At 72.7% G+C, this 56253-nt stretch carries 50 protein-coding genes (2 of these 50 running past the window's edge); 25 read left to right on the top strand and 25 right to left on the bottom strand.

The window, feature by feature from the left end; genetic code table 11:
• The 3 genes from ACFW6B_RS14160 to ACFW6B_RS14170 all read left to right on the top strand — a co-directional run.
• Positions 1-2748, top strand: the 3' portion of a protein-coding gene (locus ACFW6B_RS14160) for a Pls/PosA family non-ribosomal peptide synthetase (protein ID WP_386595525.1). The gene continues 1128 nt to the left of window position 1, outside the view; 2748 of the gene's 3876 nt are visible here — the last part of the coding sequence; its start codon lies beyond the left edge, outside the window; it ends in the stop codon at positions 2746-2748.
• 71 nt (positions 2749-2819) lie between these two features.
• Positions 2820-4214: a M1 family metallopeptidase gene (locus tag ACFW6B_RS14165; RefSeq protein WP_386595528.1), complete on the top strand. Its 1395-nt coding sequence runs from the start codon at positions 2820-2822 to the stop codon at positions 4212-4214.
• Positions 4215-4218: 4 nt separating this feature from the next.
• Positions 4219-4593 (top strand): YchJ family protein, encoded by a 375-nt coding sequence (locus ACFW6B_RS14170; protein WP_386595530.1) that lies wholly within the window; start codon positions 4219-4221, stop codon positions 4591-4593.
• A gap of 35 nt (positions 4594-4628) precedes the next feature.
• Here ACFW6B_RS14170 and ACFW6B_RS14175 read toward each other — a convergent pair whose 3' ends face one another.
• The gene (locus ACFW6B_RS14175) at positions 4629-5330 is read right to left on the bottom strand and encodes a FadR/GntR family transcriptional regulator (RefSeq protein WP_386595532.1); all 702 of its coding nucleotides are present in this window, start codon (positions 5328-5330) and stop codon (positions 4629-4631) included.
• A gap of 131 nt (positions 5331-5461) precedes the next feature.
• Between ACFW6B_RS14175 and ACFW6B_RS14180 the strand changes: the two genes are divergently transcribed.
• Together ACFW6B_RS14180 and ACFW6B_RS14185 are read left to right on the top strand one after the other, a co-directional pair.
• Positions 5462-5989, top strand: a complete 528-nt coding sequence (locus ACFW6B_RS14180; protein ID WP_386595677.1) for a gluconokinase — start codon at positions 5462-5464, stop codon at positions 5987-5989.
• A 220-nt stretch (positions 5990-6209) separates the two neighbouring features.
• A complete protein-coding gene (locus ACFW6B_RS14185; RefSeq protein ID WP_386595534.1) occupies positions 6210-7607 on the top strand; it encodes a gluconate:H+ symporter in 1398 nt (465 codons plus the stop codon).
• A 96-nt stretch (positions 7608-7703) separates the two neighbouring features.
• Here the strand turns inward: ACFW6B_RS14185 and ACFW6B_RS14190 are convergent, their stop codons facing one another.
• From ACFW6B_RS14190 to ACFW6B_RS14210, 5 genes are all read right to left on the bottom strand, one after another.
• Complete coding sequence (locus tag ACFW6B_RS14190; protein WP_386595536.1) at positions 7704-8339, bottom strand: cytochrome b/b6 domain-containing protein; 636 nt, start codon at positions 8337-8339, stop codon at positions 7704-7706.
• Positions 8323-9102 (bottom strand): molybdopterin-dependent oxidoreductase, encoded by a 780-nt coding sequence (locus tag ACFW6B_RS14195; protein WP_386595537.1) that lies wholly within the window; start codon positions 9100-9102, stop codon positions 8323-8325. The genes ACFW6B_RS14190 and ACFW6B_RS14195 overlap by 17 nt, the downstream gene beginning before the upstream one ends.
• Before the next feature lie 123 nt (positions 9103-9225).
• A complete protein-coding gene (locus tag ACFW6B_RS14200) occupies positions 9226-10791 on the bottom strand; it encodes an APC family permease (protein ID WP_386595539.1) in 1566 nt (521 codons plus the stop codon).
• A 40-nt stretch (positions 10792-10831) separates the two neighbouring features.
• A complete protein-coding gene (locus ACFW6B_RS14205) occupies positions 10832-11782 on the bottom strand; it encodes a hypothetical protein (RefSeq protein WP_386595541.1) in 951 nt (316 codons plus the stop codon).
• 271 nt (positions 11783-12053) lie between these two features.
• Positions 12054-13709: an FAD-binding dehydrogenase gene (locus ACFW6B_RS14210; protein WP_386595543.1), complete on the bottom strand. Its 1656-nt coding sequence runs from the start codon at positions 13707-13709 to the stop codon at positions 12054-12056.
• Positions 13710-14008: 299 nt separating this feature from the next.
• On the opposite strand from ACFW6B_RS14210, the gene ACFW6B_RS14215 reads away from it, so the two are divergent.
• From ACFW6B_RS14215 to ACFW6B_RS14240, 6 genes are all read left to right on the top strand, one after another.
• Complete coding sequence (locus ACFW6B_RS14215; protein WP_386595545.1) at positions 14009-14902, top strand: DMT family transporter; 894 nt, start codon at positions 14009-14011, stop codon at positions 14900-14902.
• A gap of 80 nt (positions 14903-14982) precedes the next feature.
• Complete coding sequence (locus ACFW6B_RS14220; protein WP_386595547.1) at positions 14983-15498, top strand: NUDIX hydrolase; 516 nt, start codon at positions 14983-14985, stop codon at positions 15496-15498.
• A gap of 145 nt (positions 15499-15643) precedes the next feature.
• Entirely contained in the window at positions 15644-16036 is a 393-nt protein-coding gene (locus tag ACFW6B_RS14225) for a YidH family protein (RefSeq protein ID WP_386595549.1), read from the top strand.
• On the top strand, positions 16033-16362 hold the full coding sequence (locus tag ACFW6B_RS14230) for a DUF202 domain-containing protein (RefSeq protein WP_386595551.1): 330 nt from the start codon (positions 16033-16035) through the stop codon (positions 16360-16362). Before ACFW6B_RS14225 ends, ACFW6B_RS14230 begins: the two co-directional genes overlap by 4 nt.
• Before the next feature lie 136 nt (positions 16363-16498).
• A complete protein-coding gene (locus tag ACFW6B_RS14235; RefSeq protein ID WP_386595553.1) occupies positions 16499-17521 on the top strand; it encodes a phosphotransferase family protein in 1023 nt (340 codons plus the stop codon).
• A 6-nt stretch (positions 17522-17527) separates the two neighbouring features.
• Entirely contained in the window at positions 17528-18742 is a 1215-nt protein-coding gene (locus ACFW6B_RS14240; protein ID WP_386595555.1) for an acyl-CoA dehydrogenase family protein, read from the top strand.
• Between the two features lie 73 nt (positions 18743-18815).
• Here ACFW6B_RS14240 and ACFW6B_RS14245 read toward each other — a convergent pair whose 3' ends face one another.
• The 3 genes from ACFW6B_RS14245 to ACFW6B_RS14255 form a co-directional block, all read right to left on the bottom strand.
• Positions 18816-19409, bottom strand: a complete 594-nt coding sequence (locus tag ACFW6B_RS14245) for a TetR/AcrR family transcriptional regulator (protein ID WP_037628516.1) — start codon at positions 19407-19409, stop codon at positions 18816-18818.
• 74 nt (positions 19410-19483) lie between these two features.
• On the bottom strand, positions 19484-21163 hold the full coding sequence (locus tag ACFW6B_RS14250; protein WP_386595558.1) for a class I adenylate-forming enzyme family protein: 1680 nt from the start codon (positions 21161-21163) through the stop codon (positions 19484-19486).
• On the bottom strand, positions 21160-21924 hold the full coding sequence (locus tag ACFW6B_RS14255) for an SDR family oxidoreductase (RefSeq protein WP_386595560.1): 765 nt from the start codon (positions 21922-21924) through the stop codon (positions 21160-21162). The genes ACFW6B_RS14250 and ACFW6B_RS14255 overlap by 4 nt, the downstream gene beginning before the upstream one ends.
• Before the next feature lie 204 nt (positions 21925-22128).
• Here ACFW6B_RS14255 and ACFW6B_RS14260 point away from each other — a divergent pair, with 204 nt between their 5' ends.
• Positions 22129-23376: an exo-beta-N-acetylmuramidase NamZ domain-containing protein gene (locus tag ACFW6B_RS14260; protein ID WP_386595562.1), complete on the top strand. Its 1248-nt coding sequence runs from the start codon at positions 22129-22131 to the stop codon at positions 23374-23376.
• A 126-nt stretch (positions 23377-23502) separates the two neighbouring features.
• Positions 23503-24825: a serine-threonine protein kinase gene (locus tag ACFW6B_RS14265; protein WP_386595564.1), complete on the top strand. Its 1323-nt coding sequence runs from the start codon at positions 23503-23505 to the stop codon at positions 24823-24825.
• Between the two features lie 60 nt (positions 24826-24885).
• Here ACFW6B_RS14265 and ACFW6B_RS14270 read toward each other — a convergent pair whose 3' ends face one another.
• Entirely contained in the window at positions 24886-27678 is a 2793-nt protein-coding gene (locus tag ACFW6B_RS14270) for a penicillin acylase family protein (protein WP_386595566.1), read from the bottom strand.
• A gap of 283 nt (positions 27679-27961) precedes the next feature.
• Here ACFW6B_RS14270 and ACFW6B_RS14275 point away from each other — a divergent pair, with 283 nt between their 5' ends.
• Together ACFW6B_RS14275 and ACFW6B_RS14280 are read left to right on the top strand one after the other, a co-directional pair.
• Positions 27962-28564 carry a hypothetical protein gene (locus tag ACFW6B_RS14275; protein WP_386595568.1) on the top strand — a complete coding sequence of 201 codons (603 nt, stop codon included), beginning with the start codon at positions 27962-27964 and terminating at the stop codon, positions 28562-28564.
• 157 nt (positions 28565-28721) lie between these two features.
• Entirely contained in the window at positions 28722-29828 is a 1107-nt protein-coding gene (locus tag ACFW6B_RS14280; RefSeq protein WP_386595570.1) for an RNA ligase (ATP), read from the top strand.
• A gap of 12 nt (positions 29829-29840) precedes the next feature.
• On the opposite strand, the gene soxR is transcribed toward ACFW6B_RS14280, so the two are convergent.
• Entirely contained in the window at positions 29841-30419 is a 579-nt protein-coding gene (gene soxR / locus ACFW6B_RS14285) for a redox-sensitive transcriptional activator SoxR (protein WP_386595572.1), read from the bottom strand.
• Between the two features lie 106 nt (positions 30420-30525).
• On the opposite strand from soxR, the gene ACFW6B_RS14290 reads away from it, so the two are divergent.
• The gene (locus tag ACFW6B_RS14290) at positions 30526-30987 is read left to right on the top strand and encodes a MaoC family dehydratase (RefSeq protein ID WP_386595574.1); all 462 of its coding nucleotides are present in this window, start codon (positions 30526-30528) and stop codon (positions 30985-30987) included.
• Positions 30988-31080: 93 nt separating this feature from the next.
• Here ACFW6B_RS14290 and ACFW6B_RS14295 read toward each other — a convergent pair whose 3' ends face one another.
• From ACFW6B_RS14295 to ACFW6B_RS14305, 3 genes are all read right to left on the bottom strand, one after another.
• Positions 31081-31707, bottom strand: a complete 627-nt coding sequence (locus ACFW6B_RS14295) for a TetR/AcrR family transcriptional regulator (RefSeq protein WP_386595577.1) — start codon at positions 31705-31707, stop codon at positions 31081-31083.
• A 73-nt stretch (positions 31708-31780) separates the two neighbouring features.
• Positions 31781-32068, bottom strand: a complete 288-nt coding sequence (locus ACFW6B_RS14300) for a YiaA/YiaB family inner membrane protein (protein WP_235452937.1) — start codon at positions 32066-32068, stop codon at positions 31781-31783.
• Positions 32069-32134: 66 nt separating this feature from the next.
• Positions 32135-33286: an acyl-CoA dehydrogenase family protein gene (locus tag ACFW6B_RS14305; protein ID WP_386595581.1), complete on the bottom strand. Its 1152-nt coding sequence runs from the start codon at positions 33284-33286 to the stop codon at positions 32135-32137.
• A gap of 122 nt (positions 33287-33408) precedes the next feature.
• On the opposite strand from ACFW6B_RS14305, the gene ACFW6B_RS14310 reads away from it, so the two are divergent.
• A complete protein-coding gene (locus ACFW6B_RS14310) occupies positions 33409-34059 on the top strand; it encodes a TetR/AcrR family transcriptional regulator (RefSeq protein ID WP_386595583.1) in 651 nt (216 codons plus the stop codon).
• 128 nt (positions 34060-34187) lie between these two features.
• Positions 34188-35237: a DMT family transporter gene (locus ACFW6B_RS14315; protein ID WP_386595585.1), complete on the top strand. Its 1050-nt coding sequence runs from the start codon at positions 34188-34190 to the stop codon at positions 35235-35237.
• Between the two features lie 144 nt (positions 35238-35381).
• Here ACFW6B_RS14315 and ACFW6B_RS14320 read toward each other — a convergent pair whose 3' ends face one another.
• The 8 genes from ACFW6B_RS14320 to ACFW6B_RS14355 all read right to left on the bottom strand — a co-directional run bounded on the left by ACFW6B_RS14320 (position 35382) and on the right by ACFW6B_RS14355 (position 44951).
• Positions 35382-36464, bottom strand: coding sequence for a Zn-dependent alcohol dehydrogenase (locus ACFW6B_RS14320; protein WP_386595587.1), 1083 nt, complete (start codon positions 36462-36464; stop codon positions 35382-35384).
• Between the two features lie 10 nt (positions 36465-36474).
• The gene (locus ACFW6B_RS14325) at positions 36475-37863 is read right to left on the bottom strand and encodes an aldehyde dehydrogenase family protein (RefSeq protein ID WP_386595589.1); all 1389 of its coding nucleotides are present in this window, start codon (positions 37861-37863) and stop codon (positions 36475-36477) included.
• A 132-nt stretch (positions 37864-37995) separates the two neighbouring features.
• Positions 37996-39339 (bottom strand): ABC transporter ATP-binding protein, encoded by a 1344-nt coding sequence (locus ACFW6B_RS14330; protein ID WP_386595591.1) that lies wholly within the window; start codon positions 39337-39339, stop codon positions 37996-37998.
• A 239-nt stretch (positions 39340-39578) separates the two neighbouring features.
• Positions 39579-40355 (bottom strand): class F sortase, encoded by a 777-nt coding sequence (locus ACFW6B_RS14335; RefSeq protein WP_386595593.1) that lies wholly within the window; start codon positions 40353-40355, stop codon positions 39579-39581.
• Complete coding sequence (locus tag ACFW6B_RS14340; RefSeq protein WP_386595595.1) at positions 40342-41097, bottom strand: hypothetical protein; 756 nt, start codon at positions 41095-41097, stop codon at positions 40342-40344. The genes ACFW6B_RS14335 and ACFW6B_RS14340 overlap by 14 nt, the downstream gene beginning before the upstream one ends.
• Before the next feature lie 183 nt (positions 41098-41280).
• Positions 41281-43461, bottom strand: coding sequence for a molybdopterin oxidoreductase family protein (locus tag ACFW6B_RS14345; protein WP_386595679.1), 2181 nt, complete (start codon positions 43459-43461; stop codon positions 41281-41283).
• 248 nt (positions 43462-43709) lie between these two features.
• Positions 43710-44327: a TetR family transcriptional regulator gene (locus ACFW6B_RS14350; protein WP_386595597.1), complete on the bottom strand. Its 618-nt coding sequence runs from the start codon at positions 44325-44327 to the stop codon at positions 43710-43712.
• A gap of 102 nt (positions 44328-44429) precedes the next feature.
• The gene (locus ACFW6B_RS14355) at positions 44430-44951 is read right to left on the bottom strand and encodes a hypothetical protein (protein WP_386595600.1); all 522 of its coding nucleotides are present in this window, start codon (positions 44949-44951) and stop codon (positions 44430-44432) included.
• A gap of 192 nt (positions 44952-45143) precedes the next feature.
• Here ACFW6B_RS14355 and hmgA point away from each other — a divergent pair, with 192 nt between their 5' ends.
• From hmgA to ACFW6B_RS14375, 4 genes are all read left to right on the top strand, one after another.
• Positions 45144-46478, top strand: coding sequence for a homogentisate 1,2-dioxygenase (gene hmgA / locus ACFW6B_RS14360; RefSeq protein WP_386595602.1), 1335 nt, complete (start codon positions 45144-45146; stop codon positions 46476-46478).
• A 49-nt stretch (positions 46479-46527) separates the two neighbouring features.
• Positions 46528-47277 (top strand): GntR family transcriptional regulator, encoded by a 750-nt coding sequence (locus ACFW6B_RS14365; RefSeq protein WP_386595604.1) that lies wholly within the window; start codon positions 46528-46530, stop codon positions 47275-47277.
• A 41-nt stretch (positions 47278-47318) separates the two neighbouring features.
• Positions 47319-48533 carry a type ISP restriction/modification enzyme gene (locus ACFW6B_RS14370; protein ID WP_386595606.1) on the top strand — a complete coding sequence of 405 codons (1215 nt, stop codon included), beginning with the start codon at positions 47319-47321 and terminating at the stop codon, positions 48531-48533.
• 143 nt (positions 48534-48676) lie between these two features.
• Positions 48677-49885 carry a CaiB/BaiF CoA transferase family protein gene (locus tag ACFW6B_RS14375; RefSeq protein WP_386595609.1) on the top strand — a complete coding sequence of 403 codons (1209 nt, stop codon included), beginning with the start codon at positions 48677-48679 and terminating at the stop codon, positions 49883-49885.
• Between the two features lie 158 nt (positions 49886-50043).
• Here the strand turns inward: ACFW6B_RS14375 and ACFW6B_RS14380 are convergent, their stop codons facing one another.
• The 3 genes from ACFW6B_RS14380 to ACFW6B_RS14390 all read right to left on the bottom strand — a co-directional run bounded on the left by ACFW6B_RS14380 (position 50044) and on the right by ACFW6B_RS14390 (position 51815).
• Entirely contained in the window at positions 50044-50313 is a 270-nt protein-coding gene (locus tag ACFW6B_RS14380) for a hypothetical protein (RefSeq protein WP_103553271.1), read from the bottom strand.
• Between the two features lie 115 nt (positions 50314-50428).
• A complete protein-coding gene (locus tag ACFW6B_RS14385; protein ID WP_386595611.1) occupies positions 50429-51217 on the bottom strand; it encodes an anti-sigma factor domain-containing protein in 789 nt (262 codons plus the stop codon).
• 55 nt (positions 51218-51272) lie between these two features.
• Positions 51273-51815: a sigma-70 family RNA polymerase sigma factor gene (locus tag ACFW6B_RS14390; protein WP_386595613.1), complete on the bottom strand. Its 543-nt coding sequence runs from the start codon at positions 51813-51815 to the stop codon at positions 51273-51275.
• A 283-nt stretch (positions 51816-52098) separates the two neighbouring features.
• Here ACFW6B_RS14390 and ACFW6B_RS14395 point away from each other — a divergent pair, with 283 nt between their 5' ends.
• From ACFW6B_RS14395 to ACFW6B_RS14405, 3 genes are all read left to right on the top strand, one after another.
• Positions 52099-53640, top strand: a complete 1542-nt coding sequence (locus tag ACFW6B_RS14395; protein ID WP_386595614.1) for a DUF4331 domain-containing protein — start codon at positions 52099-52101, stop codon at positions 53638-53640.
• A 119-nt stretch (positions 53641-53759) separates the two neighbouring features.
• On the top strand, positions 53760-55370 hold the full coding sequence (locus ACFW6B_RS14400; protein ID WP_386595616.1) for a tetratricopeptide repeat protein: 1611 nt from the start codon (positions 53760-53762) through the stop codon (positions 55368-55370).
• Positions 55367-56253, top strand: partial view of a sulfite exporter TauE/SafE family protein gene (locus ACFW6B_RS14405; protein WP_386595618.1) — the beginning only. 1024 nt of this gene lie beyond the right edge of the window; 887 of the gene's 1911 nt are visible here — the first part of the coding sequence; it begins with the start codon at positions 55367-55369; the stop codon falls past the right edge of the window. Before ACFW6B_RS14400 ends, ACFW6B_RS14405 begins: the two co-directional genes overlap by 4 nt.

The following is a 56253-nucleotide window of genomic DNA, read 5'->3' on the forward strand; positions in this document are numbered from 1 at the left end:
GCGCCGCTCGACTCGCTGGGCTGGGAGCGGGCGTACCGCAGCGGTGACCTGGTCAGGGCGGAGCCCGAGGGGCTGGTCTTCCTCGGGCGGGCCGACGAGCAGATCAAGCTCGGCGGGCGCCGGATCGAGCTCGGTGAGGTGGACGCGGCGCTCCAGGCGCTGCCCGGTGTCGCGGGGGCCGCCGCCGCCGTGCGGACCGCGCGCGGCGGCAATCAGCTCCTCGTCGGCTATGTGGTGACGCAGGAGGGCTGGGACCGGGCGGCGGCCGTGGAGAAGCTGCGCGCCGGGCTGCCCGCCGCGCTGGTCCCGCTGATCGCGCCGGTCGAGGACCTGCCGACCCGCACGTCCGGCAAGGTCGACCGGAACGCGCTGCCCTGGCCGCTGGAGGGCCTGGAGACCGGCGGCGGCGAGGAGGAGCTGTACGGCACGGAGGCGTGGCTCGCCGAGCAGTGGGGCGAGGTGCTCGGCATGCCCGTCGGCGGCGCCGGGGACGACTTCTTCGCGATCGGCGGCAGCAGTCTCGCGGCCGCCCAGCTCACGACGCGCCTGCGCGCCCGTTATCCGAGCGTCGCCGTGCTCGACATCTATCAGCAGCCGGTGCTGCGCAAGCTGGCCCGGCACCTGGAGCGGTCCGGCCAGGACGACGGCGCCGAGCGGGTCATCGCCCCCGTCCCGCTGCGCGCCAAGCTGGTCCAGCTGCTCGTGCTGGTCCCGCTGTTCGCCCTGCTCGGGCTGCGCTGGACGGTGGTACTGGCCGCGCTCGGCAACGTGCTGCACCGGTTCGGTCCGTACCCGTGGGCGCCGGGCGCCTCGTGGTGGCTGGTGGGTGCCGGTGCGCTCGTCCTCTACAGCCCGCCGGGGCGGCTCGCCGTCGCGGCGGGCGGTGCGCGGCTGCTGCTGCGCGGGGTGAAGGCCGGCCGGTATCCACGCGGCGGCAGTGTCCATCTGCGGCTCTGGTCGGCCGAGCGGCTCGCCGCCTTCAGCGGGGCGACCTCGCTGACCGGGTCCTGGCTGGAGCGGTACGCGCGTGCCCTGGGCGCCCGGATCGGTCCGGACGTGGATCTGCACTCGCTGCCGCCGGTGACCGGCATGCTCAGGATGGGCCGGGGTGCCGCCGTCGAGTCCGAGGTGGACCTGTCGGGGTACTGGCTGGACGGCGACCGGCTGGAGATCGGTCCGGTGAAGGTGGGCGCCGGGGCCGTGGTCGGGACGCGCAGCATCCTGTTCCCGGGGTCCCGGGTGGGCAAGCGCGCCGAGGTCGCCCCGGGTTCCGCCGTGGCGGGCCAGATTCCGACCGGGCAGCGCTGGGGCGGGGCGCCCGCGGTCAAGCTCGGCAAGGCGAAGCGCGCGTGGCCCGGGGAACGGCCGCGGCGCGGCACCGTCTGGCGGGTGCTGTACGGCGCGACCGGGGTCGGTCTCGGCGCGCTGCCGGTGCCGGCCGCCGTCGCGGCGCTGCTGGTGGCCGGGGTGTTCGTGGGCGCGGACGCCGGGCTCGGCGAGGCGCTGCGCGGGGCGGCGCTCGCCCTGGTCCCGGCGACGCTCGCGTTCGGTCTCGCGTACGCGCTGCTGCTCCTGGTGGCGGTGCGGCTGCTGAGTCTCGGGCTGCGCGAGGGCACGCATCCGACGCACGGCCGGGTGGGCTGGCAGGCGTGGACGGTCACGCAGTTGATGGACCGTGCCCGGGAGACGCTGTTCCCGTTGTACGCGGGGCTGATCACGCCGGTGTGGCTGCGGCTGCTCGGCATGCGGGTCGGCCGGGGCGCGGAGGTGTCGACCGTGCTCGCGCTGCCGAGTCTGACGACGGTCGGGGACGGCGCGTTCCTGGCGGACGACACGCTGACGGCGCCGTACGAGCTCGGTGGCGGCTGGATGCGCATCGGGCGGGCCGAGATCGGGCGGCGGGCCTTCCTCGGCAATTCCGGGATGACCGCTCCGGGCCGCAGTGTGCCGGACGGCGGTCTGGTCGGGGTGCTGTCGGCGACGCCGAAGAAGGCGAAGAAGGGCAGTTCGTATCTGGGGCTGCCGCCGGTGAAGCTGCCACGTGCGACGCAGGGCGGTGATCAGAGCCGTACGTACGAGCCGCCCGCCCGGCTGCTGTGGGGGCGTGGTCTGGTGGAGCTGTGCCGGCTGGTGCCGGTGTTCTGTTCGGCGGGGCTGGCCCTGCTGACGGTCGCCGCGCTGTGCGCGCTGGGGCCGTGGGCGTGGGTGTTCCCGGGTGTGGTGCTGCTCGCGGCGGGTGTGCTCGGGTGTCTGGTCTCCGTCGTGGCGAAGTGGCTGCTGGTGGGGCGGCACCGTGCGGGTGAGCATCCGCTGTGGAGCGGTTTCGTGTGGCGCAACGAGCTGGCCGACACCTTCGTGGAGGTCGTCGCGGTGCCGTGGCTGGCGGGGTCCGTGCCTGGCACGCCGCTGATGACGATGTGGCTGCGGGGGCTCGGTGCCCGGATCGGCAGGGGTGCCTGGATCGAGAGCTACTGGCTGCCGGAGACGGACCTCGTGACGCTCGGGGACGCGGCCACGGTCAACCGGGGCTGTGTACTGCAGACCCACCTCTTCCACGACCGGATCTTGCGGACGGATACTGTGGTTCTCCGTGAGGGCGCCACTCTGGGTCCGGGCGGAATCGTCCTGCCCGGCAGCACCGTCGGGGCCCGTTCCACCCTGGGTCCCGCGTCGCTGGTGATGGCGGCGGAGTCCGTTCCCGACGACACCCGCTGGCTGGGCAACCCGATCGAGGCCTGGCGTTCGTAGCACAATTGTCCTGATCGGTCACGAAGGGCGGTACGGCGGAGTCGGGCACAGGGCAGGGAGCAGTCGCAGCAGTGAGCGTTCAGCAGACAGCGGGACCGGACCCTTATTTCCCGGCCAACGGAGATCCCCGTTACCGGGTGCACCGGTACGAACTCGCGCTGGACTACCGCCCCGCCCCGAACCGGCTGTCCGGCACCGCGCGGATCAACGCCATAGCGGGCCGTTCCGCGCTGTCCGAGTTCCAGCTCAACCTCGCCGACTTCCGGATCGGCCGGGTCCGTGTCGACGGCAAGGCTCCGCACTACACGCACCGGGGCGGCAGGCTGCGGATACGTCCGCCGAAGCCGGTGCGGGCCGGCGCCGCGTTCACCGTCGAGGTGCACTGGTCGGGCAACCCGAAGCCGGTCGCCAGTCCCTGGGGCGGGATCGGCTGGGAGGAACTGGAGGACGGGGCGCTGGTGGCGAGCCAGCCCGTCGGTTCGCCGTCCTGGTATCCGTGCAACGACCGGCCGGCCGACAAGGCCGCGTACCAGATCTCGGTCACCACGCCGTCGGCGTACTCGGTGGTGGCCGGCGGCCGGCTGCTGACGCGGACGGCCAGGGCGTCGACGACGACCTGGGTGTACGAGCAGCCCGCGCCGACGTCCAGTTATCTGGTGGGCCTGTCGATCGGGAAGTACCAGACGGTGCTGCTGGGCGATCCGGGTCTCGCGGGCGTACCGCAGTCCGGGCATCTGCCCGCGCAGTTCCTGCCCGAGTTCTCCCGGGACTTCGCGCGGCAGCCCGCGATGATGGAGCTGTTCCAGGACCTCTTCGGGCCGTATCCGTTCGGCGAGTACGCGGTGGTGGTGACCGAGGAGGAGCTCGACGTCCCGGTCGAGGCGCAGGGTCTGTCGCTGTTCGGCGCCAATCACGTGGACGGGGCGCGGGGTTCGGAGCGGCTGATCGCGCACGAGCTGGCGCACCAGTGGTTCGGCAACAGTGTGACCATCGCGGACTGGCGGCACATCTGGCTGAACGAGGGGCTCGCGAAGTACGCCGAGTGGCTGTGGTCGGAGCGTTCGGGCGGGCGCCCGGCGCGTCAGCTGGCCGCCGTGGCGCACCGGAAGCTGGCGGCGCTGCCGCAGGACCTGCTGCTGGCGGACCCGGGCCGCAAGCTGATGTTCGACGACCGGCTCTACCAGCGCGGCGGGCTGGCGGTGCACGCGATCCGGTGCGCGCTGGGCGACGAGGCGTTCTTCCGGATGCTGCGCGGCTGGGCGACTCTGCACCGTGGCGGCACGGTCACCACGTCGGTCTTCACCTCGCACGTCTCGCGCTACGCGGCCGAGCCGCTGGACGAGCTCCTCACGGCGTGGCTGTACGAGACGGCGCTGCCGCCGCTGCCGGAGGCCGCCGTGCAGCCGCCGGCCCGGCCCGCTCACCCGCCCGCGCACGCGGACCCGGCCCGGGTCCGGGGAGAATGACGTGATGACCAGCCGTTCCTGCCCTTGTGGGCTCTCCGGACCGTACGCGCTCTGCTGCGGGCGCTTCCATCGCGGCGAGGCCTCGGCGCCGAGTGCCGAGGCGTTGATGCGTTCGCGTTACTGCGCCTTCGTGAAGGAGGACGAGGGGTACCTGCTGCGGACCTGGCATCCGCGGACGCGGCCTGCCCGGGTGGAGTTCGACCCGGGGATGCGGTGGACCGGTCTGGAGATCCTGGACACGGGTCAGGGCTCGGCGTTCCACACCACGGGGACCGTGACCTTCCGGGCCTCCTGGCGGGGCGGTTCGCTGCACGAGCGGAGCCGGTTCGAGCGGGTGGACGGGGCCTGGGTGTACGTGGACGGGGAGTTCCTGGACTGACGGCCGGGGTGCGGACCCGGCCCCGGGGCGGGCCGTCAGGGGGCGAGGACGTCCAGTTCCTGGAGCGCGCCGGCGGTGATCTCCCGGGTGAGCCGTTCGGCGCGCGGGGCGTCGCCCTCGCGGACGGCCTCGGCGAGCTGGACGTGCAGGGTGACGGCGGCGGGGTCGGGGTCCTCGAACATGACGTCGTGGTGGGTGCGGCCGGACAGGACCTCCGCGACGACGTCTCCGAGGCGGGCGAACATCTCGTTGCCGGACGCCTTGAGGATCACCCGGTGGAAGGCGACGTCGTGGACGAGGTACCCCTCCAGCTGGTGCCCGCGTGAGGTGGCGACCATGCCGAGCGCGCACTCGGTGAGCTCCGCGCACTGCTCCGCGGTGGCGTGCCGTGCGGCAAGGCCCGCGGCGACGGGCTCGATCGCCGAGCGCAGGACGGTGAGGGAACGGAGCTGGTGGGGGCGGTCGGCGCCGGCCAGCCGCCAGCGGATGACCTGGGGGTCGTAGACGTTCCACTCGGACTTGGGGCGGACCGTCACGCCCACGCGGCGGCGGGACTCGACCAGGTACATGGACTCGAGCACCCGGACCGCCTCGCGCATCACGGAGCGGGACACCTCGAAGCTCTGGGCGAGTTCGTCGGTGCGCAGCACGCTGCCCGGCGGGTACTCGCCCGCGGTGATCGCCGGCCCGAGGGTTTCCAGTACGTGTCCGTGCAGCCCCCGGCCCCGTGTGGTCATGGGGTCAGGGTACGAGGCCGAGGTCACGAACAAAAAGTCAGACTTATATGTCACGGGGTCTTGAATTCGTCGTACCTAATGCGCTTCAGTGTCGTCGACATCAGATGTCGACGACAGACGGCGAGAACGCGATGCAGCACAGTCCCACCCCCCGTGTCGTCGTGGTCATGGGCGTCGCGGGCACCGGGAAGACCACCGTCGGCCCGTTGCTCGCGGCCCGGCTCGGCGTGCCGTACGCCGAGGGCGACGACTTCCACCCGCAGGCCAACATCGCCAAGATGACGGCCGGGACGCCGCTGACGGACGACGACCGGTGGCCGTGGCTGGACGCCATCGGGCACTGGGCGCACGACCGGGCCGGGCTCGGCGGTGTGGTCAGCAGCTCGGCGCTCAAGCGCGTCTACCGGGACCGGCTGCGCGCCGCCGCGCCCGGGATCGTCTTCGTGCATCTGACCGGCGACCGCGAGCTCATCGAGGACCGGATGTCGCACCGCACGGGGCACTTCATGCCCACGGCGCTGCTGGACTCGCAGTTCGCCACGCTCCAGCCGCTGGCGGCGGACGAGGCGGGCGTCGAGGTGGACGTGTCCGGTGATCCCGCCGGGATCACCGAGCGGGCCGTGGCCGCGCTCGGCGCTCTCGAACCGCCCCGGCGGTAACGGCGTACCGCCGTACCACCACGCCCTTTCGTGACAACGCTGTCCCCCCGCAGTGGCAGCGGCTGTCCCGTCGTGCCCCGGCACACCACCCGCATCACCTGTTCACCCGCACCATCCGTGTCTTCCGTCCGGAAGGCGCCTCTCCCGCGCCCTTCCGGACGGAAGGCGCTCCCCCCGCACCCACCCTCCCCGCGTCCTTCTCTCAAGCAAGGGAACAACCGTGACCAGACTCAGTGTCGAGATGCTGGCAGCGGACACCGTCGAACCGATCACCTCGGCGGGCCACGCTCGACTGGGCATAGCCGTGCTGGCGGGCATCGCCGTCATCGTCCTGCTCATCACCAGGTTCAGGCTGCACGCCTTTCTGGCCCTGACCATCGGCTCGCTGGCCCTCGGGGCGTTCGCCGGCGCCCCGCTCGACAAGGCCATCGTCAGCTTCACCACCGGCCTCGGCACGACCGTGGCCGGCGTCGGCGTCCTGATCGCCCTCGGCGCGATCCTCGGCAAACTGCTCGCCGACTCGGGCGGCGCCGACCAGATCGTCGACACGATCCTCGCCAGGGCGGGCGGGCGCGCCATGCCGTGGGCGATGGTGCTGATCGCCTCGGTCGTCGGTCTGCCGCTGTTCTTCGAGGTCGGCATCGTGCTGCTGATCCCGGTGGTGCTGATGGTCGCCAAGCGCGGCAACTACTCGCTGATGCGCATCGGGATCCCGGCACTCGCGGGCCTGTCGGTGATGCACGGTCTGGTTCCGCCGCACCCCGGTCCGCTGGTCGCGATCGACGCGGTCCAGGCGAACCTGGGCGTCACCCTCGCCCTCGGAATCCTGGTCGCCGTCCCGACGGTGATCATCGCCGGTCCGGTGTTCTCGCGGTACGCGGCCCGCTGGGTGGACGTCCAGGCCCCCGACCGCATGGTCCCGGCGCGCGCCTCGGAGGACCTGGAGAAGCGTCCGAGCTTCGGCGCGACCCTCGCGACCGTGCTGCTGCCGGTGTTCCTGATGCTGGCCAAGGCCCTGGTGGACATCGTCGTCGACGACCCCACGGACATGACGCAGCGCGTCTTCGACGTCGTCGGAGCGCCGCTGATCGCGCTGCTCGCGGCCGTGATCGTGGGCATGTTCACGCTGGGCCGGGCGGCGGGCTTCACCAAGGAGCGCATCGCCACGACCGTCGAGACCTCCCTCGCGCCCATCGCCGGCATCCTGCTCATCGTCGGCGCGGGCGGCGGCTTCAAGCAGACGCTGATCGACTCCGGTGTGGGCCGGATGATCCTGGAGATCTCCGAGGACTGGTCGATCCCCGCGCTGCTGCTGGCCTGGCTGATCGCGGTGGCGATCCGGCTCGCGACCGGTTCGGCGACCGTCGCCACCATCTCGGCGGCCGGTCTGGTCGCGCCCCTCGCGGCCGACATGTCGACCACCCACGCGTCGCTGCTCGTCCTCGCGATCGGCGCGGGCTCGCTCTTCTTCAGCCATGTCAACGACGCCGGTTTCTGGCTGGTGAAGGAGTACTTCGGCCTGAGTGTCGGCCAGACCGTCAAGACCTGGTCCGTCATGGAGACGATCATCTCGGTGGTGGCCGGAGGACTGGTGCTGCTGCTGTCCCTCGTCATCTAGAGGGCCGGTCCGCCGGCCGTCGTCCAGAAAGCCGGTCCGCCGGGGAGAACCGCACTCGGTTCTCCCCGGCGGACCGTTCGCCGTGCCGGCGGGTGCTCACGGCCGCCACAGCGGATGTTCGCGGTCGGCCCACGGGCGGCTCACCGATCCCGTGCGCAGGCCCCGCCTGGCCTCCGGGTCGCCCAGCGCCATGCCGATGTGCCCCGCGAGGACGATCCCGACCGTGAGGGCCAGCCAGTCGTGGACGAAGGTCGCCGAGGTGCGCCACACCAGCGGGGCGAGGTGGGTGAACCACATCAGCAGACCGGTGCCGAGCATCACCAGCGTCGCCCCCGCGATCCAGGCGGCGTAGATCTTCTGTCCGGCGTTGAACTTGCCCGCCGGGCGGGACCCGGGGTCCTTGTCGCGGCGCAGTACCGCCCGCAGCCACACCCGGTCGTGCGGGCCGAAGCGGTTCAGGAAGCCCAGGTCCCGGCGGAAGGCCCGGGAGGCGAGGCCCGCGAGGACCGGGACCGGCAGCATCAGACCGGCCCACTCGTGGACCCGGACGACGAGTTCGCGGCGGCCGACGAGTTCGGCGAACTGCGGGACGTAGAGGCAGGCCGCGGTGGCCACGCACACGCCCATGAGCGCGGCGGTGACCCGGTGCACCCAGCGCTCGGCGCGGGTGAAACGCCGTACGCGGGAGGAGTGCGCGGCCACGGCCGGGGACGCGTCAGCTCGTGGGTTCATCGTCGCGTCCGTTCGACCGGCCGACCCAGGCGTCGACGTCGTATCCCCGCTTCTCCCAGTACCCGGGACGGACGTCCTCGGTGACGGTGATGCCGGAGAGCCACTTGGCGGATTTGTAGAAGTACATGGGGGCCACGTAGAGACGGGCGGGGCCGCCGTGGCTGTGGCTGACGGGCTTGTCCTGCATGCGCAGGGCCACCAGGACGTCCGCGCGGTAGGCCTGGCGCAGGGTCAGGCTCTCCGTGTACGCCCCGTCGAAGCAGGTGAACCGGACGGCCCCGGCCGAGTGGCGCACTCCGGCGGCGTCGAGGAGGTGCGAGAGGCGTACGCCCTCGAAGGGGGTGCTCGGCACCCGCCAGCCGGTGACGCACTGGACGTCGCGCACCAGACGGGTCTGGGGCAGGGCGCGCAGGTCGGCGAGGGTGTAGTCGGTGGGACGGTCGACCAGGCCGTCGACCGTGAGGCGGTAGTTCTTCTCGTTCTTGCGGGGGACGGAGGCGGTCACCGAGTAGTAGCGGAATCCGCCGCCGTTGGGCAGCAGTCCGGTCAGGCCGGTGGGGTCCTTCTGGGAGGCGCCGGCGAGGAACGCCTCCGTCGCGCGCTGGAGCGTGGGCGCGGTCAGGACGCCGAGGGCGCCGAGTCCGAGGGTGCCGAGCAGGACCCGGCGGCCGACGGGCCTGCCGTGCTCGCCGGACGCCTCGTACTCGTCGTGTTCCCCGTGCTCGTCATGTTCGTCGTGCTCGCCGGGCCGTTCAGTGTCCACCCCTTGATTCGAGCACCCGCGCCCCCCGGAAGGCCAGGGGTGGCGGGTGCTCGTCAGCGTTCCGTCATCTCTTCTCACCCACGGTCGGGGACCGTCGGCGTCCGACAGGACGGCGGGGCCTCCTCAGGAGGCGGACTCGGCCGCCTTGTCCAACTGGAACGCCTCGTTGCCGAGGCCGATCCGCGCGTGCGCCTCGGGCTTGCGGGAGCGCAGCAGCAGTCCCTGGACGAGTCCGGCGGCCAGCGCGACCGCGATGACGGCGGGCAGCAGCACGTTCAGGGCGGAGTCGGGGCCCGAACCGACGAGGACGTCGAAGTCCTTGACCGTGTAGACCGCGATGACGAGCAGGGCGAGGCCCGCGAGCGCGGAGGTGACCAGACGCCAGGACTGGGCGCGGGCCGCGCCGCGGCGCACGAAGAACACGATGACCGAGAGCGAGGCGGCGGCCATCAGGAGGGTGACGCCGAGCGCTCCGACGTTGCCGGCCCAGGTGAAGAGCCGGAGGACGGGCGCGGTCGGGTCTCCGGCCGGCTTGTCGTCGGACAGGGCGAAGCCGCCGACCACGACCAGGGAGACGACGGTGTGCAGGAGCGAGCCGGTCCCGGGGGCTCCGCTGCTCCGGGAGGTGCGGCCGAAGGCGGCGGGCAGCAGGCCCTCGCGGCCCATGGCGAAGGCGTACCGCGCGACGACGTTGTGGAAGCTGAGCAGTGCCGCGAACATGCCGGTCACGAAGAGCACGTGCAGGACGTCGGTGAACGTGGTGCCGAGGCGGGACTCGGTGAGGAAGAACAGCAGACCCGCGCTCTGCTTCTGGGCGGTGCCCACGATCGCGGAGGGTCCGGTGGCGACGGTGAGCGCCCAGGAGCTGACCGCGAAGAAGACGGCGACGAAACCGATCGCGAGGAACATCACGCGGGGCACGAGGATGTGCGGGCGGCTGGTCTCCTCGGCGTAGACCGGGGCCTGTTCGAAGCCGGTGAAGGCGGCGATGCAGAAGCACAGCGCGGTGCCGACGCCCGCCCCGGTGAGGGTGTCGGGGTCGAAGGCGTGCAGCGACAGGCCCGGCCCCGCGGGATCGCCGACGGCGGCGACGTCGAAGACGACGACGAGCGTCACCTCGATGACCAGCAGGACGCCGAGCACCCAGGCGTTGACGTCGATCTTCAGCCAGGCGAGCGTGCCCACCACGAGCACGGCGGCCAGCGCCGGTATCCACCAGGCGACCTCGATGTCGAGGTAGGTGGCGAACAGTCCGGAGACCTCGAAGCCGAAGAGGCCGTAGATGCCGACCTGGAGCGCGCTGTAGGCGACGAGGGCGACCGCGGCGGCGCCCGCTCCGGGGGTGCCGCCGAGTCCGCGCGAGATGTACGCGTAGAAGGCGCCCGCGTTGTGGACGTGCCGGCTCATCTCGGCGTACCCGATGCTGAAGAGCACGAGGACGACGCCGAGGATGACGAAGAGCAGCGGTTGCCCGACGATGCCCATCACCGCGAATGTAGTGGGCATGACACCCGCTACCACCATGAGCGGGGCGGTCGCCGCCAGGACGGACAGCAGCAGACCCGCCGTGCCCAGCCGGCCGGCGCGCAGGGCCCGGTCCTGCCCCTTGAACGTGCTGATGCCGGCGCCGTCGGCGTCCGGTCTTCCCGTGCTCGACGTACTCGCCGTGCTCGAACTGCCCGTCGTCATCGCGGGGTCGTCCTTTCGGATGTCGGGTCTTCGGGGGCGTTCACACCGTGCCGAGCACGCGGTCGCGCGCGGCACGGAAGGCTTGGTACCCGTCGCGGTCCGGGTACGACCACGGGGCCGCGGTCGGGTGCTCCGCGATCCGCAGGAAGAGGGCGGCCGCCTCGCCGTCCCGGCCCTCGCAGATCTTGGCGTGGGCGAGGAAGTTGAGGTCGACGAGGCGGCGCGGGTGGTCGCCGTGCCCCCGCTCCAGCCACCAGTCGAAGGCGGCCTTCATCACCTGGCGGGCCCGGCGCCCGGCCCAGTGCCCGGAGGCCACCGGGTCCGCGGACTCGCCGCCGGCCGCGGCGAGCGCCCGGAAGCGCTCGGCGTGCGCGACGACCGGAAGGATCGCGAGCGGCGAGTCGGCGGGCGCCTGTTCGGCCGACCAGTTGGCGAAGTCGTACACCTCGTGCAGCGGGTCCTGGCCCGCGTCGGCGCGGCGCTCGGCGAGCCGGGCGACCATCAGGTGGTGCGCGTGGTGATGGACGGCGTGCCGGTGGCGCACCTCGTCGAAGAGCCGGACCACCTCGTCCTCGGCTCCGAGCGAGCGCTCCAGCAGGAGGAGTCCGAGCCAGGGAGTGGGGTCGTCGGGGGCGAGGACCGCCGCCCGGCGGCAGGACTCGCGGGCGCCGTCCGGGCGTTCCTTGCCGTGCAGGGCGCGTTCCACGGCGGCGCAGCCGATGAGTACGGCGGCGTCGGCGGATTCCGGTTCGGCGAGCTGCCAGTCGCGGGCCCAGGCGAGCGTCGCGGGCTCCTGCGCGAGGACGGTGACGCGGTGCCCCCGGCGGTCCCAGTCGTCACCGGTGGCGGCGAGCAGCGCCCGGACCTCGGTCCACCGCCCCTGGTTCAACGCGGTACGTGCGGTCACGAGTTCGGCGTCGTCGAGAGCGGCGTCGAAGGTCCGGGACGCGCGCTTGCGGCCGCGGCCCAGAGGAGGTGGGGGTGGTGACACCGCTGCTCAACCTCACAGGCGCGGTTCGTCAAAGTGTGATCACCCACAGCAAACCCGGAGCCACGGCTTCACGTCAAGCTCGGGCCACGCCACTACACGTGTCAACTTGCTCTGTGTACACCACAGTTGCTTGAACAGCTCCGCACGGAGTCCTGAACAGGCGTGCCGCACACCCGATTCGGCCGGCCGCCATGCCGACGCGCCCCGGGCGGCCTCCGCTGTCCTGATGACAACGGCCGCCCGGGGCGGACGACGTGAAGGGCGGGCGTGCTCAGCTCACCGCCCCGGCCGCCGCCCGGCCCGCCGCGCGGCCGGAGAAGAGGCAGCCGCCGAGGAAGGTGCCCTCCAGCGCCCGGTATCCATGGACCCCGCCGCCGCCGAACCCGGCGGCCTCACCGGCGGCGTACACGCCTTCCAGCGGGTCGCCGCCCTCGGTCAGCACCCGCGAGGAGAGGTCCGTCTCCAGCCCGCCGAGGGTCTTGCGGGTGAGGATGTTGAGCCGCACCGCGATCAGCGGGCCGGCCGCGGGGTCGAGGATGCGGTGCGGGGGCGCCGTGCGGATCAGCTTGTCGCCGAGGTAGTTGCGGGCCCCGCGGATCGACATGACCTGGAGGTCCTTGGTGAAGGGGTTGGCGATCTCCCGGTCGCGGGCGACGATCTCGCGGCGCAGCGCCGCCTCGTCGATGAGCGGCTTCTCGGTGAGCGCGTTCATCCCGCGCACCAGCGCGCCGAGGTCCTTCTCGACGACGAAGTCGACGCCGTTGTCCATGAACGCCTTGACCGGTCCGGGCACGTCCGCGCGGGCCCGGCCGAGGACGCCCCGGATCGACTTGCCGGTCAGGTCGGGGTTCTGCTCGGAACCGGAGAGCGCGAACTCCTTGCCGATGATCTTCTGGTCGAGCACGAACCAGGTGTAGTCGTAGCCCGTCTTCATGATGTGTTCGAGGGTGCCGAGCGTGTCGAAGCCCGGGAAGAGCGGTACCGGCAGCCGGTTGCCGCGCGCGTCCAGCCAGAGGGAGGAGGGGCCCGGCAGGATGCGGATGCCGTGCTTGTCCCAGATGGGGTTCCAGTTCTGGATGCCCTCGGTGTAGTGCCACATGCGGTCGCGGTTGATGAGGCGGGCGCCGGCCTCCTCCGTGATCCCGAGCATGGCTCCGTCGACGTGCGCGGGGACACCGGAGATCATCCGCTCGGGCGGGGTGCCGAGGCGTTCGGGCCAGTTGGCCCGCACGAGGTCGTGGTTGCCGCCGATGCCGCCGGAGGTGACGATCACGGCCTGGGCCCTGAGCTCGAAGGCACCGGTGACCGTACGGCTGCTGGCCTGGCCGCGCTCGACGCCGGACGGCTCCAGCACCTCCCCGGTGACGGTGTCGACGGAGCCCGCGCTGCGGGACAGACCGGTGACCCGGTGCCGGAAGCGCAGCTCGACCAGTCCGCGGGCGACGCCCTCCCGCACCCGGCGCTCGAAGGGCGCGACGAGGCCGGGCCCGGTCCCCCAGGTGATGTGGAAGCGCGGCACCGAGTTGCCGTGCCCGTTGGCGTCGTAGCCGCCGCGCTCGGCCCAGCCGACCACCGGGAAGAAGCGCACGCCCTGCGCGTGCAGCCAGGACCGCTTCTCGCCGGCCGCGAAGTCGACGTACGCCTCGGCCCACTGGCGCGGCCAGTGGTCCTCGGGCCGGTCGAAGGCGGCCGTGCCCATCCAGTCCTGGAGGGCCAGCTCGTGCGTGTCCTTGATCCGCATGCGGCGCTGCTCGGGCGAGTCGACGAAGAAGAGCCCGCCGAAGGACCAGTGGGCCTGGCCGCCGATCGACTGCTCGGGCTCCTGGTCGACGAGGATCACCTTGCGGCCGGCGTCGACGAGCTCCGCGGTCGCCGCGAGGCCCGCGAGGCCCGCTCCGATGACGATCACATCTGCGTCGTAGGCCATGGGCCCGTCCTCTCGGCATTCCGACGGGCCCGATCGGACCGGCGTCACTGGGACGGCCTGATGACGTCTGTCACGATCCGATCGGCGGCGTCGCTGGTTGGTGAGACATTGGTGGTGGGCGGCCGTGCGGCCGACCAGCACTTGTTACTGATCGGTCCGAATCCTTCGGCACGAAAGGTGACCGAGTCAACCGCCTGGTTCCGGTTGTTCCGGGGGCGGGCGCGCGGACCCTGGCACTACAGTCGGCGGGATACGCAACACTGGCCCGCCCCGGCTTCTGACGCATCGAGGTACCCAGCGTGTCGGTACTGGTTCTGGTCCTCGCCCTGAGCGCGGCCTGCTGCCTCGGCTTCGGGTTCGTGCTCCAGCAGAACGCCGCCTCGCACGCCCCGCTGAGCGACTTCCTCTCCCCCCGCATCCTGCTCGACCTCATCCGGGTCCCCCGCTGGCTGGGCGGCATCGGGCTCATGGTGTGCGGCATGGCCCTCGGGGCGATCGCCCTCGGCAACGGCGAGGTCTCGCTGGTGGAGCCACTCCTCGCCACCAACCTGCTCTTCGCGCTCGCGCTCTCCCGCCACCAGACGAAACAGCCGCTGGGCCGGCAGGGCTGGGCCGGGCTGCTGCTGCTCGCGGGCGGTGTCTCGGCCTTCATCATCGCCGGGCAGCCCCAGGGCGGCGAGGCCGTCGACGACCCGCTGCGGCACTGGCTGATCATCGGGATCGTGGTCGGGCTCGCCGTGCTGCTCACCGCCTGCGCGAAACGGTCCCGGCTGAGCGCCGGACCCGTGCTGCTCGCCACCGCCGCCGGCCTGCTGTACGGGCTGCAGGACGCGCTCACCCGGGTCAGCGGCCAGCGGTTCAGCGCCGGCGGGATGGCCGAACTGCTCACCGGCTGGCAGCCCTACGCGGTGCTCGCCCTCGGGGTGACCGGGCTGGTCCTCGTCCAGAGCGCCTTCGAGACCGCACCGCTGCGGATGTCGCTGCCCGCCCTCACCGCCGCCCAGCCGCTGGCGGGCATCGCCTGCGGGGTGGGCTTCCTCGGGGACCAGCTCCGCACGGACGCGGGCGCCCTCGCCTGGCAGGCCGCGGGGCTGGCGGGCATCGTGACGGGGATCGTCCTGCTGGGCATGCACCCGGCGATGCCCTCGGGCACGGCGGAGCGGGAGCACTCCCGGGACCTCCAGCCGCACTGAGCGGCCCCCGGCACCCCCCGCACCACTCGGACGGCCGTGAGCGCCCCTGCGCGGGGCCGGGAGCTGCTTGGATGGATCCCATGAGCTCCGCTGACGAGATCCTCGACATCGTGGACGAGAACGACGAGATCATCGGGCAGTCCCCGCGCGGGGAGGCGTACGCGCGCGGGCTGCGTCACCGGTGCGTGTTCATCGAGGCGCGGGACGCCCGGGGCCGGCTCTTCGTCCACCGGCGCACCCCCACCAAGCTGGTGTTCCCCTCGTTCTACGACATGTTCGTGGGCGGGGTCGTGGGCGCCGGCGAGTCCTACGACGACGCGGCGCTGCGCGAGGCCGAGGAGGAGCTCGGCGTCTCCGGGCTCCCCCGCCCGACCCTCCTGTTCAAGTTCCTGTACGACGACGGGGCCGGCGCGAGCTGGTGGTCGGCCGTGTACGAGGTCCGCTGCGAGCTTCCGGTGAACCCGCAGGTGGAAGAGGTCGCCTGGCACGACTTCCTGACCGACGACGAGGTGGAGCGCCGACTGGAGGAGTGGACGTGGGTGCCGGACGGGCTGGCCGCCTACGAGCGGCTCACGGACTACCGGGCGATGGACTGATCCTCCGGGCGACGGCCTGATCCCTTCCGGGCGCCGGGCCGATCCCTCCGGCCCCCGGCCGGACGCCGCCGGGAAGGCACCTCCGGACGCGGTCGGAGCGGCACCGGAGGAGCCTCGTACGGGACTCCCCGGTAGGGTCCTGGACGTGATCGAACTCGTGCGCAACGTCCGGCTGTGGTTCGCGCCGCAGGAGATCCGGCACGAGGGCGGGACCCCGGACTACCGGTTCTCACTGGCCAACGAGCGGACCTTCCTGGCCTGGCTGCGCACCGCGCTCGCGCTCATCGGCGGCGGCTTCGCCGTGGACCAGTTCCTGCCGGACCTGCGCTGGGCCTGGCGGGCGGGCCTCGCCCTGGCACTGCTGGCGGCGGGCGTGCTCTGCGCGCTGCGGGCCGTCAATCACTGGGTGCGCTGCGAGCGGGCGATGCGGCGCGGCGAGGACCTGCCGGTGTCGCGCTTCCCGGCGCTGCTGAGCATCGTCGTCGCGGTCGTCGCGGTCGCGATGGTCGTCGTCGTCCTCGCCGGCTGGGCGGGATGACCACCCCCCACGGGGAGGAACGCGATCCGGGCCTCCAGCCGGAGCGCACACGGCTGGCCTGGCGCCGTACGACCCTGTCCTGCACCGTCGTCGCCGTGCTCGCCGCGAAGGCGGCCCCGCAGGAGCGGGGCTCGGCCGCCGGGATCCTGGCGTTCGCGTTCTGCTGCGTGCTCTGGCTGGCGTTCCTGGCCCTCGCCCACCACCGCATCCGGACGCTGGCGGCCGCGGGGCCCACGGGTCCGGCCGCGCTCGCGCCCCGGCACGCGACGGCGGCGGCCCTGTGCACGGTGGCGCTGGCCGTGTTCGCGGTGGTGCTGGTGTTCTAGGTCCTGTCCGTGGCGGCTCCCCGCGAGGGTGCTCCCCGGGCGAGACACCGATCACGTTCGGCTCAGCGGCTGGACGACATACCGACTGGTCGGCATCATGGTCGTGTCCCGTTTCCCGTGTGCGGAGGAGCAACAGATGAGCCCGGACCACCCGCCAGGTCTCGATCTCGACCGGCTGCGCGGCCTGCTCGACCGTGAGCGGCCCGGCCTGGTGACCGGCCCCCTGACCGGCCGGCTGATCGAGGGCGGACGGTCGAACCTCACCTACGCGGTCTCCGACGGCACCTCCCGCTGGGTCGTGCGGCGGCCCCCGCTGGGCCACGTGCTGGCCACGGCGCACGACATGAAGCGCGAGCACCGGGTGATCAGCGCGCTGCACCCGACGGCCGTGCCGGTCCCGGACCCCGTGCTGCTGTGCGAGGACGACTTCGTGCTCGGCGCCCCGTTCTACGTCATGGAGTTCGTGGAGGGCACCCCGTACCGCACCGCGGACCAGCTCGCGCCGCTCGGCCCGCAGCGCACCCGCGACGCCGTGCTCGCCCTGGTGGACACCCTGGTCGAACTGCACGCGGTGGACCCCGCCGCGGTCGGTCTCGCCGACTTCGGCCGCCCCGAGGGCTTCCTCGACCGGCAGCTGCGGCGCTGGGGCAAGCAGCTGGACGCCTCCCGCAACCGCGAGCTCACCGGCATCGACGAACTGCACGCCGCCCTGGGCCGCGAACTGCCCGCTTCCCCCGCGCCCACCGTCGTGCACGGCGACTACCGCCTCGACAACGTCCTGATCGGGCCCGACGACCGGATCAGGGCGATCCTGGACTGGGAGATGTCCACCCTCGGCGACCCGCTCACCGACCTCGGGCTGCTCGTCATGTACAGCACGCCCCTGGAGCTGCCGAACTCCCCCATCAGCACGACCGCCTCGGCCGCGGGACATCCGCCGGCGAGCGAGATCGTCGAGCGGTACGCCGCGCGCTCGGGGCGCGACGTCTCCGCGGTCTCCTGGTACACGGCCTTCGCCTGGTTCAAGCTCGCCGTGATCCTGGAGGGCATCCACTACCGCTACACCAAGGGCCAGACGGTCGGCGCGGGCTTCGACCGCATCGGCGAGCTGGTCCCCGTCTTCATCGAGCACGGCCTGACCACCCTCCAGGAAGGCTGACACGCCATGGACTTCGCATTCGACGCGCGCACCGAAGAGCTGCGCGGGAAGCTGCTCGCCTTCATGGACGAGCACGTCTATCCGGCGGAGGCCGTCGCGGAGGAGCAGCGCGCGCTGCTGGCCTCGCCGTGGGACACGCCCGCCGTGGTCGGCGAACTGAAGGCCGAGGCACGCAGGCAGGGCCTGTGGAACCTCTTCCTGCCGGACTCCGAGTACGGTGCCGGGCTGACCAACCTCCAGTACGCGCCGCTCGCCGAGATCACCGGCCGCAGCCCGCACCTGGCGCCCACCGCGCTGAACTGCGCCGCCCCGGACACCGGGAACATGGAGGTGCTAGCCCAGTTCGGTGACGAGGGCCAGCGCAAGCAGTGGCTGGAGCCGCTGCTCGCCGGGGAGATCCGCTCCGCGTTCGCGATGACGGAGCCCGAGGTCGCCTCCTCCGACGCCACCAACATCACCACGCTGATCGAGCGGGACGGCGACGACTACGTCATCACCGGCCGCAAGTGGTACATCTCCGGGGCGATGAACCCCGACTGCAAGATCTTCATCGTGATGGGCAAGACGGACCCGGACGGCGCGGACATCCGCCGCCAGCAGTCGATGATCCTGGTCCCGCGCGACGCCCCGGGTGTCGAGGTCCGGCGCGCCATGCAGGTGTACGGGTACGAGGACCACTCCCACGGCGGGCACGCGGAGGTCGTCTTCGACCGCGTCCGGGTCCCGGCGGGCAACCTGATCGGTGAGGAGGGCGGCGGTTTCGCCATCGCGCAGGCGCGGCTCGGGCCGGGCCGGATCCACCACTGCATGCGGCTGATCGGCATGGCCGAGCGGGCCATCGAGCTGATGTGCCGCCGGGCGGTGTCGCGTACGGCGTTCGGCAAGCCGCTGGCCCAGCAGGGTGTCGTGCAGAACTGGATCGCCGACGCCCGGGTCACCGTCGAGCAGCTGCGTCTGCTGGTCCTGAAGACCGCCTGGATGATGGACACGGTGGGCAACAAGGGCGCCCACACGGAGATCCAGGCCATCAAGATCGCGACTCCGCGCGCGGTCGTGGACATCCTGGACAAGGCCGTCCAGCTGCACGGGGCGGGGGGTGTCAGCCAGGACTTCCCGCTGGCCGAGCTGTGGGCCTCCGCGCGGACGCTGAAGCTCGCCGACGGTCCCGACGAGGTCCACCAGCGGTCGCTGGCCCACCGGGAGATCAAGAAGTACGTGTGACCGGGAACGTGCCGGCACGGTGATGCGGCCCCACCAGGAGGTGGGGCCGCATCACCGTGCGTGCGACGGTCCGCTACGGGCGCAGTGCGCGCAGCAGCAGGTCGGCCAGGTGGTCGGCGACCTGCTGGGGGGCCAGGGGGCCGTCGGGGCGGTACCACGTGGACAGGTGGTGGACCGAGCCGAAGTGGTAGTCGACGACCAGGTCCGCGGGAGTGGCCGTGGAGAAGACGCCCTTCTTCTGGCCCTCCTCGACCAGGGCGCGGAACCGTTCGTGGTAGCGGCGCCGCTCGGAACGCACCTGCTTGAGCTTCTCGGGCCCGAGGTGGTGCATCGACCGGAAGAAGATCGAGGCGTCGTCGAGGTTGTCGATGGTGGTGACGACCACGTCGGCCGCCGCTCGCCGCAGCCGCTCCTCGACCGGCGCGTCCGCGTCCGCGAACGCGTCCAGCCGCTCCTGCTGGAGCCGCAGCACACGGGCGTAGACCTCGTGCAGGAGGTCGTCCTTGGAGCCGAAGTAGTGGTAGAGCGCGCCCTTGGTGACGCCCGCCGCCTCGACGATCTCCTGCACCGAGGTGCGGTCGTAGCCCTGCTCGGCGAAGAGCCGGGTGGCGGCGGCGAGCAGCCGCTGCGGGACGGGCGTGCCGTCACCGTCCGTCGTCCTGGGCACTGCCGCCACCTGCCTTCCGTGCGTTCACATCGATGTCCGTCGTCCGCGTCCGTAGTCCGCGGGAGTCCTGGAGACTACTGGGAGTCCCGGGAGTCCTGGGAGTCCTGGGACCGGGAACGCAGTTCCCGACGAAGGATCTTCCCACTCGCCGTCTTCGGCAGCTCGGGCAGGATCTCCACCCGCCGCGGATACTTGTAGGCCGCCAGTCTCTCCCTGCAGTACGCGGCCAGCGCGCCGGGGTCCTCGGTGGCCCCGGGCCGCAGGCTGATGTACGCCATGACGGTCTCCCCGCGGTAGCCGTCGGGGATCCCGACGACGGCCGCCTCGCGGACCGCCGGGTGGGTGTGCAGGACGTCCTCGACCTCGCGCGGCCAGACCTTGAAACCGGACGCGTTGATCATGTCCTTCTTGCGGTCGACCACGTAGAGCCAGCCGTCCTCGTCCATGAAACCGATGTCGCCGGTGCGCAGTTCGCCGTCCGGGAAGGTCTCGGCGGTCGCTTCGGGGCGCCGCCAGTAGCCGGGCACCACCTGCGGACCGCGGACGAGGATCTCGCCCTGCTCCCCGAAGGGGACCTCCTGTCCCATGTCGTCGACGACGCGTACGACCGTCTCCGGGCCCGGCACGCCCACGGCCAGGGTGCCGGAGGCCGGGTCCACCGGTGCCTCCAGGCCCGGCGGCACGGAGGCACAGGGGGCGGTGCACTCGGTGAGCCCGTAGCCGTTGCGGATGTACGGCCCGAAGCCGGCCCGGAACCGCTCCACGAGGGCGGGCGGCAGCGGGGCTCCGCCGGAGGAGATGTTCACGAAGGAGGAGAAGTGGTCCGGTGTGACGTCCGGGTGGGCGGCCAGCGCCATGAACGCGGTCGAGGGGCCGACGGTGTAGAGCGGCCGGTGCTCGGCGAAGGCGTCGAGGACGACCCCGGCCTCGAAGCGGTAGGCGAGCACCAGGGTGCCCGCGCTGTTCAGACAGGCGGCGAGCTGGCAGACCATCCCGGTGATGTGGAACAGCGGTGCCATCGCGAAGTACACGGGTGCCTCGGGCAGGGCGAGGCCGGTCCGCTGCCGTTCGGCGTTGTACATGATGTTGCCGTGGGTGTTGGTGGCTCCCTTGGGGGTGCCGCTGGTGCCTGAGGTGTAGCTGATCAGCGCGGTGTCGGACGGGCCGAGGGAGCGGTCGCCGGGCGCCTTGTGGCCCTGCCGGGCGACGGCGAGGAGGTCGTCGGCCGTCTCGTCCGGGGGCAGGCGCTCGAAGGCCAGCACGCGTGGGTCGTCCCGGGTCTGGAGGTCCTTCTCGCAGGCCGTCAGGACGACGCGGACGGGCGAGTCGGCGGCGGTCTCGCGCAGGTACGCGTCCCAGGAGCGGTCTGAGCAGACGAGGGCGGCGACCTCGGCGTCGTGCAGGACGTGCCGGACCTCGCCGGACTTGTACATGGGGTTGACGGGCACGACCGTCGCGCCGGCCTTCCAGGCGCCGAGCAGGGCGAGCACGAAGTGCGGGGAGTTCTGGAGCACGATCGCCACGCGGTCGCCGCGTTCCACGCCCCGGGCGGCGAGGTGCCCGGCCACGGAGTCGCTCAGTTCGTCGAGCTCGCGGTAGCTCAGCCGCCCGTCGAAGTAGGCGAGGGCGGTGCGGTCGGGGGTGTGCGCGACCGTGTTCGCGAGGGCGTGCACCAGGGTGCCGGCGGGGTTCACCGGGCCGCGCTGCGCCTCGCTGAGCAGGGCCACCCAGGGTTTGCCGGCGTAGCGGGTCACTCGGTGGTCTCCCACTTCTGCTGGAGGTGGTTCATGTTCGTCATCCAGCGGTCGGGGTCGGCGGCCCGCGCCTGGTAGTAACCGGCGACCTCGGGGTGCGGCAGGATCAGGAAGCGGTCCTCCTCGATGCCCTTCATGAGCGCGTCGGCGACGGCCTCGGGTTCGATGGCGGTGGGCTGGAGCACCAGGTCGCCCGCGCTGCCGGTGGCCTCCAGCATGTCGGTGCGCACGCCCTGGGGGCAGATCGCGTGCACCTTCACCCCGCGGTGGCGGTACGTCAGGGACAGCCACTCGGCGAACGCGTAGGCGCCGTGCTTGGTGACGCTGTACGGCGCCGCGCCGATCATCGTGAGCAGCCCGGCGGCCGAGACGGTCGACACGAACCGGCCGCCGCCGCGCTCCAGCCAGTCCGGGAGCAGGGCGTGGGCGGCGCGCACATGGGCCATCACGTTGACGTCCCAGGCCAGGGCCCACACGTTTTCCCCGGCCGCCTCGGAGCCGCCGGAGGCGACTCCCGCGTTCGCGCAGTAGACGTCGACGGTGCCGTCGAGGGCGTCGCGGGCCTCGGCGACCACCAGGGAGGCGTCGCCCGCGACGGCGATGCCGCCGATCTCGTCGGCCACGGCCTTCGCCTTGGCCGCGTCGAGGTCGTTGACCACGACCCGCGCTCCCTCCGCGGCGAAGCGGCGGGCCAGCGCGGCCCCGATCCCGCCCCCCGCTCCGGTGACGACGACTCCCGCACCCTGCATGGCTTCCACCACGGGTCTCCTTCGACGCGACGTGACACGGCTCTGCTGCGGCACCAGACTAACCAGTCGGTATGTGGCAAGGGAAGGACTCCGGGCGGACGGGCGGACGGTCCCGTGACGAGCCACGACGGGCCGGCGGGTCCCGGGCCCTGCCGACGCGCCCCGGGAGCCCTTAGCGTGCCTGTGCCAGCCTTCCGCGATCACGGAGGTCCCATCATGCGCATGTCCCGACGGTCCCTGCTCGCGGCCGGCACCGCCGCGGCCGCCCTCACCCCCCTGCCCGCCGGAGCGGCGGAGCGGACCGCGCGTTCCGGCACCCGGCCGCGCACCGGCTTCGAGCGTCTGGCCGGGGACGGGTACGCCCTGCTCGCCGGACGGCGCGTCGGCGTGGTCACCAACCCCACGGGCGTCACCCGCGACGTCCGGCACATCGTGGACGTCATGCACGCCGACACCCGGGTGGACCTGACGGCGGTCTTCGGTCCCGAGCACGGTTTCCGGGGCACCGCGCAGGCCGGCGGGTCCGAGGGGCGCCACGACGATCCGGCGACCGGACTCCCCGTCTACGACACCTACCTGAAGAGCGGCCAGGCGCTCGCGGACGTCTTCACCGCGTCCGGCGTGGACACCGTCGTCTTCGACATCCAGGACGTGGGGGCGCGCTTCTACACGTACATCTGGACGCTGTACGACTGCATGGAGGCGGCGCGGCTCGCGGGCAAGCGGTTCGTGGTGCTCGACCGGCCCAACCCGGTCACCGGCCGTTCGGCCCAAGGCCCGGTCCTGCACAAGGAGTTCGCGACGTTCGTCGGCCGGCAGCCGATCGCGCAGGCGCACGGGATGACGGTGGCGGAGCTGGCCCGGCTCTTCAACGGGGAGTTCCTGGAGCGGCCCGTGGAACTGGACACCGTGCTCATGTCGGGCTGGAGGCGCGGGGACTTCCACGACGCCTCGGGGCTGCCCTGGGTGCCGCCGAGCCCGAACATGCCGACGGCGGACACCGCGCTGGTGTACTCCGGGACCTGTCTCTTCGAGGGGACGAACCTCTCGGAGGGACGGGGCACGACACGTCCCTTCGAACTGCTCGGCGCGGAGGGCGTCGACGGGCGCTGGGCCGCGGCGGCCGGTGAACTGGGCCTGCCCGGCGTGCACTTCAGAGAGGCCTACTTCGCCCCCGCCTTCTCCAAGTTCCAGGGAAAGACCGTCGGGGGCGTCCAGATCCATGTGCACGACCGGGCGGCGTACGAGCCCGTCCGCACCGGGATCGCCCTGCTGGTGACCGCGAAGAGGGTCTGGAGCGGCTTCGCCTGGCGTTCCGACAACTGGATCGACAAGCTGACGGGCTCGGCGCTGGTGCGCACGATGGTCGACGCGGGCGCCGGCACCGACGAGGTCGTGGCGGCCTGGCAGGACGACCTGGAGGCCTTCCGCGCGGTCCGGAAGCACTACCTCATCTACAAGTAGTCCGGGGCCCTCTCCCACGAACGAGTGACATATGCGTGACTGATAGGTCGTCATGTATGGCCAACTCTCCCCGCCGGGTGGACGATGCGCCCATATCGCACCGCCCGCGGGGTCAGGGGGCCTGACATGACGGAACCGGCAGTGAGTGTTTCTCCCTACTGGGAGCTGACGTTCGACGCGGACGGTGACGTGGACGGCCGCGAACGGGACCGGTGGATCCGGGAGGTGACGCGGCGGAAGGTCCGCGACCTGATCGTCTTCGCGCACGGCTGGAACAGCGACCGTTCCACGGCCACCCGCCTCTTCAGCCAGTTCCTCGCGCCCGTCCCCGGTCTCGCGCCGGCCGCCCGTCTCGGATACGCGGGGGTGGTCTGGCCCTCGATGCGGTTCTCGGACGAGCCGATCCCCGACTTCCCCCGGCCGGTGGCCGCCACCGCCGCCCCGGACGAAGGTTCACCGCTCGGCAAGAACACCCGGCACGCCCTCCTCGAGGTGTTCCCCGGCCGCGCCACCGTGGTCGAGCAGATCGCCCGGCTGCTCGACCAGCAGCCGGACGACGGGGCCTCGCTGGAGGAGTTCGGCCGTCTCGTACGGCTGCTCGTCGAGGTCCGGCCGCAGGGTCCGCAGGCGTCCTTCGCGGCGGACACCCTCGCGGAGGGCGTACCGGAGAGCGATCCCGAGATGCTCTTCGGGGACACCGCGACGGTGTGCTCCGCGTTCGCGCGGGCGCTCGCCGGGACCGGGACCCCCGGCGCCGAGACGTTCGCGCTGCCCCGGCTGTGGGACGGGGCGCTCGAACTGCTGCGCCAGGCGACCTACTACGCCATGAAGAGACGCGCGGGCACGGTCGGCGAGCGCGGGCTCGGGCCCGCGGTCGGCAGGCTCGCGGCGGCGGCGCCGGGCGTGCGCGTGCATCTGGTCGGGCACAGCTTCGGCGGCCGGCTGGTCTCCTTCGCGCTGCGCGGGCTGCCTCCGGGGGTGCGCACCGTGAAGTCGGTGACGCTGCTCCAAGGCGCCTTCTCTCACTACGCGTTCGCCTCTCGGCTGCCCCACGATCCGCGCGCGAGCGGGGTGCTCGACGGCCAGTACCACCGGATCGACGGGCCGCTGGTGTGCTGCTACTCGCGCTTCGACTCGGCGCTCGGCACGGTCTACCCGCTGGCCTCGCGGATGGCGGGGGACGACCGCTCCGTCGTGGCGGACTTCGGCATCGGCCGTGCGCTCGGCGCGCAGTGGGGGGCGATGGGCCACGACGGGGTGCAGGCGGTGCCGGGCACGAAGTCGTACACGCTCGCCGAGGCGTTGCGCACCCGCCTCCCGGTCTCGGGGTGCGTGAACGTCGACACCGCCTCGGTGGTGCGCCGGGGCGGCGCCCCGGCGGGCGCGCACAGCGACATCTGCCATCACGAACTGGCCCGGCTGGTGCTGGCGGCGGGCCGCGTCGGGTGACCCGCCGCCGCTTCGGCGCCGACCGTCCCTAGGGACGGTTCCGGCGGCGCCGCTTCGTGCTCATCGGTGCGAGGTGTACTCGACGACCTGCTGGAAGGTCGGCCTGTTCTGCCAGGTGGTCTTGCCGTGCTTGATGCCGCCGAGCGTCCGCTGGACGATCGAGTCGGCGCACCACTGGTCGCCCGCCGAGCACTGGTCGTCGCCGGGGTAGACGGTGGCCGCGGTCTTGCCGGCCGCCTCCTTCAGCGAGCCGATCAGGAGGTCCCGGCAGGCGCTGAGGCTGCCGCCGCCGCAGTACGTCTGCGCCAGGCCGCCCTGCACGGGCTCCCCGAGCACCGCCCGGATGTCCTTGTCGACATAGCTCCACCAGCCGTACTGGAAGGAGCTTCCGGCGTGCGAGCCGGTCGGTCCGTGTCCGGCGGAGGGCGCCTCGTCGACGGGGAGGTTGTTGCCGAACGCGGTGTACAGGTCACCGCCGAGCCCCGGCTGGAACTCCGCCTTCACCAGCAGCGGCCACCAGGCGTCCAGGATGCGGATCGCATCGGCGTTCGCGTAGGCGTGCGAACCCGCCGAGGTCTCCGTGCGCCTGGCGCCCGCCGCCACCCACGCGGACAGCTTGCTCACGGCCGCGGCCGCCGTGGAGTCCGTGACCGGGGAGCTGTTGACGACCTTGAGCAGGTCCGGGAGCACGTCCTCGGCCCGCAGGTCGGCCAGGGCCGCGTCGGCCATCGCCTTCACCAGCGCGGACCTGGTCACCCCGCCCGCCGCGACCAGTTTGGAGACCCGGTCCTCCAGCAGGTCCCCGCGGTGCACCGAGCCGTTGCCCCAGGAGGCCGTGGTGTAGTCCTTCGCCTGCTTGTTGTTCCAGGAGATGTAGTAGTCCTGGTCCACCGAGTTGGGGTGCGCGGACGCCGGGGTGTAGGAGGCGGTGTTCGTGCCCGCGTCCCAGTTCCGCCACTCGTACGCGGACTGCGCCCACACCGGGAACTCCGCGTCGACCCCGTTCGCCCGGACCGGGTTGTCACCGCTGTTGTAGTAGGCGGTGTGCGCGGAGTCCGCGTAGAACCAGTTGAAGGTGTAGTTGATGTTCTGCACCGCGCTCTGGAAGGTCGCCGGACTCTTCACGAAGTCGGGGTCGTTGAGCATCTGGAAGCCGATGATCGAGTCGGCCTCGTGCATGAAGGAGCTGCGCAGCGTGGTGTACGCGACCTTCTTGCCGCCCACCGTCGCGCGGTACTCCACGGGCCCGTACTTGGTGCGGTAGACCTGCATCCGGTACGAACCGGCGGCGGTGCCGTCGGCGGTGGTCGGCTTCCAGGAGTTGGTCCGCTCGACCTTGTCCATCGCCGTGCAGGTGCCGCGGTACAGGTAGTGGTAGTCGTCCTGGCACAGTTCGACGGCGTACGTGTCGATGATGTCCTGGCCGGAGGTCGTCGCGCTCCAGGAGTAGTCCTGGCCGCGGCCGAGTTCGACGTACATGCTCAGGCCCGCGAAGGAGGCGCCGCGGGCGCTGAGCCCGGGTCCCTGGATCTCCTGGAGCATGAGGAGCTGTGGCGCGAAATAGCCGGTCTGCGGGCCGAAGACGGCGATCGGGTGGCCGCTGGCGGTGTGCTTGCCGCTGACCACGAGGGCGTTGGACATCCCGCGCCTGGCGGAGGTGACCGAGGCCTTGGCCGCGGCGGCCGAGGCGGTGGCGGCGCTCGCGCCGGCCGCGCTGCCGGTGCGGTCGTAGACGAGCGGCTCCCGGGTCACCGAGCCGGCGTCGGGCAGGGCCTGGCCCTGCGCGCTGTCGGGCCTGGAGGCGTACGGGAAGCTCTCGCCGCCGTGCACGGTGAGCGCGGCTTCCGGGTCGTTGCGCTCGCGGAAGGACTCCCAGACCTTGGTGCCCTCGGTGACGCCGTACCTGGACTGGGCGGCGAGCAGGGAGATGGCGTTGTTGACCTCGCCGCCGCCTCCGGAGCCGAAGAGCGAGCCGATGACGGAGGCCAGCGCGACCAGGTCGGTGAGCTTGAAGTGGTCGATGGTGCCGGCGTTGGTGATGGAGTCCTTGTGGCCGGTCAGGACGTACTCGCCGGGGAAGTAACGGCCGCTGTCGGAGGCGTCGATGTAGGCGTTGATGCCGTCGACGTAGGCGTTGGCGTCGGCGAGGGCCTGGGTCCCGCGGGCTCCGGCCTTGGCGGTCGCGCTGTCGATCTGGGCCTGCAGGTCGGCCTCGGTGTAGGGCGCGCTGCGCCAGAACTCCTGCTCCAGGCCCTGGTTGGAGGCGGCGCCGCCGGCGAAGCTGGTGAGCTGGCCGCGCCCGACGTGCCGGAAGACGTCCATGAGCCACAGCCGGTCCTGGGCCGCGGCGTACCCGGCGCCGTACTCGGTGCCGTAGCGGGTGGTGCCGGTGATGTGCGGGACGCCCGTCTTCTTGTCGCGGACGATGGTCACGTCCGTGCGGCCGCCGGGCTTGGTGGTCGACTCGACCTGACCGGAGGCGACGCCGAAGGAGGCGTCGTTGAAGAAGTCGTTGATCTTGGCGTCGGTGAGGGCGGAGTAGCCGGAGGGCAGGTTGCCGTAGCGGCCGAGCTGGTCCTCGGCGTGGCTGGGCTGGGTGCCGAACGCCTGGTTGAGCAGGATCTGGGCGAGGGTGGCGTTGCCGTTCTCACCGGGCGGCAGGATGTCGGAACACTGGCCTCCGCAGTAGTCGTTGGCGGCGGCCGCCGCCGAGGTCTCCGCCGCGGCCGCCGGGGAAAGCGGCGACAAAAGACCGGCAATGAGCGCGCATAGGGATGCCGTCTTGAGGAACTTGGGGAATCTGCGGGGAGTTCTCAGTCTGTCCGAGGTGATACGTGGGGTGCTCGGTGACATGGCGGCTCCTACCGATGGGGGTGGCCGGACGTTACCGCCGGTATCCCCGAGTTGGAAGATGAACATGCGTCAGTTTTCTGGATTCACCGCGCGTCAGGGAGCGCCGGGGGTCCGGCGGACGGTGACGGGAGGGCGCTCGGGACGCTCGGCGGGTGGCTCGCGGGGGTCGTCGAAAAAATGGATGGAGCCGAATCGCTTGTCGATACGTCTACTCGACGACGTCCGTACGGACGGCGCCGAAGTGACCGGAGTACAGGTGCAGGTGTGACGGAGGTGCAGGACGATGGCCGGTTTCCGGAGTCTGGCGAGACAGGCGCGAGATCCGAGGTGTGATCTGGCGCTGCGGCGGTACTCACTGCGCAAGTGCCTGGAGCGGTTCGCCCCTTACGGGCACCGGGCGACCTGGGACCATCTGTGTTCCCGGGCGGGATTCGACCCCGAGGACCGCTCCCCCGATCCGGCGCGGCTCGTGGCCGCACTGGACGAACTGGAGGAGGCCCGCTCCGTCTGGCTCGCCTACGAGGCCGAGTTCGCCGAGCGCCGCAAGAAGGAGAAGCACGACGGGCTGCGCAGACCGGGCAGTGTCGACGACTGGCACCGGCTGACCTGGGGCGGCTTCGGTGTCGCCTGGTGCGACGACCCCCGTGTCCACCCCGACGGACCACTGGCCGAGGTGCTGCGCCGGCTGATCGCGGCACTGGAGCGCGAACCGGGCACCGTCTGCCCCGTGTGCGCCGGTGAGCGCCTCGTCTGGATGTACGAACTGGCCCACGAACCGTCGTCGGGCCCCGTCTGCACGAGCTGCGGAATCGTGGTGCCGCGGCCCGTCCTGACCCCGGAGGCCCTGGCCGGCGCCAGGCGCGGCCGGCTGCTCGTGTCCGCATGAGCCCCCTGCCCGGCCGAGCGGCCCGCCCGCGCGGCCGGGTGCACGCCAAAGCCGCGCCGCGGTGACGGTAGCAGCAGGAAATCCACTGGTTCCAGCCGTTTCTCCCGCGGACAGTCGGGGGTGATGAAACACGGCTGAGCAATCCGAGGAGTCCTTGATGTCGACGCTGCGCGTCACCGCCGAAGTACTGACCGTTCACGAGCACCCGAACGCCGACGCGCTCGAACTGGCCCAGGTGGGCCTGTACCGCGCCGTGGTCGCCAAGGGGGCCTACCGCACCGGCGACCGGGCCCTCTACATCCCGGAGCAGTCCGTGCTGCCGGCCCCGCTGATCGAGGAGCTGGGGCTGACGGGGCGTCTGGCGGGCAGCTCGGCGGACCGGGTCAGGGCGGTGCGGCTGCGCGGCGAGCTGTCGCAGGGCATCGTGTGCCGGCCGAAGGCACTGGCGGACGTGGACCTGGCGCGGGCCGCCGAAGAGGGCACGGACTTCGCGGAGTTGCTCGGCATCGTGAAATGGGTGCCGCCGATCCCGCCCACGATGAGCGGCGACGTCGAGGCGGCACCGGACCTGCTGCCCTGGGTCGACATCGAGAACATCCAGCGCTACCCGGACATCTTCACGCCGGGCGAGCCGGTCGTCGTGACGGAGAAGCTGCACGGTTCGGCGTGTCTGCTGACCTACCTCGCCGACGAGGACCGCACCCTCGTGTCCTCCAAGGGCTTCGGTGCCAAGTCCCTCGTGCTGAAGGAGGATCCGCGCAACCTGTACTGGCGCGCGGTGCGCGGGCACGGTGTCGCGCAGGCCGCCGCCCGGCTCGCCGGACGCCTCGGCGCGCGCCGGGTCGGCATCTTCGGCGAGGTGTACGGGGCAGGCGTACAGGACCTGTCGTACGGCGCCGACGGCCGTAGCGAGACGATCGGTTACGCCGTCTTCGACGTGTCCGCGGAGATCGACGGCGAGGTCCGCTGGCTGGACCCGCACGAGCTGCTGACCGGTGAACTCCCGCTCGTACCACGGCTGTACGAGGGGCCGTACGACGTCGGGCGCGTCCTCGAGGCCGCCTCCGGCCGCGAGACCGTGTCCGGCCGCGGGCTGCACCTGCGCGAGGGTGTCGTGATCCGCCCCGGCGCCCCCGCCCCCGGCGGGCCCGAGGGAACCTTCGTCGCCGCCGAGCGGTACAGCCCGGTGACGGGCGGACGGGCCCTGGCGAAGGCGGTCAGCCCGGCCTACCTGACCCGCAAGGGCGGCACGGAGTACGAGTAGGCGCGGAGCACGTCAGCGGCAGTCTCCCGCCGCCGGTTCCCGGCGCGCCCCGGGTTCGCAGGCAGCCGCCGGCCGCTCCTCCCGGGGCGCGGGCGCCGGCTGCCCTTCCTGCGGTGCGGACGCCGGCCGTGTACCCGGCCGCTCCACCATGAGCCGGGAGCCGGCCCGGCGTTCGCCGAGGACGTCGTCGGGGTTGGAGAGCACACAGGTCTCCAGGGACAGGCAGCCGCAGCCGATGCAGTCCGTGAGGTGGTCGCGCAGCCGGCCGAGCTGCTTGATGCGCTCGTCGAGCTCGGAGCGCCAGGCCCGGGACAGCCGGGCCCAGTCCTCCCGCGTCGGGGTGCGCTCCTCGGGGAGTTCGGCGAGCGCCTCGCGGATGGTGGCGAGCGGGATGCCGACGCGCTGGGCGGCCCGGACGAAGGCGACCCGGCGCAGCGCGTCACGGTGGTAGCGGCGCTGGTTGCCCGAGGTGCGGCGGCTGCTGATCAGTCCCTTCGACTCGTAGAAGTGCAGGGCGGAAACAGCCGCGCCGCTGCGGGCCGACAACTGTCCGACGGTCAGCTCGTGGACCGTCTCGGGGATCTGGGGCACCCGTCCAACCTACCTACCGCGCCACCCGTCCGGTCCGTTGACATGTGCCGCCCGGCCGACCATGCTAAGCAGTCGCTTAGTCTATGAGATGCGGGAGGCCAGGGACATGGCGGAGCCGAGGACGTTCGCGACGGTCGAGGAACTGCGGGGCGCCGTGGGCGAGCAGCTGGGACACACGGACTGGGTCGAGATCGAGCAGAAGCGCATCGACCTCTTCGCGGAGGCCACCGGCGACCACCAGTGGATCCACGTCGACCCCGAGATGGCCGCGACGGGCCCGTTCGGCACCACGATCGCGCACGGCTACCTCACCCTGTCGCTGCTGCCGCTCTTCGGCCCGCAGCTCATCAACGTCGAAGGCGTGAAGATGGGCGTCAACTACGGGACGAACAAGGTCCGCTTCCCCGCGCCCGTCCCGGTCGGCTCGCGGCTGCGCGCCACCGGAACGATCACCGCGGTGGAGGACGTGCCCGGCGGCGTGCAGGTCTCCCTGGCCTTCACCGTGGAACGCGAGGGCGGCGACAAGCCCGTGTGCGTCGCGGAGTCGGTCTCGCGCTACTACCTCTGACCGACGCCCGGGGCGGGCGCCGCACGCCCGGCGCCCCGGGACCGTCGCGTCCGGGTCCGGGTCCGGCACCCGCGCGTCCGGCCCCGGCCGGGGTCACCCCTTGAAGCCCACCATCCGCCGGACCAGGTCGGCGTAGAGCGCGCCGACCTCGTCCGGTGTGCGGGGGCCCTCGACGTTGAACCAGCGGGCCACGTCGATGCACAGGGACAGCACGGCGACGGTGGTGCCGGGAACGTCCGGGACGTCGAACTCGCCGGTCGCGACACCGTCCTGGATGATGCTGCGGACCTCCGCGTCGACCTGGCGGCGCAGCCCGATGATCTCCGCGCGCGCGTCGGGACCGAGGGCCTCCAGCTCGTACTGGACCACGCGCGCGGTGGTGTGCTGGCCCGCGTGCCACCGCACGAAGGACCGGACGGCGTCGGAGAGCCGCTCGGCGGGGGTGCCCTCGCCCGCCGCCGCGGTGCGCACGATGTCGAGCGCCTTGTCGTGGCCGATCCGGCTGATCCGGTGGAGCAGTTCTTCCTTGGTCTTGTAGTGGATGTACAGCGCGGCCGGGCTCATGCCCGCGCGGCCCGCGATGTCCCGGGTCGTCGTCGCGTGGTACCCGCGCTCGGCGAAGGCCTCCACCGCGGCGATCAGCAGCCGCCGCGCCGCGTCCGGGGTCACCTCGCCCCACGGCTGCATCTCGCCGCCGGACGTCTCCTGCGCCGTGCTCATCGCTCACTCGCCCTTCTCGGTGACAGGAGCTACACCATACCGCCGAAGGTGAGCGGTCGCTTAGCGCGCCTGCTCAGATCTTCTCGAAGGGGTCGTGCTCGGCGAGGAGCTTCTCCAGTCGCGCCTGGTCGACCCGGCTCACTATCTGACCGGCCTCCTGCCGGTCCCTGATCACCTTGGCCAGGGTGAAGGCGGAGGTGACGAGGTACAGGACCGCGATGGCCAGGAAGGCCCGGACCCAGGCATCGGTGTCCAGCCGGTAGATGCCGATGGACGTGGCCGCCATGGCGATGGCGAAGGAGGCGACGGCCTGACCGTAGAAGGCGGCCGTGCTCTGCTGCTTGACGGGTGTCTCGCTCATGGGGACAAGGATCGGCGGATGTGGCCGCCGCCACATCCGCCCTCGTACTCAGTCACGTACTCAGAGTCAGAACGCCGAGACACCCGTCAGGGCGCGTCCGATGACCAGCTTCTGTATCTGGCTGGTGCCTTCGTAGAGGGTCATCACGCGGGCGTCGCGCAGGAGTTTGCCGACCGGGTACTCGTCGATGTAGCCGTAACCGCCGTACACCTGGAGGGCGTTGTTCGCCGCGCGCACGGCGGCCTCGGAGGCGAAGAGCTTGGCCTTCGAGGACTCGGTCGCGAACGGCAGCCCGCGGTCCACGAGATCGGCGACCCGCCAGGTCAGCAGCCGTGCCGCGTCCACGTCGACGGCGATGTCGCTGATCAGTTCCTGGACGAGCTGGTGGTGCGCGATCGTCTTCCCGAACTGCTCGCGCTCGGTCGCGTACCTCACCGCCGCGTCCAGCGCGGCCTGGGCGATGCCGACGCACCCCGCGGCCACCGACATCCGGCCCTTGGCGAGCGCGGACATGGCCACCGAGAAGCCCTTGCCCTCGGGCGCCAGCATGGCGCTCGCCGGCACGCGCACGTCCTCGAAGGCGAGTTCGGCCGTGGCCTGGCCGCGCAGTCCGAGCTTGCCGTGGATGGCGCGGCGGGTCAGACCGGGGGTGTCGGTGGGCACCAGGAAGGCGGAGACGCCCTTGTGGCCCGGGGCGTCGGTGGAGCGGGCGAAGAGCAGCACGACGTCGGCCCAGGTGCCGTTCGTGATGAACATCTTGCTGCCGTTGATCACGTAGTCGTCGCCGTCGCGCACGGCGCGGGTCGAGAGCTGTCCCGCGTCGGAGCCGGTGCCCGGTTCGGTGAGCCCGAAGCAGCCGACGTACTCGCCCGCGGTCAGCCCCGGAAGCCAGCGCCGCTTCTGCTCCTCGCTCCCCCAGGCGGCGATCGTCTTGGCGACGAGTCCGAGCGAGACGGAGACGATCCCGCGCACGGAGGAGTCGCCGCGCCCGAGCTCCTCGGTGACCAGGCAGTACGCGAGGTGGTCGCCGCCGCTGCCGCCGTACTCCTCGTCGACGGTGAGGCCGAGGAAGCCGACCTCGCCGAGCTTCTTCACGATGGACCGGTCGACGTCCTCGGCACGGTCCCACGCGACGACATGCGGGGCGATCTCGCGGTGCACGAAGTCCTTGGCGAGCTGCCGGACGGCGGTCTGCTCATCGCTGAGCCCGAGGTTCATGCCGGGTCACCCCACAGATAGCGGCCCGCTGACAGCGGCCTACGGATAACGGACTGCGGACAACGGACTTTGAAAGCCGTACATTTAAATTAGCACTGCTAGTTTCATGGTGCAGCCCTACTATGTGCGCCATGGCCCGACCGCGCAAGCCCCTTCTCAGCACCGACCGCATCGTCGAGACGGCACGGGCGCTGGTGGACGCCGAGGGCCTGGCGGCCGTCTCGACGCGCCGGCTCGCGGCGGAACTGGGGGTGAGCGGGCCCTCCCTCTACAACCACTTCCGCACCAAGGACCAGATCCTGGAGGCGGTCGCGGACTCGGTGAGCGCGCAGGTCGAGCTGTCGATGTTCGAGGACGGCCGCGACTGGCGGACCGCGCTGCACGACTGGGCCGTCTCCTACCGCACGGCCCTGCGCGACCACCCGAACATCGTCCCGGTCCTCGCCCGCGGGCCGGGCCGCAGACCGGCCGGGCTCCGGCTCGCCGACGCCGTCTTCGGCGCCATGGTCAGAGCCGGCTGGCCGCCGGCCCAGGCCACCTCGATCGGGGCGCTGATGCGGTACTTCGTCATGGGGTCCGCGCTGGGGTCCTTCGCCGGGGGCTTCGTGGACGACGAGAGCGCCTACGACCCGGACGACTACCCCCACCTGGGACAGGCGCACCTCCTCTCCGAGCAGCAGGAGAAGATCGACGAGCGGGCCTTCGAGACGGGGCTCCGGGCGCTGCTGGACGGTCTCGCGGTGCAGTACGCGGGGCTGGTCCGGGAGGGCTGAGCCGGACCCGGCCCGGAAGGGGGCCGGGCGGGGCGGTCCCCGGCGCGGCGCCCCCGGCTCGGACGCGGGGCGGTCCACGCGTCCGAAATCCGCGAGACCCGCGGCCCCGCGCCGCCTAGCCTCGGGGCATGACGAACGCCTCCTTCATCTCCCGTATCGCGCCGCCCGGTCGGCGCGGGCAGTTGCTCGCCGCCGGTGCGGCGGCCGTCACCGTCGGACTGTGGGCCTCCGCGTTCGTCGCGATCCGCAGCGCGGGCGCCGCGTACTCACCCGGAGCGCTCGCGCTCGGACGGCTGCTGGCCGGAGCCCTGGTGCTCGGTGCCGTCTGCGCCGTGCGCCGCGAAGGGCTGCCGCCGCGCGGCGCCTGGCGCGGCATCGCGATATCCGGGGTGCTGTGGTTCGGCCTCTACATGGTGGCCCTCAACTGGGGCGAGCAGCAGGTGGACGCCGGCACGGCGGCGCTGGTGGTGAACATCGGCCCGATCCTGATCGCCCTGCTCGGCGCGCGGCTGCTGGGGGACGCGATGCCGCCGAGGCTGCTGGCCGGAATGGCGGTGTCGTTCGCGGGAGCGGTCGCGGTGGGGCTGTCGATGTCCGGTGGCGGCGGTTCCTCGGTGCTCGGGGTCGCCCTGTGCCTGCTCGCCGCCGTCGCGTACGCCGCGGGGGTCGTCGCGCAGAAGCCGGCGCTCGGGCACGCGAGTGTGCTCCAGGTGACGACGTTCGGCTGTCTGATCGGGGCCGTGGTGTGCCTGCCGTTCGCCGGGCAGCTCGTCCACGACGCCGCCGCCGCTCCCCTCACGGCCACGCTCGACATGGTCTATCTGGGCGTCTTCCCGACCGCGCTGGCCTTCACGACCTGGGGGTACGCCCTCGCGCGGACGAGCGCCAGCCGCATGGGCGCGACGACGTACGCGGTGCCCGCCCTGGTGGTGCTGATGTCCTGGCTCTTCCTCGGCGAGGTCCCTGGGCTGCTGACGCTGGCGGGCGGGGCGCTGTGCCTGGCGGGCGTCGCGGTGTCGCGCTCCCGGCCGCGCCGGGAGCCGGCGTCGGCGGGGACGTCCGTGCCGGGTGCCGCCACCGGCCCGTCCGCGGCCTCCGACGCGGCACCCGCGACGGCCACGGCCCCCGCCGGTGCCCCGGAGCCCGCGGAGACCGGCAGCCGGGCCGAACAGGTCTGAGTCCGGCCTGTTCTTCGACGCCGGATCACGTCGCACCGGGCCGCCCCGGCGGGTGTTCGCGCCCACCGGGACGGCCCGGAAGCACCCGCCGGGGCGGCCCTGGAGCGCCCGCAGAGACGGCCGGGAAGTGCCCGCCCGGCGCCCCTAGAAGACCACCAGCGCCCGGCCCCCCTTGCCCGCGATCATGTTGTCGAAGGCCGCCGGGATGCCGTCCAGGGCGATGCGGTCGGTGACCAGGCCGCCGAGGTCGAGGCGGCCGGCGCGTACGTGCTCCGCGAGCACCGGGAGGTCGCGTGCCGGGTCGGAGTTGCCGTACACGCAGCCCGCGAGGGTCCTGCCCCAGTGGAAGATCTCCAGGGCGTTGAAGGTGACCTGCTGGTCCTTGCCGCCGATGCCGACGACGGTGGTGCGGCCGCCGCGCCGGGTCGACTCCCAGGCGGTGCGGATGGTGACGGCGCGGCCGACGCACTCGACGGCGACGTCGACGCCGTGGCCGCCGGTCAGGGTGCGGATGTCGCGGGCGGTGGTGTCGGAGGCGATGACGTAGTCGGTGGCCCCGGCCTCCCGGGCGAGCGGTTCCTTCCCGGGCGAGACGTCCACCGCGACGATCTTCGAGGCGCCCGCGATCCGGGCGGCCTGCAGGACGGCGAGCCCGACCCCGCCGGCCCCGAACACGGCGACGGTCTCGCCGGGCTGGACCCGGGCGGAGTGGTGGACGGCGCCGTAGCCGGTGAGGACGGCGCAGCCGAGCAGGGCGGCCTCGGTGAGCGGGATGCCGTCGGGGGCGGGCAGGACGCAGGACACCGGCACCACCGTCTCCTCCGCGAACGCGGCGACGTTCAGGCCGGGGTACAGGTCGCTCCCGTCGGAGGCGCGGCGGGCGTACACGTTCCCGGCGCCGGTGAGCGCGTCGGCGCACAGCCACACCTCGCCCAGCGAACAGGCGTGACAACTCCCGCAGGAGGGGGCCCAGTTGAGGACGACGGGAGAGCCCGGGACGAACCGGGTGACGCCCTCGCCGACGGCGACGACGGTGCCGGCGCCCTCGTGGCCGAGCACGGCGGGCACCGGGACCCGCATGGTGCCGTTGGACAGGGACAGGTCGGAGTGGCAGACCCCGGAGGCGGCGAGCCTCACCCGGACCTGGCCCGGCCCGGGATCGGGGAGCTCGATCCCGGCGATCTCCAGCGGGGCACCCACGGCGGGCAGGACGGCGGCGCGAACCACGTGAACGCTCCTAGAACTGGAGGGACTTGGTCTGGAGGTACTCGGACAGGCCGTGGGCGCCGAGTTCGCGTCCCACGCCCGACTGCTTGTAACCCCCGAAGGGGGCGAGGGGGTTGAAGCGTCCCCCGTTGATGTCGACCTGGCCGGTGTCGAGCCTTCGCGCGAAGGCGACCGCCTCGGACTCCTCGCCCGCCCACACCGCGCCCGCGAGCCCGTAGACGGTGCCGTTGGCGATGCGCAGGGCGTCCTCCTCGTCCTCGTAGCGCAGGATCGACAGGACCGGACCGAAGATCTCCTCCTGCGCGATCGCCATCTCCCCGGTGACGTCGGCGAAGACGGTGGGGCTGACGAAGTAGCCCTGCTCGCGCGGCGGTTCGGCCCCGCCCGCGACGAGCCGCGCGCCCTCGGCGAGGCCCTTCTCGATGTATCCGCGCACCCGGTCGCGCTGCCCGGCGTTGACGACGGGTCCGATGCGGTCGCCGTACTTCGCGGCGGCGGCCGCGGCGAGTTCGACCGCCTCGTCGTAGCGCTCGGCGGGGACCAGCATGCGGGTCCAGGCGCTGCACGTCTGGCCGGAGTTGGACATCACGTTGGCGACGCCGACGTTCACGGCCTTGGCGAGGTCGGCGCTCGGCAGGATGACGTTGGCGGACTTGCCGCCGAGTTCGAGGGCGACGCGCTTGACCGCGGCGCCCGCACTCGCGCCGATCCGCCGGCCGACGGCCGTGGAGCCGGTGAAGGAGACCATGTCGACGTCCGGGTGCTCGGCGAGGGCCTGGCCGGCGACCGGGCCGAGGCCGGTGACGAGGTTGAAGACACCGGCCGGGACGCCCGCCTCGGCCACGGCCTCGGCGAAGAGCTGGGCGGTGAGCGGGGTGTCCTCCGCGGGCTTCAGCACCACGGTGCACCCGGCGGCCAGCGCGGGGGCGACCTTGGCGACGATCTGGTGCAGCGGGTAGTTCCAGGGCGTGATCGCGCCGACGACGCCGACGGGCTCCTGGTAGACGGTCGAGTTGCCGACCTTCTCCTCGAAGGCGTACGTCGCCGCCAGTTCGGAGTAGGAGCCGGCGACCAGTACCGGGACACCCGCGTGCACCGCCTGCGAGAACGCGAGGGGCGCCCCGAGCTCGGCGGTGACGGTCTCGGCGATCTCGTCCTTGCGCGCGGCCAGGGCGTCCCTGAGGGCCGTGAGGCGGGCGGCGCGTTCGGCGGGCGGGGTGGCGGCCCAGCCGGGGAACGCGGTACGGGCGGCGCGCACGGCCGCGTCGACGTCCTCGGCCGTGCCGGCCGGGACATGACCTATCACCTGCTCGTCGGCCGGGTTCACGACCTCGATCGTGTCCCGTCCGGCGGCGGGGCGCCACGCCCCGTCGATGTACATGCCGTCATGTGCCTTCATCGTGTTCCTCCCGGGCGGGCAGCGTCGTCCGGGACCTAAACTAGCGATGATAGTTTTGCGGCGCCAGGGTGACCTGCCGCACGGCAGGTCCCGGCGTGCCCCGGGCGGTCCGCGCCGCGCCCGCCGGGGGAGTCACTCGTCCAGGTCGGGCAGCCGCTCCGGTGCCGGACAGATCCGTTCGCCGTTCCGGTCGAAGACGAACAGGTGGGCGAGGTCCACGAGGAGCGGGATCTGCATGCCGTGGCGCAGTTCGATGTCGGGCGTGGTGCGCACGACGAGATCGCCGGGCAGCCGTCCCTCGGGGGGTGTCTGCCCGGGGTGGTCGGCCTCGTCGTCCGCGGGACGGTCGAGGACCACGACCGGTCCGGCCCGCAGCGCCCCGGCGCGCTCCCGCAGCCGGTCCAGGACGGTGCCGTCCCGGCGCCGACGGCGGTTCGGGCGGGACGGACGCGGGGACTCCAGCTCGGGCACGAGGGCGGGCCGCGAACCGGTGTCGAAGTGGACGAGGACCTCGTGGCCCTGGAACTCCACGTGCTCGACCAGGCCGGTGATCGCCACCTCGCCCGGCCGGGCCTCGGACGCCCTGGCGAGCCGAACGGCCTCCGAGCGCAGCCCGACGATCACCTCGCGGCCCTGCTGCACCCGCAGCAACTGGTGGTCGAGGCACAGGGGTTCGGGCAGGCGCAGGTACTGCTTGCCGAGGCTGATCGTCATGGCGCCGTCGAGCGGGGCCCGGACGACCCCGCGCAGCAGGTTGATCCGCGGGGTGCCGATGAAGGCGGCGACGAAGACGTTCGCGGGCAGTCCGTAGACCGTGCGGGGCGTGCCCAGTTGCTGGAGGACCCCGCCGCGCATCACGGCGACCCGGTCGCCGAGCGACATGGCCTCGGCCTGGTCGTGGGTGACGTACACCGTGGTGGCACCCAGGTCCCTGGTGAGTTTGGAGATCTCGGCGCGCAGGTGGTTGCGGAGTTTGGCGTCGAGGTTGGACAGGGGTTCGTCCATCAGGAAGGCGGAGGGGTGGCGCGCTATCGCCCGGCCCATCGCGACGCGCTGCCGCTCGCCGCCGGAGAGCTGGCCGGGGAAGCGGTCGAGGAGGTCCTGGATGCCGAGCATCCGGGCGGTGGCGTCCACCCTGGGCCGGGGGTCCTCGCCGGGCGTCTCGATCCGCAGCGGGAAGCCGATGTTGTCGCGGCTGGTCATGCTCGGGTAGAGGGCGAAGTTCTGGAACACCATCGCCATGTTCCGCTCGGAGGGCGGCAGGTCGTTGGCGTACTCCCCGTCCAGGCGCACCTCGCCCTCGGTGACCTCCTCGAGTCCCGCGATCATCCGCAGCACGGTTGACTTGCCGCAGCCCGAGGGACCGAGCAGCACGAGGAATTCGCCGGGCCGGATGTCCAGCGAGAACCGTTCCACCGCACGGGGCCCGCGGGCGTACGACTTGCTGACGTGGTGCAGGGAGATGGCGCGTGTCATGACAGGGGCCCCCGGGGGCGTGCAAGGCGCTGGTGCTCCGCGGCCGGTCGTCCCGTACGGGTCGTACGGGACCTTGGGTCACGGAAGCTAACGGACCGCACGCGTCCGGGGGAAGACACGTGGCGGTATCGGACGGGCGGGTTCGGTACGGGCGGAAACGGACGATCGGATACCGGTCGGGCCGGGCCGGGCACCGGGGACTTGCGCCCCGGCCGCGGTCCGCCGTCCCGCGGCCGGTCTCAGCGGGCGCCGGCCCGCCCGCTGATCTGCGTGAGGTGGGCGAAGGCGACGACGTTGGCGGCGTACCCGTCCTTCCGGTCGTAGGCGCCGCCGCAGGTGATCAGGCGCAGCTCCGGGCGTCCCCGGTCCCCGTACACCTCCTGGTCGGGGAAGTGTGCCTTCGCGTACGTGCGTACGACGTCCACCGTATAGACGGCGGTCCGCCCGTCCACGCGCCGCGCCTCGACGCGCGCGCCGGGGCGGATCCGTTCGATCGGGGCGAAGACGGCGGGTCCCGTCCGGGTGTCGCGATGGCCGACGACGAGGGCCGTGCCGCGTTCGCCCGGCGAGGGGCCGTCCGTGTACCAGCCGACGGGTTTCGGGTCGTCCACGGGCGGCGCCGTGAGCTGTCGCCGGTGGTCCAGCCGGAGGCCGATGACGGGGGCGTCGACGCCGAGTGAGGGGATGCGCAGGGAGGTGGCCCGGGAGCGCGGCAGCGGTGCGGGCGGGGGTGCGGGCCGGGCCGGGCGGCGGGCGGCGGGGGACGGGTGCCGCCGCGGGCCGCGCGCGTCGCCGCCGGGGCGGGTGTCCGGCGGGTGGGCGCCCGGCTTCCCGGCCGGGGCCCGGGAGGCGGCGCCGGCGTCGCGTACGGCGCCGGACGCCGCCGTCCCGGCGGGGTCGTCGTCCCCCGCCCACCAGACGCCGCCCGCCACCAGCGCGACGAGGACCGCCAGGGTCCTCGTCAGGCGGTAGGCGCGCGTCCGGTGCCGGGGCCTCCGTCGTCTACGCGGCGCCATTGCCGCGTCGGCGCAGCCGCAGGAAGACGACTCCCCCGGCCACGACGAGACCCGCGGCCGCCGCACCGGCCACCGGGGAGAAGTTCCGCGCGTCGGCGAGTCCGCCGCCGCCCGCCGGAGCTCCGCCGTTGGGGACGCCCGAGCCGCCCTGCTGGCCGCCGGATCCACCCTGCCAGCCACCGGGTCCGTCGCCCTGCCGACTCGGGCTGGGGCTCCCGCTCGGGCTGGAGCTGCCGCTCGGGCTGGAGCTGCCGCTCGGGCTGGGGCTGCCGCCCATACCGCCGGGACCGTTCTGCTGGCCCGGGGACGGGGACGACGTGCTGACGGAGCAGTCGACCCGGAAGACCTTGCTCTTGCCCGCGCCGTTCTCGCCCTGGAAGTTCCAGGTCAACTTGTACTGGCCGTCGGGGAGCGTGAAGATCCGGGTCCCGGCCCGCCCGGTCTGGGACGCGGACAGCGTGCCCGCCAGGACGGGGGTGCCCTCGGCGCCGGGCTGACGCGCGATGAACCAGGAGATCTGCTGCCCGGCATCGAAGCCGAAGCCGTCGAGGTAGAACCGGCAGACCTTCGGATCGTCCCGCTGGTTTTCGAACGACGTGTTCGAGTCGTGGACCTTGACGTCGCCGTTGTCACCAGGGGCGGCGACGGCGGCCGGGGCACCGAGGAAGGCGGCGCCCGCGACCGTGAGGGCGGCGAGGGTGCTGGCGCCGCGACGTGGCACGGAGTGGGACGAGGTGGACATGCGAAGTTCCTCCGAGTCAGGTGACTTTCATACGACTTTCAGGTCATCTGACTAGTTCTCACATGAGATCCGCAAAGGGACGCAACTGCGCCCGGTCCCCCGCCGGAGACCGCTCTTCCGGCGCAACGACGCCCCTGGGCCGCGGCGGCCCAGGGGCGTCGTGACGTTCCTGGTGCCGGTGCGTCAGGGGCAGGCCGCCAGTTCCACGGGCACCCCGTTGAGGACCGCCGTCCCGGACAGCGGGTCGAGCAGCGAGCCGTCGAGGAGCTGGTTGACGTTGACGCCGGGGTCCAGGGCGGCGTGGCTCATCCGGGTGCCGGGGCGGTCGTGCCCCCAGCCGTGCGGAAGGCTCACCACCCCGCGCCGTACGGTGTCGGTGACCTCCGCCGGGGCGATCACCTCTCCCCCGGCGCCCCTGACGCGCACGGCCGCCCCGTCGGCGAGCCCCAGCCGGGCGGCGTCGTCGGGGTGGACGTGCAGGGTGCAGCGGTTGGAACCGCCGGTGAGCGCGGGGACGTTGTGCATCCAGCTGTTGTTGGAGCGCAGATGACGGCGGCCGACGAGGACGATCGCCGCCGGGCGTTCGCGCAGCGCGTCCCGCAGCCGGGGCAGGTCGTCCGCGATCGGTCCGGGGAGCAGTTCGATCTTCCCGCTGCGGGTCTTGAGCCGGCGCGGCAGACAGGAGGTGAGCGGTCCGAGGTCGATGCCGTGCGGGTGCGCCAGCAGCTTCTCCAGCGTCAGGCCGTCGGGGCGCGCGCCGAACCCGTCGCCGTACGGGCCGAGGCGCAGCATCATGTCGAGCCGGCGCTCGGGGCCGTTCTCACCGGTGAGGGCGGTGGCGAGTTCGCGCGGGTCGCGCCCGTGCACCGGCGACGCGGCGTCCCCGACCGCCTTGGCGAGGGTGCCCTCGATGACCATGGTGTCCACGGCGGACGGGTCGGCGCCGTGCATGCCGGTCGCGGCGAGGACGAGCCGGGCGAGGATCTCGGTCTCCGCCATCCGGCCCTCCTCCAGGGGGACGGCCGGGCGGTTGTAGCGGACCTGGTTGCGCACGGCGAGGGTGTTGAACGCGAAGTCGTGGTGCGCGCTCCGGGAGGGCGGGGGCGGCGGCAGCACGACGTGGGCGTGGCGCGAGGTCTCGTTCAGGTAGGGGTCGACGCTGACCATGAAGTCCAGCGATTCGAGGGCCTTGTCGAGCCGGAGGCCGTCGGGCGCGGACAGGACGGGGTTGGCGGCGACGGTGACGACCGCGCGGACGGGGCTGCCGTCCTCGGTCGGGGTGTCGATCTCCTCCGCCAGGGCGGCCATCGGCAGTTCGCCCTTGGCCTCGGGGTGTCGGCTCACCCGGCTGTGCCAGCGGCCGAGGGCGAAGCCGCGGCCGGGGCCCGCCGGGCGGGGTGCCTTGTCGGTGGCGGCCGTCGGGAAGAGGGCGCCGCCGGGCCGGTCGAGGTTGCCGGTGAGGATGTTGAGGACGTCCACCAGCCAGCTCGCCAGGGTGCCGTGGGGGACCGTGCAGCTTCCGATGCGGCCGTAGACGGCGGCGGTGGGCGCGGCGGCCAGCTCGCGCGCCAGCTCCCGGATCGTCCCGGCGTCCACGTCGCAGGCGGCGCTCGCCGCCTCGGGAGTGAAGTCCCGCAGCGCGTCCGGGAGTTCGTCGACGCCCTGGACGTGCGGGGCGAGCGCGCCGAGGTCGACGAGCTTCTCCTCGAACAGGACGTACGCCATCGCCGCGAGGAGCATCGCGTCGGTGCCGGGGCGGACGGCCACGTGCCGGTCCGCGAGTTTCGCGGTGCGGGTGCGGCGCGGGTCGACGACGGTCAGCGTGCCGCCGCGCGCCCGCAGCGCACGGAGCCTGCCGGGGAAGTCGGGGGCGGTGCACAGACTCCCGTTGGACTCCAGCGGGTTGGCGCCGATGAGCAGCAGGTGGTCGGTGCGGTCCAGGTCCGGCACGGGGATCGCGTTGGCGTCCCCGAACAGCAGACCGCTCGAGACGTGCTTGGGCATCTGGTCGAGGGTGGAGGCGGAGAAGACGCTGTGCGTGCGCAGGGCGCCGAGCAGCACGGCCGGGTAGAGGGCGCCGGCCATGGTGTGGACGTTCGGGTTGCCGAGGACGACGCCGAGGGCGTGCGGCCCGTGACGCTCGACGACCGGGCGCAGTCCGGCGGCCACGGCGTCGAAGGCCTCCTCCCAGGTGGCCTCGCGCAGGACGCCGTCCTCGCGGACGAGGGGGGTGCGCAGCCGGTCGGGGTCGCCGTCGGCGGCGCCGAAGGAGGCGCCCTTGGGGCAGATGAACCCCTTGCTGAACACGTCGTCGCGGTCGCCCCGGGCGCCGGTCACCCGGGTGCCCTCGATGGTCAGCGTCATCCCGCAGGTGGCTTCGCACAGGGGACAGACGCGCAGCGCGGTTCGGGAGTCGGGGGTGGTGCCGGAGGTACGGGACACGGGTCCTCCCGGAGGGCGGTGGCTCGGGTGACGGGAACACGAGCGAGCATACCGACCGGTACGCATGACGGGGAGGGTCCGTCGGGTCACGTCTGGATTCCGTACCCGGACCGCGCGGACCGCACGGGCACCCGGGAAGGCCGACCGGCCGTGGTCCCCGGGAAGGGGCGCTAGTCGAGGACCCTGGCCAGATACGCCCGCAGCAGCTCGCGCGTCTCCTCGATGATCCGTTCGTCCCCCTCGGGGTCGACCCGGAACGCGAGGTGGACCAGGGTGTCGGCACTCTCCACGGCGACCAGGAAGCAGCGGCGCAGGTCCTCGTCCGGGGTGCGGCCGAGGTAGCCGGAGAGCAGGTCGGTGAGGCGGTCGGCGACCCGGGTGTTGGGCTCGGCGTAGCGGGCGCCGACGGGGATCTGGTTGCCGAAGTCGACGAGGGAGAAGCCCGGCGCGGTGCGCTTCATGGCGAGGTACTCGTCCAGGACCGCGTCCATCGCGGCCCGCCAGTCCCCGCCGTCCGCGTCGCGCAGGCGCTGCGTGACACGCTCGCTGTAGAGCTCCAGGTTGCGCTGGGCGAGCGCGTCGGCCATCGCCCGCTTGTTGCCGAAGAAGCGGTAGACGGAGCCGATGGGCACACCGGCCCGCTGGGCCACGGCGCGCGTGCTCAGCCCGTCGTAGCCCACCTCGTCGAGGAGGTCGGCGCACGCGTCGAGGATTCTGGTCAGTCGTTCTGCGCTACGCCGCTGTACGGGCGCTCTGCGGAGCGAGGTCGTATGGGGCACGGTCTTCATGATGCCTTTCCGCCGGGTTCGGGTGAACCTCGCCCATCAGTACGCACCTGCGTGCCCTGGCCACTCATTTCCCGCGGGGCATCTCCGTGCCGTGACCACCCATCACCCTTCGGAGCCGCCGTCGGCGGCGGGGCCCGAGGCCGTGATGTCGGCCGTGCTCTCCACGGGCTCGCCGCGGACGGCCCACACGGTGCCGTCGTCCGCGTACAGCCGCGCGGTGACGTGGTGGGTGCCGCGCGGCACGAGGTGCCCGGCGAGGGAGTACTCGGCGGTGCGCACGAGGGCGACGGTCCGGCCGTCGACGTAGAGGTGGGCGACGCCCCGCCCGGCGACCGGAACGGCGCGCGCACCCGCGGGCGAGAAACGGAAGTTGCGGACGGCCAGCCGTACGCTCCAGCCCTCCGCGGCGTCCGGCTGGATCTCGATCGCGACCTCGGGCGCCCCCTTCCCGCCCACCTCGCGGTAGAGCCGCCCCTCGTCGTCCGCCTCGTCGAGCAACGTGCCCACGGGCGAGGCGGAGATCACGGTCTCCCGCTCGCGCGCCTCACCGGCGCCGCAGCCCGCGGCCCCGCCGGACAGGGCGCAGACCGCGAGCGCGGTGAGCAGTCCACGCGTCCATCGCATGTCCGGGAGCGTAGAACAGGGCCCATTGCGGCCGGATCCCCCGGAAGTCGGGTTCTCGGACCATGCGGGACATCTCAAGTACTAGTCCCCTGGCGCATCCGGCCAACAGTGATCGGTACCCGGTCCGCCTCTTGCGCGGGGACGGACGGAATCCTACGGTGATGCATAGGAATCAGGCGCGAGGGAGCGATCATGAGCGGGGACGCGAGGAAGACGGCCGAGGGGCTGGCCTACCTCTCCGGATTCGGCAACGAACACGGCTCGGAGGCGGTCCCGGGGGCCCTGCCCCACGGCCGCAACGCGCCGCAGCGCGCACCGCTCGGCCTGTACGCGGAGCAGCTGAGCGGCTCGGCGTTCACCGAGCCGAGAGCCTCCAACCGGCGTTCGTGGCTGTACCGGATCCGGCCGTCGGCCGCGCACCCCGCGTTCACCCGCGCCGACAACGGCACGCTGCGGACGGCGCCGTTCACGGAGACGGTGCCCGACCCGAACCGGCTGCGCTGGAACCCGCTTCCCGAGCCCGCCCCCGGTACCGATTTCCTCGCGGGCCTGTGGACCCTCGGCGGCAACGGCGACGCGAGCCAGCGCACCGGGATCGCGGTGCACCTCTACCACGCCAACGCCTCGATGGAGCGGGTGTTCAGCGACTCCGACGGCGAGCTGCTCGTCGTCCCGGAGCGCGGCGGGCTGCTGCTGCGCACCGAGTTCGGCCTGCTGCGCGTGGAGCCCGGCCATGTGGCGCTGATCCCCCGGGGCGTGCGCTTCCGGGTGGAACTGCTGGACCCGGCGCCGGAGGGCGGACCCGGCGCCCGCGGCTACGTGTGCGAGAACTACGGCGCGCCCTTCCAGCTCCCCGACCTCGGCCCGATCGGCGCCAACGGCCTCGCCAACGCCCGCGACTTCCTCGCCCCGGTCGCCGCGTACGAGGACGTCGAGGGCCCGGTCGAGGTGGTGAACAAGTTCTGCGGCAACCTCTGGACGGCGACGTACGACCACTCGCCGCTGGACGTCGTAGCCTGGCACGGCAACCACGTCCCGTACGTCTACGACCTGCGCCGTTTCAATGTGATCGGCTCCATCAGCTACGACCACCCGGACCCCTCGATCTTCACGGTGCTCACCTCGCCGTCCGACACCCCGGGTCTGGCGGGTGTCGACTTCGTCGTGTTCGCGCCGCGCTGGCTGGTGGGCGAGGACACGTTCCGGCCGCCGTACTTCCACCGGAACGTGATGAGCGAGTACATGGGGCTCATCGAGGGCGCGTACGACGCGAAGGCGGAGGGCTTCGTCCCGGGCGGCGGCTCGCTGCACAACATGATGTCGGCGCACGGACCGGACCAGGAGACCTTCGACCGCGCCAGCGCCGCCGAGCTGAAGCCGCAGAAGATCGACGACGGCCTGGCCTTCATGTTCGAGACCCGCTGGCCGGTGACCGCGACGGCACAGGCGGCGCGGGCGGAACACCTCCAGGGCGGCTACGACGACGTGTGGAAGGGGCTCGGGCGGCACTTCCGCCCGGCCGGCTGAGTCGCACCGACCGTTGCCTTCCACGCCCGCGACCGGTACGGATACCCTCGTGACCTCCTTCGCTCCCGATTCGATCGTCCTGAACCGCAAGCTGCCGCTGTGGTACCAGGTGTCGCAGTCCCTGCGCGCCTCCATACTCGGCCGCGCACCCCAGGACCCGCTGCGCCTGCCCACCGAGGAGCAGCTCGCGGGGCACTACGGGGTGAGCGTGCTGACCATGCGGCAGGCGCTCAAGGAGCTGGAGACCGAGGGGCTCATCACCCGGCACCGGCGGCGGGGCACGTTCATCGAGCCGAGCGCCCGGCGGGGCGCGCCCGTGCGGCTGCTCGGCTCGGTGGACACGATCGTGGCCCAGCAGTCGGGCATGACGACCGAGCTGCTGGACCAGGGGAAGGCGCCCGTTCCGGGCGAACTGGCGGAATTCTTCCCGGACGTGGACGAGGTCGCGACGTACCACCGGCTGCGCAGCGACGAGACGACGGGCGAGCCGACGAACCACGCGCGCAACTTCCTCCGGCCGGAGCTGGCCGACCGCATCGACCGGGAGGACCTGATCCGCTGGCCGATGACCAAGGTGCTGCGGGACGTGCTCGGGGTCGGCATCAGCCGGATCACCGACACGGTGGAGGCCACGCTCGCGGACCCGGAGACGGCACGCCTGCTCCGGGTGCCGCTGCTCAGCCCGATCCTGCGCTACACGGGCGTCATCCACGGCACGGACGGGCAGGCGCTGGACGTGGCGGTCATCCACTACCGGGGCGACCGCTTCTCCTTCACGGTCACCCTCGACGCGCACTGACGACGGCGTACGGGGACTGCGGGCGGCGTCCGCGTCGTACGATGCCGGGCGTGACGCCCGACGCCGCTCCGCTGCTCGCGGACCTCATGCCGTGGTCCGTCGCACCGCCGAGGCTGGGCCGGAGGTGGCCGACGGCCCCCGACGCGGCTTCCCTGAAAGCCCGGTGGGACGCCCTTGTCCGGGCCGAGGGGGAGGACCGCGAGACGCTGTTCGGGCCGACGCGGGCGCGCACGACGCACTCCGCGGTGGCCCAGCTCCCGGGCCAGTCCAGTGGGACGGGCCGCCTCGCGCGGGCGTCGGACCCCTGCCCGGCGCCGGTCCGGGTGCTGAGCGCCCCCTTCGACGAGCAGTGGCTGATCCCCGACCACAGGCTGATCGACTCGGCCCGTCCCGAGCTGTGGCGGGTGGCGGACGGGGAGCAGGTCTTCGCCGTCGAGCAGACCCCGGTGCCCGAAGCCTCCGGTCCGGCCCTGCTGGCCGTCTCCGTGCTGCCGCTGAGCGCGGGCCGCGGCGGGCGGGTGCGTCCCCTCTACCGGCGCCCCGGCGGCCGTGAACCGAACCTGGCACCGGGCCTGTTGGAACACCTGGGCTCCCGCCTCGGCCACGTGCCCGCGCCCGCCGACGTCCTCGCCTGGACGACGGCGGTCGCGCGGCACGGCCGAGGCGGCTGCGCGGTCCCGCTCACCGCCGACCCCGAAGTGTGGTCGTACGGCGTCGAGTTGGGGCGGCGCATGCTGCGGCTGATGCGGCGCGACGGCGAGCGCCCCAAACTCCCCGGCGGCCGGCGCCCCTACGTGCGCGCACCGCTGTCCGCCCTCCCCCAGGGCTCCCGGCCGGCCGCGGGCCCCCTCCTCGCCGACCCGTACTACGACCGCGCCGAGGAGTCGCTGCACCTCGGCGAGGGCAGGATCTCGCCCGTGCCGCCCGCGGCCTGGGACTTCGAGGTCGGCGGCGTGCGCGTGCTGGAACAGTGGTTCGCGGCGCGGACGGGGGCCGGGGAGCCGGGCACGCTGGAGGCGATCGGGCCCGCCGACTGGCCGCAGGCGTGGACGTCCGAACTCCTCGAACTCGTCACCGTGCTCGCGCTCCTCGCGGAACTGCGCCCCCAGCAGGCCGCGTTGGAGCCGGGCTCCCCGATCACCCCGGCGGAACTGCGCAGGGCCGGGGTGCTCCCCGTCCCGGCCGCGGCACGCCGCCCCGCCTCGGTGCTCGACCACCACGAGGAGGGCCCGGAAGGCCAGTTCGCACTGATCTAGGGCCGTGGCGGGCGACGTTCGTCCTGCCGTGGCGCCCGGTCCTGCCGTGGCGCCCGGTCAGGACCGGCGTCGGGAAGCGCCCGGGGACCGGCGCCGGACCGCCCCCGCGAAATCAGTGCATGACAAAAATATGTCCAGGGTCCATGATCCATCGCATGCAGCCAGAGCCCCTGCCCCTCGAAGGCATCACCGTCGTCGCCGTCGAACAGGCCGTCGCCGCGCCCTTCGCGACCCGGCAGCTCGCCGATCTCGGCGCCCGGGTCGTCAAGGTCGAGCGGATCGACGGCGGGGACTTCGCCCGCGGCTACGACACCGCGGCCCAGGGCCTGGCCTCGCATTTCGTGTGGTGCAACCGGGGCAAGGAGTCCGTCGCCCTCGACCTGAAGGACCCGCGCGGGCTCGACGTCGTACGCCGGCTCGTCGCGGACGCGGACGTGTTCGTGCAGAACCTCGCCCAGGGGGCGGCGGCACGGCTCGGCCTGGACGCGGCGACCCTGTGCGCCGAGCACCCCCGGCTGATCGCCGTGGACATCTCCGGATACGGGCCCTCCGGGCCGTACGCCGGCAAACGGGCGTACGACATGCTCGTGCAGTGCGAGGCGGGGCTCGTGTCGGTGACCGGGACGCCCGGGCGGCCGGTGAAGGCGGGCATCCCGGCCGCGGACATCGCGGCGGCCATGTACGCGTTCTCGGGGGTCCTCGCGGCACTGGTGCGGCGCGGCACGACCGGCCGCGGGGGCCCGGTCGAGGTGTCGATGCTGGACGCGCTCGCGGAGTGGATGGGGCATCCGCTGCACCACGCGATGCACGGCGGGACCCCGCCGGCCCGCACGGGCCTCGCGCACGCCGTCATCGTCCCCTACGACGTCTATTCGACGGCGGACGGCGGGGGCGTGCTCTTGTCGGTGCAGAACGACCGGGAGTGGCGACGGCTCGCCCAGCAGGTGGTGGGGCGGCCCGGAGCGGCGGACGATCCGCGCTTCGCGACGAACGCGGCGCGGGTGGCCAACCGGGAGCGGGTGGACGCGCTGGTCGCCGAGGCGCTGGGCGAGCTCGGCGCCGACGAGGCGGTGGCCCGCCTGGAGGCCGCGGGGATCGCCTGCGCGCGGCTGCGGGACGTGACGGAGGTGGCGGAGCATCCGCAGTTCGCGGCCAGGAACCGGTGGCGGGAGGTGGGATCGCCGGCCGGCCCGTTGCGGGCGCTGCTGCCTCCGATCACGCTGCCGGGCGGGGAGGAGGCGCGCATGGGGTCCGTCCCGCGGCTCGGCGAGCACACGGGGACGGTGTTGCGGGCGCTGGGCATGACGGACGCGGACGTCGCCGAGCTGCGGCGGGACGGGGTGGTGCGCTGAGCCTCACGACCCGGTGACGGTGGTGACCCGCGCTCCGGACGTGGTGGTCGCCGGGCACCGCTGCCCGCCGTGGGGATGACGGACGCGGAGGGGCAGCGTTGCGCCGGTTCGGTGGAGTCGCCGGAGCGCGGGTCGAGAAGGCCGGTGCCGACAGCCGGTCAGCGGCTGCCGAACAGCGAGCGGCGCAGCCGCCTGAGCGGCGCGAACAGCGAGACCCGCCGCACGCGCGCGACCCTGGAGCCGCTGTCGTGCGCGTGGTCACGGGTCGTGAGCTCACGCATCAGCGACGTCGCCTCGAGCGTCTCGCGCTGCGGTATGGCGGGTCCGCCGAGCACCGCGAGATGTCGGTCGAGGCGCGAGCTGGTCGCGCTGCTCCCGCACGTGATCGCAGGGACACGCGCCCTGCTGCGCACTGTTATCTGTTCCATGTCACTCCCCACCCGTACAAGTCCACCCGGCCCGGGCAGAGTAACCCTATCGCCCCCTCGTGGCATGCGTGTATCTCGGACAAAGGATTCACCTTCCCCATAAGGGGGTTGACGGTTACTCTCCGAATCCAACCGTTTCCAGGGCGAGTTGGACAACAGGCGAGGTAGTGGGCTGTTCCGAGCCACCGCGGGGCTCGACGGTCACTGCGAGTGACGTCGCGTTCGTGTTCAGCCCGTCGGCGACGAGGGGCGTGTCGCCGTCGAAGAGGCCGAGGGAACGCGGTTTCTCGCCAGGTCGCATGAGCCACAGCTGGTGAACGCGTCCGTCCGACGGCGCGCCGAGTCCGGCCAGCGTCACGACGGCACGGCGCTCCGACGCGGAGGCCACTACTCCGATTCCCCGGCCCCGCGCGTCCCGTCCGGCGGTCGCCCGCGCGTCGGGCGCCGCGAGAACGTGGGCGATCTCACGCGCCTGGGCGCGCTCCTGGTTCAGTTCGTCGCGCGCCTGGGTCGTCTGCACCGCGAAGAGCGCGGCGACGACGAGGGCCGCGGCGGCCGTGGCGGTGGCGAGCGGGGCGAACAGCGGGCGCAGACGGGGGGCACGCGCGCGGGCGGCCTGACGGGACGCCCGTACGCGGGGCAGCTCCCGCGCGGCCGGTTCCTGCGGCATCGCCCGTACGGCGGTCAGCACCCGTTCGCGCAGCGCGGCCGGCGGGGCCACGGCCGCGGACCAGGCGAGCCGCACGGCGTCCTCGGTCAGCGCCCGCACCTCCTCGGCGCAGTCGTCACAGCCCCTGAGGTGGCGTTCGAAGCGGCGCTTCTCGTCGCTCTCCAGCGCGTCGAGGGCGTAGGGGGCGGCGAGCGAGTGCAGATCGCGGCCCAGCAGTCGGTCGAGGACGCTCATGCGTCACCCCCCTCTCTTCCGTTCGGATCACGGCCCGGCAGGCGGTCGGCGGCGTTCACGCGACCCCTCCCAGGCAATCACGCAGGCGGGTGAGCCCGTCGCGCATACGGGTCTTGACGGTGCCGAGCGGCAGGGAGAGCCGTTCGGCGACCTCACGGTAGGTGTAGCCGTCGTAGTAGGCGAGCGTGACGGACTGCCGCTGCAGGGCGGTGAGCCGGTCCAGGCAACGGCGGACCCACTCGCGTTCGAGTCCGGCCTCCACCTCCTCGGCCACCTGGTCGAAGGCGGGGTGGTGGTTGCGCTGCCCCTCGCGCTGCTCGCGTTCGGTGGCCGCGCGGGCGCTGCGCACCCGGTCGACGGCACGGCGGTGCGCGAGCGTGAGGATCCAGGACAGCGCGCTGCCGCGTCCGGGGTCGAACCGCGGTGCGGAGCGCCAGAGTTCGAGCAGGACCTCCTGCGACACCTCCTCCGACTGCGCCGGGTCCCGCACCACACGACGCACCAGTCCGAACACCGGCCCGGACACCAGTCCGTACAGCTCCTCGAACGCGCGCTGGTCGCCTCCGGCCACCAGCACCAGTAGCTCGTCAGCCTCCACCCGTCCCCCTCTCCGGCTGTGCACGGACCGTCCTTTCCCTTGAGTCTTCGCAGCGAACCTGTCTCTGGATGGGTTACGGATCAGCGAGCCGAAAACGCGTGTCCGCCGCTGATCAGTTCCGGTCTCCGTGACCGGCCCGTCCGCTCCCCTCGGGGAAGAACTTCGCCCCGTCGATGAAACATGCCGCAAGAACCGCCGTAAAGACGTTTGGGATTCGACCAATCCACCCCGGCGACCGCTCCGAATGGCGTGCGTCAGGCAAGTTGGACAGAGGACGGACGGCATGACACCTATCTCCAGGAGCGGCGCGGGTCGCAGGACTCTCGCGACCCTCGTAAGCGGTGCGCTGGCTGCCGGGGGGCTCGCGGCCGCCGGTGCGACGGCGCTGGCCCCGGGGGCGGCCTCCGCCTCCAGCCACCGGGAGGCCCCCCTGATCTCGGGCACTCCCCAGTACGACAACACGGACGTGTACGCCTTCGTCAGCCCGGACAAGCCGGACACGACGACGATCGTGGCGAACTGGATCCCCTTCGAGGAGCCCGCGGGCGGCCCGAACTTCTTCACGTTCGCCGACGACGCCCAGTACGACATCCACATCGACAACAACGGTGACGGGCAGGGTGAGCTGATCTACCGCTACACCTTCAAGACGCACCGCAAGAACGGCAACACGTTCCTCTACAACACGGGTCCGGTCACCAGCCTCGACGACCCCGACCTCAACATCACGCAGACGTACGACATCGAGCTGCTGCGGCTGCGCAACCAGCGCATGGTGTCGCGGACCAAGGTCGCGGACGACGTTCCGGTCGCCCCGTCCAACGTCGGCAAGGCGTCGATGCCGGACTACTCGAAGCTGCGTTACCAGGCGGTGTCCAAGCTCGCCGGCGGCTCGACGACGTTCGCCGGCCAGGCGGACGACCCGTTCTTCCTGGACCTGCGCGTCTTCGACCTGCTGTACGGCGGGAACCTGAGCGAGGTCGGACGCGACACCCTCAAGGGCTACAACGTCAACTCCATAGCCCTGCAGGTCCCGAACGACATGATCCGTGAGTCGGAGGGCCAGCCGGTCGTCGGCATCTGGTCCACGACGCAGCGCAAGGACGCCCGCGGCCGCTTCACCCAGGTCTCGCGCCTCGGCATGCCGCTGGTCAACGAGGTCGTCAACCCGCAGAAGGACAAGGACAAGTTCAACGCGTCCGCGCCCTGGGACGACGCCCAGTTCCTGAAGAACGTGACCAACCCGGAACTGCCGAAGCTCATCGAGGGCATCTACAAGATCAAGGCCCCGGCCGAGCCCCGCAACGACCTGGTCGACGTGTTCCTGAAGGGCGTCAAGGGCCTCAACCAGCCGCCGCACGTGCGTCCGGCGGAGGAACTGCGTCTGAACACCTCGATCAAGCCGACCATGCACCCCAAGCGGCTCGGTGTCCTCGACGGCGACAACGCGGGCTTCCCGAACGGACGCCGGCTCACGGACGACGTGATCGACGCCGCGCTCCAGGTCGTCGAGGGCGAACTGGTCGGCTCCAAGAACGACTTGGGCGACGCGGTCGACAAGAACGACAAGAAGTTCGAGAAGTCCTTCCCGTACGTCGCCCTGCCGACCTCGGGTTCGCGCGGCGCGCTCGCCAAGGGCACGACCAGCGGGACCGACGTGCGCAGCCAGCTCGGTGACGCGCTGCAGCCGGCCGGCACGGAATCCGGCGGCGGGACCGACACCATGCTGATCGCGGGCTCCGCCGCGGCGGGTGCCGCCGGCATCCTGCTCATCGGCTCCGGTCTGCTGTGGTGGCGCCGCCGGATGTACAACCGGGCCTACTGACCCGGCCCACCGACTGGCGCGGCCCGCACGCAGTACCTACCCCCCACGGTGCGGGCCGCGCCGCCCCCCACCCCCACCCCCCACAACGACCGTTTCGCCAAGGACTTTGAGGAGAGGGCATGTCCCCGCGTAGGAACGACAGCGCGACGCCGGACACCGAAAGGGCCACGCCCGCCGAGAACACCGTGGGGACCACGCCCGCCGAGAGCGCCGCGGACGTCACGCCCGCCGGGAAGACCACGGACACGGCACCGGCCGAACAGGTCGCGGACGCAGAGCCTGCCGAGCAGGCCACGGACGCGACGTCGGCCGAGCAGACCGCGGACGCGGCACCCGCCGAACAGGCCGCGGACGCGGAGCCTGCCGAACAGGTCGCGGACGCGGGGCCGTCGCGGTCCCAGCGTCGCTGGCGCGCCGCCCAACTCGGTTTCTGCGCAGCCTCGTTGGCCATCGCCATGACGGCCGGCGCGGTGGCGCTGGGCGCGGTGAGGGACGGCGGGACGGCACCCGCCGTCGTGTCCGTGTCCAACGGCATGTCACCCCAGTTGCTCGCGAGCGGCGACCTCGACGCGAGCGTCCTCTCCCTCCAGGCCCATCTCCGCTCCCAGCCCAAGGACTTCGGCGGCTGGTCCACGCTCGGCCTGGCCTATGTCGAACAGGCCCGCACCAAGGGCGACCCCTCGCGGTACCCCCAGGCGCAGAAGGCGCTCGACCGGTCCCTGAAGCTGCGCCCCGACTACGATCCCGCGCTCGCCGGACGGGCCGCCCTCGCCGCCGCCCGGCACGACTTCACCGGCGCCCTGAAGTACGCGGACCTCACGCTGGAGCAGAACCCCTACAGCGAACGCGCCCTGTCCTCCCGCATCGACGCCCTCGTCGAACTCGGCCGCTACGACGAGGCGTCGAAGGCGGCCGACCTGGCGGACTCGCGACGCCCGGGCGTCCCGGTCTTCACCCGGTACGCCTACGTCCACGAGCTGCGCGGCGACGTGAAGACCGCCCGCCGGGTACTGAAGCAGGCGCTCGCGACGGCGACCGGCCGCGGCGACATCGCGTACGTGGCGTCCGCACTCGGTCAACTCGACTGGAACCAGGGCGACTACAGGTCCGCCCTCACCTACTACGCGCGGGCGCTCGCCGCCGACGACAACTACCTGCCCGCCCTCCAGGGCCGGGCCCGCACCCAGGCCTCACTGGGCGACCGCGCGGCGGCGATCAAAGGCATGGAACTGGTCGTACAGCGCTATCCGCTCCCTCAACCCCTCGTCGAACTAGGTGAGTTGTACGAGGCCCGAGGCGCGGCGGGTGACGCGCAGAAGGCCCGCGACCAGTACACGCTGGTGAAGGCCTGGATCTCGCTCGCCCACTCCTACGGCGTCAACGCCGACCTCGACACCGCGCTGGCGGCCGCCGACCACGGCGCCCCCGAGGCGGCGCTCGCCGCGGCCCGCGCCGAGTGGGACCGCCGGCACACCGTGCACACCGCGGACGCGCTCGGCTGGGCCCTGCACGTGTCGGGCCGCGACGCGGAGGCCCTGCCGTACGCGCGCCGGGCCACGGCCACGGGATACCGCAACGCGTCCTTCCTCTACCACCTCGGCGTCATCGAGGGGGCCGTCGGCCACACCGGCAAGGCCCGTACCGCGCTCGAGACGGCCCTGGACCTGAACCCGGGCTTCTCTCCGCTGGGCGCCCGCGAGGCCCGCAAGGCACTGGAGGCGGCGAAGTGAGGGCGCACCGGTTCCTCGCCCTCTGCGGCACGGTCCTGACCACGGCCTGCGCGCTCGTGCTGGTCCCCTCCGGACAGGCGAGCGCGCACCCGCTCGGCAACTTCACCGTCAACCGCTACGACGGGATCGTCGCCGCCCCCGGGAAACTGCGCGTCGATCACGTCGAGGACCTGGCCGAGATCCCCGCCACCCAGGCCGAGCCGGACATCAAGAGGCTCGGCATGACCGAGTGGGCCCGGCAGCGGTGCGAGACCGCCGCGCGCGACAGCGAGGTCACGGTGAACGGGCGGGCGGTGAAGCTGACCGCGGGCGCGAGCCTGGCCCGGCTGCGCCCGGGACAGGCGGGACTCGACACCCTGCGCGTGGAGTGCCGGCTGACGGCGCCGCTGTCCGGCGACGGCACGCTCACCGTGGGCTTCCACGGCGCGGGCGCCGAGCACGGCCCCGGCTGGCGCGAGGTCACCGCCCGCGGCGACCGGATGACGCTCACCTCCTCGGACGTACCGCGCGAGTCCGTCTCGGCGGAGCTGACCGCGTACCCCGAGGCACTGCTCTCCTCGCCCGCCGACACCGCCACCGCCTCGCTGCGGATCCGCCCCGGCGGCCCCGCCCTCGTCGAGGAGCGGCGCGACGCTCCGGCCGCCTCCGTGCTCCCGCGCGGCGCCGACCGCTGGACCCAGGCGCTGAACGACCTGGTGGCCCGCCATGACCTCACCTTCGGCTTCGCCGCCCTGGCGCTGGTCATCGCCGTGGGCCTGGGCGCCATGCACGCGCTCGCACCCGGCCACGGCAAGACCCTGATGGCCGCGACGGCGGCGGCGCGCGGGGGCCGGGCGCGGTTCAAGGACGTCCTGCCCCTGGCCGCCTCGGTGACCGTCACCCA

Source organism: Streptomyces sp. NPDC058751, assembly GCF_042746485.1.
GTDB lineage: Bacteria > Actinomycetota > Actinomycetes > Streptomycetales > Streptomycetaceae > Streptomyces.

What these genes read in the sequence shown, in the direction of transcription:
- ACFW6B_RS14265 (WP_386595564.1), top strand. Translation starts at nt 23,503, where the DNA reads ATGACGGAACCGGCAGTGAGTGTTTCTCCCTACTGGGAGCTGACGTTC.
- ACFW6B_RS14400 (WP_386595616.1), top strand. Translation starts at nt 53,760, where the DNA reads ATGTCCCCGCGTAGGAACGACAGCGCGACGCCGGACACCGAAAGGGCC.
- ACFW6B_RS14230 (WP_386595551.1), top strand. Translation starts at nt 16,033, where the DNA reads ATGACCACCCCCCACGGGGAGGAACGCGATCCGGGCCTCCAGCCGGAG.
- ACFW6B_RS14345 (WP_386595679.1), bottom strand. Translation starts at nt 43,461, where the DNA reads ATGACGCTGACCATCGAGGGCACCCGGGTGACCGGCGCCCGGGGCGAC.
- ACFW6B_RS14170 (WP_386595530.1), top strand. Translation starts at nt 4,219, where the DNA reads ATGACCAGCCGTTCCTGCCCTTGTGGGCTCTCCGGACCGTACGCGCTC.
- ACFW6B_RS14370 (WP_386595606.1), top strand. Translation starts at nt 47,319, where the DNA reads ATGCCGGGCGTGACGCCCGACGCCGCTCCGCTGCTCGCGGACCTCATG.
- ACFW6B_RS14335 (WP_386595593.1), bottom strand. Translation starts at nt 40,355, where the DNA reads ATGGCGCCGCGTAGACGACGGAGGCCCCGGCACCGGACGCGCGCCTAC.
- ACFW6B_RS14200 (WP_386595539.1), bottom strand. Translation starts at nt 10,791, where the DNA reads ATGACGACGGGCAGTTCGAGCACGGCGAGTACGTCGAGCACGGGAAGA.
- ACFW6B_RS14240 (WP_386595555.1), top strand. Translation starts at nt 17,528, where the DNA reads ATGGACTTCGCATTCGACGCGCGCACCGAAGAGCTGCGCGGGAAGCTG.
- ACFW6B_RS14235 (WP_386595553.1), top strand. Translation starts at nt 16,499, where the DNA reads ATGAGCCCGGACCACCCGCCAGGTCTCGATCTCGACCGGCTGCGCGGC.
- ACFW6B_RS14375 (WP_386595609.1), top strand. Translation starts at nt 48,677, where the DNA reads ATGATCCATCGCATGCAGCCAGAGCCCCTGCCCCTCGAAGGCATCACC.
- ACFW6B_RS14315 (WP_386595585.1), top strand. Translation starts at nt 34,188, where the DNA reads ATGACGAACGCCTCCTTCATCTCCCGTATCGCGCCGCCCGGTCGGCGC.
- ACFW6B_RS14180 (WP_386595677.1), top strand. Translation starts at nt 5,462, where the DNA reads ATGCAGCACAGTCCCACCCCCCGTGTCGTCGTGGTCATGGGCGTCGCG.
- ACFW6B_RS14270 (WP_386595566.1), bottom strand. Translation starts at nt 27,678, where the DNA reads ATGTCACCGAGCACCCCACGTATCACCTCGGACAGACTGAGAACTCCC.
- ACFW6B_RS14395 (WP_386595614.1), top strand. Translation starts at nt 52,099, where the DNA reads ATGACACCTATCTCCAGGAGCGGCGCGGGTCGCAGGACTCTCGCGACC.
- ACFW6B_RS14275 (WP_386595568.1), top strand. Translation starts at nt 27,962, where the DNA reads ATGGCCGGTTTCCGGAGTCTGGCGAGACAGGCGCGAGATCCGAGGTGT.
- ACFW6B_RS14175 (WP_386595532.1), bottom strand. Translation starts at nt 5,330, where the DNA reads ATGACCACACGGGGCCGGGGGCTGCACGGACACGTACTGGAAACCCTC.
- ACFW6B_RS14330 (WP_386595591.1), bottom strand. Translation starts at nt 39,339, where the DNA reads ATGACACGCGCCATCTCCCTGCACCACGTCAGCAAGTCGTACGCCCGC.
- ACFW6B_RS14325 (WP_386595589.1), bottom strand. Translation starts at nt 37,863, where the DNA reads ATGAAGGCACATGACGGCATGTACATCGACGGGGCGTGGCGCCCCGCC.
- ACFW6B_RS14355 (WP_386595600.1), bottom strand. Translation starts at nt 44,951, where the DNA reads ATGCGATGGACGCGTGGACTGCTCACCGCGCTCGCGGTCTGCGCCCTG.
- ACFW6B_RS14280 (WP_386595570.1), top strand. Translation starts at nt 28,722, where the DNA reads ATGTCGACGCTGCGCGTCACCGCCGAAGTACTGACCGTTCACGAGCAC.
- ACFW6B_RS14220 (WP_386595547.1), top strand. Translation starts at nt 14,983, where the DNA reads ATGAGCTCCGCTGACGAGATCCTCGACATCGTGGACGAGAACGACGAG.
- ACFW6B_RS14380 (WP_103553271.1), bottom strand. Translation starts at nt 50,313, where the DNA reads ATGGAACAGATAACAGTGCGCAGCAGGGCGCGTGTCCCTGCGATCACG.
- ACFW6B_RS14190 (WP_386595536.1), bottom strand. Translation starts at nt 8,339, where the DNA reads ATGAACCCACGAGCTGACGCGTCCCCGGCCGTGGCCGCGCACTCCTCC.
- ACFW6B_RS14385 (WP_386595611.1), bottom strand. Translation starts at nt 51,217, where the DNA reads ATGAGCGTCCTCGACCGACTGCTGGGCCGCGATCTGCACTCGCTCGCC.
- hmgA (WP_386595602.1), top strand. Translation starts at nt 45,144, where the DNA reads ATGAGCGGGGACGCGAGGAAGACGGCCGAGGGGCTGGCCTACCTCTCC.
- ACFW6B_RS14295 (WP_386595577.1), bottom strand. Translation starts at nt 31,707, where the DNA reads ATGAGCACGGCGCAGGAGACGTCCGGCGGCGAGATGCAGCCGTGGGGC.
- ACFW6B_RS14290 (WP_386595574.1), top strand. Translation starts at nt 30,526, where the DNA reads ATGGCGGAGCCGAGGACGTTCGCGACGGTCGAGGAACTGCGGGGCGCC.
- ACFW6B_RS14305 (WP_386595581.1), bottom strand. Translation starts at nt 33,286, where the DNA reads ATGAACCTCGGGCTCAGCGATGAGCAGACCGCCGTCCGGCAGCTCGCC.
- ACFW6B_RS14340 (WP_386595595.1), bottom strand. Translation starts at nt 41,097, where the DNA reads ATGTCCACCTCGTCCCACTCCGTGCCACGTCGCGGCGCCAGCACCCTC.
- ACFW6B_RS14310 (WP_386595583.1), top strand. Translation starts at nt 33,409, where the DNA reads ATGTGCGCCATGGCCCGACCGCGCAAGCCCCTTCTCAGCACCGACCGC.
- ACFW6B_RS14260 (WP_386595562.1), top strand. Translation starts at nt 22,129, where the DNA reads ATGCGCATGTCCCGACGGTCCCTGCTCGCGGCCGGCACCGCCGCGGCC.
- ACFW6B_RS14300 (WP_235452937.1), bottom strand. Translation starts at nt 32,068, where the DNA reads ATGAGCGAGACACCCGTCAAGCAGCAGAGCACGGCCGCCTTCTACGGT.
- ACFW6B_RS14350 (WP_386595597.1), bottom strand. Translation starts at nt 44,327, where the DNA reads ATGAAGACCGTGCCCCATACGACCTCGCTCCGCAGAGCGCCCGTACAG.
- ACFW6B_RS14210 (WP_386595543.1), bottom strand. Translation starts at nt 13,709, where the DNA reads ATGGCCTACGACGCAGATGTGATCGTCATCGGAGCGGGCCTCGCGGGC.